The organism is Streptomyces sp. NPDC037271, assembly GCF_055603605.1.
The window spans coordinates 1756-58083 of record NZ_JBVJVN010000006.1; the positions used below are offsets into that span (position 1 = coordinate 1756).

The window sequence follows — 56328 nt, forward strand, 5'->3', positions numbered from 1 at the left end:
CCTCCTCTTCGTCCCTCCTCCTCCTCCAGCTCTTGCGGGTGGTTCTTTCCCCCCCCCCCCCCCCCCCCCCCCCCCCCCCCCCCCCCCCCCCCCCCCCCCCCCGGAGCCGGCCGGGGGGGGCGATCTCACTCGCTCACGCCGGAACACACCCATGCGTAGTCGAAGCGGGCCTGGCGGGAGGGTCAGTCCTTGGCGCCGGAGGCGAGTTCGCGGCTGCGGTCGCGGGCGGCTTCCAGGGCGGCGATGAGGGCGGCGCGGACGCCGTGGTTCTCCAGTTCGCGGATCGCGTTGATGGTGGTGCCTGCGGGGGACGTGACGTTCTCGCGGAGCCTGACCGGGTGTTCGCCGCTGTCGCGGAGCATCTTCGCGGCGCCGATCGCGGACTGGACGATCAGGTCGTGGGCCTTGTCGCGGGGCAGGCCCAGGAGGATGCCGGCGTCGGTCATGGCTTCGACCAGGTAGAAGAAGTACGCCGGGCCGGAGCCGGAGAGGGCGGTGCAGGCGTCCTGCTGGGACTCGGGGACGCGGAGGGTCTTGCCGACGGCGCCGAAGATCTCCTCGGTGTGGGTCAGGTGGTCGGCAGTGGCGTGGGTGCCGGCCGAGATGACGGACATGGCCTCGTCGACGAGGGCCGGGGTGTTCGTCATGACGCGGACGACCGGGGTGCCGGGGGCGAGGTGCTCCTCGAAGAAGGCGGTCGGGATGCCCGCGGCGCCGCTGATGACCAGGCGGTCGGCGGGGACGTGCGGGGCGAGTTCGTCGAGGAGCGTGCCCATGTCCTGCGGCTTGACCGTGAGGATCAGGGTGTCGGCGGTCTTGGCGGCCTCGGCGTTGGTGACCGGGGTGACTCCGTGGCGGGTGCGGAGTTCTTCGGCCCGTTCCCGGCGGCGGGCGGTGACCAGGAGGTCGGCGGGTGCCCAGCCGGCTCCGATCATGCCGCTGAGCAGGGCTTCGCCGATCTTGCCGGTGCCGAGGACTGCGACTTTCTGGGTCATGGCTTTCGGTGCCCTCCGAGTGCCCTCTGGGGTGCGTCGTCCGTCGTCGTCATCCTCGCATCCCGGGGGCGGGCGGGGCCGGGACGTCCGGTGGGCGGGATTCCGATGGGCGCGCTAGGGCGTCCGGCGTTTGAGGGTGGCCGCGCCCAGGGCCAGGACGAGGAGGGCGCAGCCCGCGACGATCAGGACGTCCCGTACGAAGGCGGCGGTCGTGTCGGTGTGGTGCAGGACCTCGTTCATGCCGTCCACCGCGTAGGACATGGGCAGTACGTCGGAGACCGCCTCCAGCGCCGGGTGCATCCGGTCGCGCGGGGTGAACAGGCCGCAGAGGAGGAGCTGGGGGAAGATCACGGCCGGCATGAACTGGACCGCCTGGAACTCCGAGGCCGCGAAGGCCGAGACGAAGAGACCGAGGGCGGTGCCGAGGAGGGCGTCGAGCAGCGCGACCAGGAGGAGGAGCCAGGGGCTGCCCGTCACGTCCAGGCCGAGGAGCCAGACCGCCAGGCCGGTCGCCAGGGCCGACTGGACGATGGCGAGGGCCCCGAAGGCGAGGGCGTAGCCGGCGATGAGGTCGCCCTTGCCCAGCGGCATGGCGAGGAGGCGCTCGAGGGTGCCGGAGGTGCGCTCGCGCAGGGTCGCGATGGAGGTGACCAGGAACATCGTGATCAGCGGGAAGATCCCGAGGAGCGAGGCACCGATGTTGTCGAAGGTGCGCGGGCTGCCGTCGAAGACGTAGCGCAGCAGGACCAGCATCACGCAGGGGATCAGCATCAGGAGCGCGATGGTGCGGGGGTCGTGGCTCAGCTGGCGCAGGACGCGGGTCGCGGTGGCTGTGGTGCGGGAGAGGGTCAGGGGGTGGTGGGTGGGGGCGGTCGGGTGCAGGGGGGTGGTGGGGGTGGTGGGGATGGTGGGGGTAGTCATGGGGTTGGCTCCTTCGTGCGGGCCGCCTTCGCTTCGTCGACCAGGTGCAGGAAGGCCTCCTCGACCGTGCCGGAGCCGGTGCGGGTGCGCAGGGCGTCGGGGGTGCCCTCGGCGAGGATCCCGCCCTCGCGCATGAGGAGGAGGCGGTGGCAGCGCTCGGCCTCGTCCATGACGTGGGAGGAGACGAGGAGGGTGGTGCCGCGGTCGGCGGCGAGGGAGTGGAAGAGGGTCCAGAGGTCTCGGCGGAGTACGGGGTCCAGGCCGACCGTCGGTTCGTCGAGGACCAGGAGTTCGGGGGCGCCGAGGAGGGCCACGGCGAGGGAGACGCGGCTGCGCTGGCCTCCGGAGAGGTCGCCGGCCAGGGCGTCGGCGTGGGTGGTGAGGTCTACCTCGGCGAGGACGCGGGTGACGTTCTCGTGGCGGGCTCCGGCGGCTGCGCGGCCGGGGGCGAGGACCGCGGCGAAGTAGGCGAGGTTCTGGCGGACGGTCAGGTCGTCGAAGACGGACGGGGCCTGTGTGACGTAGCCGATGCGGGTGCGGAGGGTGGGGTGGCCGGCGGGGTGGCCGAGGACGTCCAGGGTGCCGGTGACCTTGGCCTGGGTGCCGGCGATCGCGCGCATCAGGGTCGACTTGCCGCAGCCGGAGGGGCCGAGGAGGCCGGTGATCCGGCCGCGCGGGACGGCGAAACCCAGGGCGCGCAGGACGGTGCGGGGGCCGCGGGTGACGGTGAGGTTCTCGGCGTGGACGGCGGGTGGGGTGGGGGTACCGCCTCGTCCGTCGGGGGGCGGCGGTTCTTCGGGAGTTGGTTCTTCGGCAGGCGGTACTTCGGCAGGCGGTACTTCGGGGGGCGGGGAGGAGTAATTCATCACGTGATGAATACTCCTCCCGGGTGGGGGTCGCGTCAAGCGGTCGAGGTCGTCGTCGGGGCCGCCGGGGTCGTCGGGGTCGTCGCGAGCAGGAGGCGGACGTCGTACGTCTCCTCGACGATTCCGTCCGGGAAGGCGGTCAGGAGGTGCCGGCGCTCCTCGGCCAGGAAGGCCGCGCGGCGTTCCTCGGTGTCGGTCAGGAAGACCGAGTGGCTGCCGAGGTTGGCCAGGTGGGTGGCGAGGGGTACGCGGCGGCTCCAGCGGATGTCGCGGCGGGTGAAGCCGAGGCGGCCTGCGGGGTCGGCGACGCGTGCGTCGAGGTTCCGCTTCTCGGCGGCGAGGTCCAGCCCGAAGTGCCGGTCGGCGCGGTCGGCGGCCGCCGCGATCCACGGCACGTCGTGGGCGCCGGTGTTCCACCACAGCGCGAGCGCGCCGCCCGGACGCAGCACGCGCAGCGCCTCCGGGACGGCCAGGGCGGGGTCGGTCCAGTGCCAGGCCTGGGCGTAGGTGAGGAAGTCGGCGCAGTGGTCGGCGAGGGGGAGGGCGTTGCCGTCGCCCCGCACTATCGGCACGCCGGGGAGGGTGCGGCGGAACTCGGCGGCCATGCCGGCGCCGGGCTCGACGGCGATCACGTCGGCACCGCGCGCGTGCAGGCGGGCGGTGGCGATGCCCGTACCGGCGCCGGCGTCCACGACGCGGGCCCCGGCCAGCGGACGGCCGGCCAACTCCTCCAGCGCCTCGAAGAGGGCGGGCGGGTAGGAGGGGCGGTTGGCGGCGTACTGGGCGGCGGCGGCGTTGAAGGAGTGGGCACGGGCACTGTGCGTGGGCCCGGAGGGCGCGGGTGTCGTCATACGGCCATGGTGGCCGGGCGGCTTCGGGGCGCAGGAAGGTTTCGGGAAGGACGGGTGGCCGCCGCACTCGCCGGGTCGGCCAGGGGGTGCCGTTCGGATCAGGTCGGCTCCCGGCGACGGTGCCTCGCAGTCGGAGCCGAGCGGGGTCTGGTGCGTGCGGCTGCAAGGCGGAGGAGGGCGACGGGGCGGAGCCCTGGCAACCGACGACAACGCCGCAGATGTGCGTGCCGGACCCCGCGACCCCGGCAAGATCCAAGCGACACCCCTAGCGGCGGCGCTTCTTCGACGGGTTGCCCGAGCGGCGGGTGGTGCGCTTCTCGTACTCCTCGCGGGCCTTGTCGTACTCGGCGCGGTGCAGTTTCTCGCCCGGGGCTTCGGTGAAGGTGCGGAAGAAGTAGGCGAGGAGCGAGCCGACGAAGCCGATGGCCAGCAGGCCGCGGAGGGAGGCCTGGCGGTCGGGGTCGGGGCGGCTGGTGAAGGCGGACCAGGTGTGGCGGAAGGCCAGGGCACTGCAGATCGCGAACATCACCGTCATCAGCAGCGAGACGAAGCCGCCGACGTCGGCGATCTGGAGGCCCTGGTAGGCGATGCGGAGCACGAAGCAGGCGGCGGCCGCCGCGGCGAGGGAGCCGACGGCGAGGCCGGCCCGGCGGGCGGCGTAGCCGTTGTCGTGGTGCACCCAGGTGGTGCCGTAGAACCGGATGGGCTCGGGGCGGGGGCCTGCGGGCGGGGTGGAGCTCGCGGGGGTGTCCGGGATGCCGTTCGTGCCGTTCTCTGCGCTCACGGGTCGATTATGGCGCCGGGGTGTCGCGGACCCGGCGCCGGGCGGGCCCGCCGCGCGGAACGTGCGGGTCAGCCGCCCTGGCCGGCACTGCCGATCGGGCCGACCTTCACCGCGGAGCCGGAGCCGTCCGTGACGGGCAGCGAGGCGCCGCCCGGCCAGGCGAGCGTGACCGACTTCGTCTCGTCCGGCGGGGTCACCACCAGGCCCGTGATGCGGACGCCGGAGCCGCCCGAGTCGTTGATCGGGTAGCTGATGCCGAAGGACACCGTCTCGCCGTCCTTGAGGGTGACCGGGTCGGCCGGCTCGCCCGTGCGCGTCGCGGACAACGAGCCCGCGTTGGTCTTCAGGTCGACACCCGCGTGGCCCGAGAGCGTGCAGTCCCGGCCGCCGCCGTTCTTCAGGTCGACCGCCACGGTGCCGTCGGGGTCGCCGCCGATGGTGCTGTCCATCGCCGTGATCTCCAGCTCGTCGGTGCGGCACTTGCCGGTCTTGCCGGCCTCGCTGGAACCGGTCCCGGCGGCCGTGCCCTGCCCGGCGCTGCTCTTCCCCGAGTCCGTCCCGCTGCCCTGGTCCGAGCCGGCCGACCCCGAGCCCGCCGCTTCCGAGCCGCCGTTCGAGGAGGACGAGGAGGACGAGGTCGAGGCGGCCGACGGGGCGCTCTGGCCCGTGCCGTCGTCGTCGTTCTGGCAGGCGGTGAGCGAGAGACCCGCGACGACGGCCACGGCTGCGAGGGTGATCTTGCGAACGCGCATCGTTTTCCTCGGTATCGGTTGGGGTGCCGGCCCGTCGGCACGAGCGAGCGTTTCTGATCACCAGGACCCGCCCGGCCGGCACCCCGTTCCGCCCGGCACCTCCCTAATACGGCGCCAGGACCGCTTCGTTACACACCCACCTGTCGGGCACTCAGCAGCGAGGGGCCACGTAGCCGTCGCTGCCGGTGCGGATGTACGCGTCGGCGACGTACTGGCCGCTGCCGATGTTGTCCCAGATGTTCGAGGTGCCGTACGGGCCCGACACCCGGGTGCCCGGCGTCTGGCAGTTGATCTGGACCCTGGCGCCCTCGGGCAGGGCCCGGACGACGGAGTAGCCGGTGCCGGGGCCGCTGCGGACGTTCAGCCGGTAGCCCGGAGCGACCGGGTAGGAGCGGGCTGCCGTGGCCGCCGCCGCCGTGGTGACGGCCTCCGCGGTCGTCTTCTCGTCCCCGCCCTCGATGTCCGAGATCTGGTCGACAGACATGAAAAACCTCCCCCGTTGTACCCACGGCTGTCGTGGGTCGCGTGATTTCCATGGAACCAGTACAAAACAAGCCACGGAGCCACGGAACACGAGTTCGCAACTCGCACGCGGAGGCTAGCAAGCCGCCTCGGTCCCGTACGACCCATCGACTAGGCTCCGAGCGTCGCGCGCGCGAACGAACAGCACGGGGGAGGTTCCATGGCGCCGCAGAGGAACGCCGGAGCGGGCGCGGAAGCGGAACTTCCGGAATACGCCGGCCACTACCGCCTGGAGTCCTGTCTGGGCTCGGGTGGCATGGGCGTCGTACATCTGGCCCGGAGCACCTCCGGGATGCGGGTCGCGGTGAAGGTCGTGCACGCCCGGTACGCCATGGACCCCGAGTTCAGAGGGCGGTTCCGGCAGGAGGTGGCCGCCGCGCGGCGGGTGAGCGGGGCGTTCACCGCGCCCGTCGTCGACGCCGACCCGGATGGCGGACGGCCCTGGATGGCCACGCTGTACATCCCCGGACCGACCCTCGCCGAGCAGGTGAAGCGGAACGGGCCGATGGACCCGGACCAGGCGCGCCGGCTGATGGCCGGGCTCGCGGAGGCACTGCGCGACATCCACCGGGTCGGGGTCGTGCACCGGGACCTGAAACCGAGCAACGTGCTGCTGGCCGAGGACGGACCGAAGGTCATCGACTTCGGCATTTCCCGGCCGAAGGACAGCGAACTGCGCACCGAGACCGGGAAGCTGATCGGTACGCCGCCGTTCATGGCGCCGGAGCAGTTCCGGCGGCCCCGGGAAGTGGGTCCCGCGGCCGACGTCTTCGCCCTCGGCTCGCTCATGGTGCACGCGGCGACCGGGCGCGGGCCCTTCGACTCCGACAGCCCGTACGTCGTCGCCTACCAGGTCGTGCACGACGAACCCGACCTCACCGGCGTACCGGAGACGCTCGCGCCGCTGGTGCTGCGGTGTCTCGCGAAGGAGCCCGCCGACCGGCCCACGCCGGACGAGCTGATGCGGCAGCTGCGGTCGGTGGCGGCGGGGTACGACACGCAGGTGTTCGTACCGGCCCCGTGGACGCAGGCGCAGGAGACGCGGGAGGCACGGGAGACACAGGAGGCGCAGGAGAGCGGGGAGGCGAAAGAGGCCCAGGAAGTTCTGGAGGCCCACGAGGTCCATGAGGTCCAGGAGTGCCAGGAGTGCCAGGAGTGCCAGGAGGCGGACGCGCCCGCGGAGCGGCCCGCGCGGCGCCTCGGCGGGCGGACGGTTCTGATGGCCGGGGCGCTCTGCCTCGCCGTGCTCGGCGGGCTGACCTCGCTCCAGCTGATCGACGGCACGGAACCGGCGCGGAAGACCACCGCCGCGCAGAGCGCGCAGGGCGGCTTCGGCGTGTGGGAGACGACGCCCGCCTCGGAGGGCGCCGGCATGCCCCTGTGCTCGTACGGGGCCCGAAGGCTGCTGTGCGCGCGGCCGGGGCTGGTCTTCGCCCTCGATCCTGCCGACGGCGGCACACTGTGGCGGCACGACGTCGCGGGCACGGCCCGCAGCGAACCGCCGGTCGTGTCGGGCGGCCTCGTCCAGCCCTCCCTCCACCGGATCGGTGACCTGGAGGCGCTCGACCCGGCCACGGGCAAGCCCGTGTGGCAGGAGGAGATGCCCGAGTACGACGGAGTGCGGGCGGTCGGCGACATGCTCCTGCTCACCCGTTCCGACGGAACGGTCACGGGTGTGGACAGCGCCTCCGGCGAGACCAGGTGGTCCGGACGGATTCCGGGCCAGGCCGTGCCGTACTTCTCCTCGTTCACCGGAGAGCCGGACGAACCGTCGGCGTACGCGACGAGCCTGTCCGAGGACGGGAACACGACCCGGGTCACCGCGGTGGACCCCGCGACGGGGGACGTGCGGTGGGACGCGGAGCTGGAGGGGTCGCTGACGCCCGTGGGGGCGGCGGACGGGTCCGTGTACCTCGTCGTCGGGGGCGCCGTCTACGGGGACGTGAAGGCGGTGGTCCGCTACACGCCCGGCACGGGGGCCACCCGCCGGGTGACGCTGCCCGTGCCGGTCGCGCAGGCGGAGGCCGGCGTGCGCGGGGACACCGTGCACCTCATGGGCGCGGGCGGCTCGCTGGTGGCCGTGGACATGGCGGCGGGCAGGCAGCGATGGCGGCTGGAGACGGGCGTGAGCCGGGGCTCGGTACCCGTCTCCGACGGACGGCACGTGTACGTCACCGCTCCCGACGGCCGGCTGCTGGGCGTCGACGCCCGCACGGGGAGACTCCTCGGGCAGACCCGGCCGCGGCTCGGCGCCGACTCCGACCGGGTCCCCGCCACGCTGCCCGCGCCGGTGCTCGCGGGCGGCCACGTCTACGCCGGTGCGCCCGACGGGACCGTGTTCGGCGTGACGGGGCAGGACCCGGGCGCCTGGTGACCCTGCCGGGCCGCGTCAGGTTCGCGTCGGGGCCGCGGGGCTTCCGGCCGGGGCCGCGCCGGACAGTCGTCGGGCCCGGGCGTGTGGGAGCCGCGCCGGGCGTCGGACCGGGTGGTCAGCCCAGCTTGCTGACGTCGCGCACCGCGCCCTTGTCCGCGCTCGTCGCCATCGCGGCGTACGCCTTCAGGGCCGCGGAGACCTTGCGCTCGCGGTTCTTCGGGGCGTACACGCCGTTCATGGCCTGCTCGCGGCGGGCCAGCTCGGCGTCGTCCACGAGCAGCTCGATGGAGCGGTTGGGGATGTCAATGCGGATGCGGTCGCCGTCCTCGACCAGGGCGATGGTGCCGCCGGCCGCCGCCTCCGGTGAGGCATGGCCGATGGACAGGCCCGAGGTGCCGCCGGAGAAGCGGCCGTCGGTGACCAGGGCGCAGGCCTTTCCGAGGCCGCGGCCCTTCAGGTACGAGGTCGGGTAGAGCATCTCCTGCATGCCGGGGCCGCCCTTGGGGCCCTCGTAGCGGATGACGACGACGTCGCCCTCCTTGACCTGCTGGGTGAGGATCTTCTGGACGGCCTCCTCCTGCGACTCGCAGACGACGGCCGGGCCCTCGAAGGTCCAGATCGACTCGTCGACGCCGGCGGTCTTGACGACGCAGCCGTCGACGGCGAGGTTGCCGCGCAGGACCGCGAGGCCGCCGTCCTTGGAGTAGGCGTGCTCCACGGAGCGGATGCAGCCGTTCTCGGCGTCGTCGTCCAGGGAGTCCCAGCGCTCGGACTGGGAGAAGGCCTCGGCGGAGCGGACGCAGCCGGGGGCCGCGTGCCACAGCTCGACGGCCTCCTGGGAGGGCGAGCCGCCGCGGATGTCCCAGGTCTTCAGCCAGTCGGCCAGGGACGGGCTGTGGACGGAGTGCACGTCCTCGTTGAGCAGGCCCCCGCGGTGCAGTTCGCCGAGGAGGGCGGGGATGCCGCCCGCGCGGTGCACGTCCTCCATGTAGTACGTGCGGTCCTTGGCGACGTTCGGCGCGACCTTGGCGAGGCACGGGACGCGGCGCGAGAGTGCGTCCATCTCGGTGAGGCCGTAGGGGACCTCCGCCTCCTGTGCGGCGGCCAGCAGGTGCAGGATCGTGTTGGTGGAGCCGCCCATCGCGATGTCCAGCGCCATGGCGTTCCCGAAGGCCGCGGGGGTGGCGATGTTGCGGGGCAGGACCGAGTCGTCGTCCTGCTCGTAGTAGCGGCGGGTCAGGTCCAGGACCGTGCGGGCGGCGTTCTCGTAGAGCGCCTTGCGGGCGGTGTGGGTGGCCAGCACCGAGCCGTTGCCGGGCAGGGAGAGGCCGATCGCCTCGGTGAGGCAGTTCATCGAGTTGGCGGTGAACATGCCGGAACAGGAGCCGCAGGTGGGGCAGGCGTTCTCCTCGATGCGGAGGATGTCCGCGTCGGAGATCTTGTCGTTGACCGCCTCCGACATCGCGTCGACCAGGTCCAGCGTGCGGACCGTGCCGTCGACCAGGGTGGCGCGGCCGGACTCCATCGGGCCGCCGGAGACGAAGACCGTCGGGATGTTCAGCCGCAGGGCCGCGTTGAGCATGCCCGGGGTGATCTTGTCGCAGTTGGAGATGCAGATCAGGGCGTCGGCGCAGTGCGCTTCGACCATGTACTCCACGCTGTCCGCGATCAGGTCGCGGGAGGGGAGGGAGTAGAGCATGCCGCCGTGGCCCATCGCGATGCCGTCGTCGACGGCGATCGTGTTGAACTCGCGCGGGATGCCGCCGGCCGCGGTGACCGCCTCGCTGACGATGCGGCCGACCGGGGCGAGGTGCGTGTGGCCCGGCACGAACTCCGTGAAGCTGTTGGCGACGGCGATGATCGGCTTCCGCCCGATGTCCGCGCCGGGTACACCGGAGGCACGCATAAGGGCGCGGGCGCCCGCCATGTTGCGGCCGTGGGTGACTGTGCGGGACCTCAGTTCGGGCATCGTCGCTCGCTCCTTCGGAGAGTAATGACTGTCGTCGAGCGTACGCCGGTCATCCAGGGGCCGGGACAAGGTGTCCGTAATGCGGGATGCGCGTCTCGCCCACGACACCGCAGGGGCGCCCGGAGCGCGGCCTCAGGGCCCGGTGAGATGCCCCTGTACGACCGGTGCCACGCGGGCGATGATCCGCTCCGGGTCGGCCGAGGCCAACGGCTCCACCTTGATCACGTACCGCAGCATCGCGCACCCCACCAGCTGCGCCGCCGCCAGCTCGGCACGAAGTTCCGCGTCGGGCAGGTCCAGCTGGGCGGCGATCCGCCGCAGCAGCTGGGCGGCGATCAGGCGGCGGAAGACGGCGGCGGCGGTGTCGTTGTTGACGGCGGAGCGGACGATGGCCAGCAGCGGCGTACGGGTGGCGGGGTTCTCCCAGAGGCCGAAGACGAAGCGGGTGAGCCGCTCGCCCACCCCGTCGAGGGGGCCGTCGCCGATGGCCTCGGGGGCTTTCAGGGCGGGCGCGAAGGCGACCTCGACGGCCGCCTCGAAGACCTGTTCCTTGGTGCCGAAGTAGTGGTGCACCAGTGCCGGGTCCACGCCCGCCGCCTTGGCGATGCCGCGTACGGACGTCTTCTCGTAGCCGCGCTCGGAGAACTCCTCGCGGGCCGTGGTGAGGATGCGGTCGCGGGTGCCGGCGGACTCCGTACGCGGGGGCCTGCCGCGGCGGCGGGTTCCCCCGGCGGTGTCGCTCACCGCCGGTGCGCCTTCGCCGCCGAGCCCGTCGAGCCCGTCGAGCCCGCTGATCCGGACGGGCCCGCTGATCCGGACGGGCCCGACGAACCGGGCAGGCCGGACGGGCCGGACGCCGCCAGGTGCAGGCGGGTGAAGGCCAGGGCTTCGGCGAGATCGGCCTCACGTTCGGCGCTGGACATCGCGCGACGGGTGTTGACCTCGATGACGACGTGCCCGTCGAAGCCGGTGTGCGCGAGGCGTTCCAGCACCTCGGCGCAGGGCTGGTCGCCACGGCCGGGAACGAGGTGCTCGTCCTTGGCGGAGCCCTTGCCGTCGGCGAGGTGGACGTGGCCGAGGCGGTCGCCCATGCGGTCGAGCATGTCGAGGGCGTCGGTGCGGGACGTGGCGGCGTGGCTGAGGTCGATCGTGAAGTGCCGGTAGTCGTCCTTCGTCACGTCCCAGTCGGGGGCGTACGCCTGCATCTCGCGGTCGCGGTAGCGCCAGGGGTACATGTTCTCGACGGCGAACCGCACGTCCGTCTCGTCCGCCATCCGCCAGATGCCGCTGACGAAGTCCCTGGCGTACTGCCGCTGCCAGCGGAACGGCGGGTGGACGACGACGGCGGACGCGCCGAGCTTCTCGGCGGCGGCGCGGGCACGCTGCAGCTTGACCCAGGGGTCGGTGGACCACACGCGCTGGGTGATGAGCAGGCACGGGGCGTGCACGGCGAGTATCGGCATGCGGTGGTAGTCGCTGAGTCTGCGCAGCGCGTCGATGTCCTGGCTGACCGGATCGGTCCACACCATGACCTCGACCCCGTCGTATCCGAGGCGTGCGGCGATCTCGAAGGCCGTCGCCGTCGACTCCGGGTAGACGGAAGCCGTCGACAGGGCGACCTTCGCGTCCGGGATCCGGACGGCGTCCGTTGGTTCTGCCACGAGGGTCAGGTTACGGGGTGGGGCTGGGTGGGTGCGGGGTGCCCGCTCGCCGTTGTGGTGCGTGCCATAGGGCGGGTGCGGCATGCGCCGCGGCTGCTCGCGCCCGTACGGCACACGCCGCCGACACCGCCCCGCGCCCGTACGGCACGCCGCCGACACCGCCCCGTGCCCGTACGGCACGCCGCACACACGGTCCCGCGCCCCTTCCGCCGGCACCGCCCCGCGTCCCTCGCGGGTGCGTCATCCCTGGCCCATGTGGTCGAGGCGGCGGAGGATCACGCCCTCCCTGAGCGCCCACGGGCAGATCTCCAGGCTTTCCACGCGGAAGAGGTCCATCGCGGCCTCGGCCACCAGCGCGCCGGCCAGGAGCTGGCCCGCGCGGCCCTCGGACACGCCCGGGAGCTCGGCCCGCTCGGCGCTCGTCATGGCGGCCAGGCGCGGCACCCAGGCCTCCAGGGAGGCCCGCTTCAGCTCGCGCTGGACGTAGAGGCCCTCGGCGGAGCGGGCGGCGCCGGTGATGCGGGCCAGCTGCCGGAAGGTCTTGGAGGTGGCGACCACGTGGTCGGGGGCTCCGAAGCGGCTGAAGTCGCCGACCGTGCGGGCGATCTCCGTACGGACGTGGCGGCGCAGCGCCCTGACGTCGTCCGGGTGGGGCGGGTCGCCGGGCAGCCGGGCGGCGGTCAGCCGGCCCGCGCCGAGCGGCAGCGACACGGCGGTGTCGGGTTCCTCGTCGAGGCCGTAGGCGATCTCCAGGGAGCCGCCGCCGATGTCGAGGACCAGCAGCTTGCCGGCGGACCAGCCGAACCAGCGGCGGACGGCGAGGAAGGTGAGCCGGGCCTCCTCGGCGCCGCTGAGCACCGACAGCTCGACGCCGGTCTCGGCCCGTACGCGCGCGAGGACGTCGTCGGCGTTGCTCGCCTCGCGCACGGCGGAGGTGGCGAACGGCAGGAGGTCCTCGACGCCCTTGTCCTCGGCGGCCTGGAGCGCGTCCCGGACGACCGCGATCAGGCGGTCGACGCCGTCGGGGCCGATCGCGCCGTCCTCGTCGAGGAGCTGGGCGAGGCGCAGTTCCGCCTTGTGCGAGTGGGCGGGCAGCGGGCATGCGCCCGGGTGCGCGTCCACCACCAGCAGATGCACCGTGTTCGAACCCACGTCGAGGACACCGAGTCTCATGTACCGAACGCTACTGCCAGCGGGCCGGGCGGCGGTGCCGTCATCCGGCGCGGGCGTCTTACCCTGGAGCCGTGCCAAAGACGAAAAAGGCGAAGGACGAAAAGTCGGCCAAGAAGGACAAGAAGAACAAGAAGGACGTGCTGATCGGGTTGTCGTCCCCTGCGCCGTCGGGGACCTCCGCGGGTTCGCCGTCGGGGACCTCCGCGGGTTCGCCGTCGGGGACCTCCGGGGGTTCGCCGTCGGGTTCTTCGGCGGGCGACGAGAAGGGCCTCGACTTCGCGCGCGCGTGGGTGGAGTTTCCGGATCCGGCCGACGACGAACAGGTCTTCCGGTGCGATCTGACCTGGCTGACCTCCCGCTGGAACTGCATCTTCGGCAGCGGCTGCCAGGGCATCCAGGCGGGCCGCGCGGACGACGGGTGCTGCTCGCTGGGCGCCCACTTCTCCGACGAGGACGACGAGAAGCGGGTCGCCGAGCACGTGGCGAGGCTCACGCCGGACGTCTGGCAGCACCACGCCGAGGGCACCGAGCACGGCTGGGTCTCCGAGGACGACGAGGGCTCCCGCCAGACCCGCCCCTTCCAGGGCTCGTGCATCTTCCAGAACCGGCCCGGGTTCGCCGGGGGTGCGGGCTGCTCGCTGCACATCCTGGCCCTGAAGGAGGGCCGGGAGCCGCTGGAGACCAAGCCCGACGTGTGCTGGCAGCTCCCGGTCCGGCGGACGTACGAGTGGATCGACCGGCCCGACGACACGCGTGTGCTGCAGGTGTCGATCGGTGAGTACGACCGGCGCGGCTGGGGTCCGGGCGGGCACGACCTGCACTGGTGGTGCACCTCGGCGACCTCGGCGCACGGCGCGGGCGACCCGGTGTACGTCTCCTACCGGCCGGAGCTGGTCGAGCTGATGGGCAAGGCGGGCTACGACCGGCTGGTCGAGCTGTGTGAGGAGCGGCTGGCCTCGCAGCTGCCGCTGCTGGCCCCGCATCCGGCGGATCCCGCCCGCTGAGGCCGGTTTCCGAGGCGTTCTACGGGCTGGTCGGGCTCGGGGTGCCGCTGTCGCTCGGCAGCGGTGGTGAGCCGCCCGTGCCGCCGGTGCCGCCGGTCGGGGGTGGTCCGGTGGGCGTCGGGTCCGGGGCGGGCGACGTGGGTGACGGGTCGTCGGTGGGTGTCGGGTCTACGGGTGCCGAGGTGGACGGGCCCGGGTCGGGGTCAGGTCCCGGGCCGGACGGGGGCGGCGAGTCGTCGGGGGTGCCGGGGCGCGGGCCCGGGTGCGGCGGGCTGGGCGCGGTGCCGTAGCCCTCGATGGAGACGACGGCGCCGGTGGGCGAGACGGCCACCCGTGCGCTCCAGTGGCCGGACGGTTCGCGCAGATGGTCGACGTACACCCTGATGGTCAGCGTCTCGCCGGGCCGCAGGATGCCCGACGACCGGCTCAGGTACAGCCAGGAGGCGCTGGTGGACGCGGCCCAGCGCACCGGTGCGCCGCCGGTCGCGGTGAGGGTGATCAGCGTGGTGTCGCCGTCGTGGCCGGCCGTCACCGCCAGGTGGCCGGCGTTCTTCTCGCCGTCGCTGGCGCCGGCGACGCTGACGACCTCGACGGAGACGTCGGCCTTGCCGTTCTTGCCGAAGCGGGGGCCGGGGGTGGTCCGCGTGTTGCCGGTGTTCTCGTAGCCGTGGGTGCCGTCCGCGGACTCTCCGTCCAGGCCGTCGGGGCTCTGCCCCTCGCTGGCGGTGGCCGAGCGGCCGTCGTCGCCCTCGACGACCGGGGTGCCGCGGTAGGCCGCCCACAGGGCGAGCACGGGCGCGGCGACGACGGTGGCGACGACGGTCGTGGTGACGGCACGCGCGCGGAGGCGCTCCCGTCGGGCCGCCCGGTCCTTGGGGTCCATCGGGAAGCCGCGCCGGTCGAAGCGGGGGGTCGCCACCCGCGCGCGCGGGGGATGCGCCATGGCGACGTGCAACGCCGCGCGGGGCGCCTCCAGGACGGGCAGCTCGGCGGGCGTCACGCTCGTGCCGGGCCAGTGGCCGGGGACCGCGCGCTCGGCGGTACGGCGGCAGCGCGGGCAGTCGTCGACGTGCCGGACCAGCTCGCGACGCAGGGCGGCGCTCAGCACGTACCGGTTGTCACCGGCCAGGCGGGCGACGCCCGGGCAGGTGCCGGTCTCGACGACGGCGAGGGCCGCGCGGGTGCGCTCGACCTCGCAGGCGGCGGAGGCGAGCAGCTCCCGGGCGGCGGCCGGGCCCAGGCCGAGGACGGCGGCGACCTCGTGGGCGGTGAGGTGGTGGCGCACGGCGAGTTCGAGGGCCTCGCGCTGCTCCGGGGTGGTGCCGGCGGCCTCCGGCCAGGCGAGGAGGGCGAGTTCACGGCGGTGCCGCTGCTGCTCATCGCCGTGTGCGCCGTGTGCGCCGTGCGCGTCGTGCGCGTCGTGCGCGTCGTGCGCGGCATACGGTGCGGTGCGGTGCCGGCCGGTGTCGGAGCGGCCCGCCGCGTGACTGCCAGGACGTTTCTGCTTGGCCTCGGCCAGCCTGCGCAGGCAGGCCCAGCGGGCCAGCGCGTACAGCCAGGCCCTGCGGTCTCCGGCGGCCCCGGGACCGCGGTGGCCGCGGCGCTCGGCGAGCGCGAGCACGTCGCCCAGGGCGTCGGTCGCGGCGGCATGGTCGCAGAGCACGGACAGGCAGTACGTGAACAGGCCGTCCAGATGAGCGTCGTAACGCGCGGGTGGCCGCTGCGCCAGCGTGCGCGCCGCGGCGCGGTCACGCGCTTCCCGGTGCGTCCGGTGTGCACCGGTCGTGCGGGTCGTCGTCTCCGGACTGCTCCTCATCACTCGGCGACCGTAGGGGGCTATGGGTGGCGCGAAGTGGCGCGTTGGGCACTTTTAACCCGTACGGGTGAAACGATCCCTCATAAGGGGACAGGAGGCTGTTGTTCCGCGACTGCTGAGGGGTGGCTGGCGGCCCGTTCGGGGTCGATGTGGTCGATGTGGTGGGCGTACTGAATGTGGTGAGCGTGGTGGGCGTGGTGAGCGTGGTGGGCGTGGTGGAGGTGGCCGGTCGGGGATGAGAGCGGTGTGAAGGCCTCTCCCTCCCCCCATGCGGTGGGCGGTCCGGTCCGGGCGGAACGGGTGACGGCGGCGGGCAGGGCGGCGGGCGGGTTTCGTGGGGCTCTGCTCTCGTGGCAGGTGTTGTCAGTGGTGGCGGTTACGGTTCGTGCATGGCTGCCCGTGCGAAGACCACCAAGGACCGGCCGTCCTACCGCTGCACCGAGTGCGGCTGGCAGACGGCCAAGTGGCTCGGCCGCTGCCCCGAATGCCAGGCCTGGGGCACGGTCGAGGAGTACGGCGCGCCCGCGGTCCGTACGACGACGCCGGGGCGCGTCACCACCTCCGCGCTGCCCATCGGCCAGGTCGACGGCCGGCAGGCGACCGCCCGCTCCACCGGCGTGCCCGAGCTGGACCGGGTGCTCGGCGGCGGCCTGGTGCCCGGCGCCGTGGTGCTCGTCGCGGGCGAGCCCGGCGTCGGCAAGTCCACACTGCTGCTGGACGTGGCGGCCAAGGCGGCGAGCGACGAGCACAGGACGCTCTATGTCACGGGTGAGGAGTCGGCGAGCCAGGTGCGGCTGCGCGCCGACCGCATCAAGGCCATCGACGACCATCTCTACCTCGCCGCCGAGACCGACCTCGCGGCGGTCCTCGGCCACCTGGACGCGGTCAAGCCGTCCCTGCTGATCCTCGACTCCGTGCAGACGGTGGCCTCCCCCGAGATCGACGGCGCCCCCGGTGGTATGGCGCAGGTGCGGGAGGTGGCGGGCGCCCTGATCCGCGCCTCCAAGGACCGCGGCATGTCCACGCTCCTCGTGGGCCACGTCACCAAGGACGGCGCCATCGCCGGCCCCCGCCTGCTCGAACACCTCGTGGACGTCGTCCTGCACTTCGAGGGCGACCGTCACGCCCGCCTGCGGCTGGTGCGCGGCGTCAAGAACCGCTACGGCACCACCGACGAGGTCGGCTGCTTCGAGCTGCACGACGAGGGCATCACCGGCCTGACCGACCCCAGCGGCCTGTTCCTCACCCGCCGCGCGGAGCCCGTGCCCGGCACCTGCCTGACCGTCACCCTGGAGGGCCGCCGCCCGCTGGTGGCCGAGGTGCAGGCGCTCACGGTCGACTCCCAGATCCCGTCCCCCCGGCGCACGACCTCCGGACTGGAGACGTCCCGCGTGTCCATGATGCTGGCCGTCCTGGAGCAGCGCGGCCGCATCAGCGCGCTGGGCAAAAGGGACATCTACTCCGCGACGGTCGGCGGTGTGAAGCTCTCCGAGCCGGCCGCCGACCTGGCCGTCGCGCTCGCCCTCGCCTCGGCCGCCAGTGACACCCCGCTGCCCAAGAACCTCGTCGCGATCGGCGAGGTCGGCCTCGCCGGAGAGGTGAGACGGGTCACGGGCGTGCAGCGCAGGCTCTCCGAGGCGCACCGCCTGGGCTTCACGCACGCCCTGGTACCGACCGATCCCGGCAGGGTCCCTGACGGCATGAAGGTCCTGGAAGTCGCGGACATAGGGGACGCCCTGCGGGTGCTTCCGCGCTCCCGTCGGCGAGAGGCCCCACGGGAGGAGGAGGACCGCCGGTAGACTTTGCCCTGGTCTCGCCCGTCCGTACGACCACGTGTGCGACAGGGGAGCACCTGAAGAACCTGCGACCGGAGGAGTGCAGTGGCAGCCAACGACCGGGCAGCAGCCCCCGGAAGGTCCGGTGGGAGTGCCGGTACCGATGGCCTGATGCGCGCCTCGCTGAGCGCGGTGGCGCCCGGCACACTGCTGCGGGACGGCCTGGAGCGGGTCCTGCGCGGCAACACCGGCGGCCTGATGGTGCTGGGCTCCGACAAGACCGTCGAGTCGATGTGCACGGGCGGTTTCGTGCTGGACGTCGAGTTCACCGCGACCCGGCTGCGCGAGCTGTGCAAGCTCGACGGCGGCATCGTGCTGTCCTCGGACCTGTCCAAGATCCTGCGGGCGGGCGTGCAGCTGCTTCCGGACCCGACGATCCCCACGGAGGAGACGGGCACCCGCCACCGCACGGCGGACCGGGTCAGCAAGCAGGTCGGCTACCCCGTCGTCTCCGTCTCCCAGTCCATGCGGCTCATCGCCCTCTACGTCGACGGCCAGCGCCGCGTCCTGGAGGACTCCGCGGCGATCCTGTCCCGCGCCAACCAGGCCCTGGCGACCCTGGAGCGCTACAAGCTCCGCCTCGACGAGGTCGCGGGCACGCTGTCGGCGCTGGAGATCGAGGACCTGGTCACCGTCCGGGACGTGTCGGCGGTCGCCCAGCGTCTCGAGATGGTGCGCCTCATCGCGACCGAGATCGCCGAGTACGTGGTGGAGCTGGGCACGGACGGGCGGCTGCTGGCGCTCCAGCTGGACGAGTTGATCGCCGGCGTGGAACCCGAGCGCGAGCTGGTCGTGCGGGACTACGTGCCCGAGCCGACCGCCAAGCGGTCCCGCACGGTCGACGAGGCGCTCGCCGAGCTGGACAAGCTCAGCCACGCCGAACTGCTCGAACTGTCCACAGTCGCCCGTGCATTGGGCTACACCGGCTCTCCCGAGGCCTTGGACTCCGCCGTGTCGCCGCGCGGCTTCCGGCTGCTGGCGAAGGTCCCGCGGCTGCCGGGCGCGATCATCGACCGACTGGTGGAGCACTTCGGCGGCCTGCAGAAGCTGCTCGCCGCCAGCGTCGACGACCTCCAGACCGTGGACGGCGTCGGTGAGGCACGGGCGCGCAGCGTAAGGGAAGGGCTGTCGCGGCTGGCGGAGTCGTCGATCCTGGAGCGGTACGTCTGAGCCGTGTGCCTGGGCGGTACCTCTGAGCCGTGTGCCCGGACGGTACGTGTGGGCCATACGCCTGGGTCGCACGTCTGGGCCGTATGTCCGGGCCGTATGTCCGGGCCGTATGTCCGGGCGTCGGCGTGGCCGGAGCCGCGCCGACGTCGGGCTGTGGTCAGTCGTTCTTCAGCACGAACGACGTCCGCACCTTCTCGAACCCGGCCGCCTGGGCCTCCACCAGGTACGTCCCCGCCTTGGCCGACCCCGCCGGAGGCGTCCCGCACTCGGGGGCGCTCGGCTTGCGGTCCCACTTCGCGGTGTAGGTGATTCCGCTGCCGGCGGCCACCCGGTACTGCAGGCTGCCCGTGCCCTTGACGCAGTCGTCGGAGGACCAGTAGGCGTCGTCGCCGCTGGCCGGCGTGATCGTCAACACCGCGTGCTTCGGGCCGAGATCGACCTTGCAGTCGCTGCCGGAGGTGTTCCGTGCGGTCAGTTCGAAGGTGGGTGTCTGGCCGGGGGCGTAGTTATTGCGGACGCTGCGCAGGCTCAACTTGACCGCTCCCGGGGTGCAGTTGGGCAGGCCCGACCCACCCGGCAGGACGTCACCCGCGCCGACACCGGTCGCCGTACCGTCCCCGGAACCGCCACCGCCGGCACTGCCCGACCCGTCGGACCCTGCGCCGCCACCGGACTCACTGCCACCGGAACCGGAACCGGATCCAGACCCGGAACCGTCGCCGCTCCCGGACCCCGCACCCGACCCGCTGGAGTCCCCGCTCCCCGACTCGTCGCGCCCGCCCGGCGCCTGACTGATCGCCGGCCCGGAACCCGAGGGCCCCGGAGTGATCGAAGGCGCCGGGTTCTTGCCGTTGGCGCTGTCCTCCCGGTCCTTGCCGCCGCCCCCGCCGCCGGCGACCACGACCCACGTGATCAGCAGTGCCAACAGGGCGAACACGGACAGCAGTACGGCCCTCCGTCGCCAGTAGATGGTGGAGGGAAGCGGACCGACCGGATTGCGCAGAGATCCCACGGCGCAAACTGTACGAGAGATCGGTGCGTTCCCTTGTCCCACCCGCCGTTCAGACCCGCAACTTTTACGGATCATCATTCCGGAGACCGCCTCGGACCCCCTGCCGATCGACAGGTTCCCCACCTGTCGATCGCAGGGTGTGACCGAAATGCGGTTCCCCTTACGGTCCGTGAGTATGACCTTCGAGGACGACGAGCTCTACCGCGACATCACCGGCTTCGCCCAGGACACCCCAACGTGGGTTCAGCACACGGCGGAAGTGTGGACGGAGGGCGGAATCCTGTTGTTCGGCGCGCTGTTCGTCATCGCCTGGTGGCGGTCGCGCCGCGGCGACCCCCACGCATTCGCGATCGCGGCCCTTGCACCCGTGGCCACGGCTGTGGCGTATGTGTGCAGTGAGCTGCTCAAGTCCGGCTTCACGCAAGAGCGTCCGTGCCGGGCGGTCGCCGCGGCGGTGCCGTCCCTGGCGGAGTGCCCGCCGACCGGCGACTGGTCCTTCCCGAGCAACCACGCGACGATAGCGGGAGCTTCCGCCGTCGCCCTGACCCTGGTCCGGCGGGCGGTCATCTGGCTGACGGCGCCGCTCGCCCTGCTGATGGCCTTCTCCCGGGTCTTCGTCGGCGTCCACTACCCACACGACGTCGCCGCCGGACTGCTGCTCGGTGCCGTCGTCGCCGCCGCGGCCGTACGCCTCGGTATACGCCCGGCGACGCGGCTGGCCGAGGCGATGCGTGCGTCGTCGGCGACGGCGGTGCGGTGGCTGACCGGTCCGGGGCCGGCCGCTGTTCCACCCGCCGCCGCGTACGCCGCCACCTCGCACCGGCGCCGCTGAGACGCGTCAGACGTCCGTCTCGACCAGCCCCGCCTCGTACGCCACGATCGCCGCCTGCACCCGGTTGCGGACCTCCAGCCGCTCCAGGACCGCGCTCACGTACGCCTTCACCGTGCCCTCGACGAGGTGCAACCGGGCGGCGATCTCCGGGTTGGACAGGCCGGCGCCGACGAGGCCGAGGACCTCGCGTTCGCGGGGACTGAGCCGCGCCACACGCGCGCGAGCGTGTTCCTCGCGGGCGAGCCGGCCGCCGCCACCACCCCTGCCGAGGTCCTCGATGACGTACCGGGCGACCTTCGGGGACAGGAAGGCGGCGCCCTCGGCCACGGCCCGTACGCCCGCCATCAGTTCGTAGGGGTCCCCGGACTTGAGCAGGAATCCGGTGGCGCCACCGGCCAGGGCGCGGGCCACGTAGGACTGTTCGGAGAAGGTGGTCAGCATGGCGACTGCCGTACCGGGGACGGCTCGTACGATCTCCTGCGCGGCGGCGAGCCCGTCCAGACGGGGCATGCGGATGTCCAGCAGGGCCACGTCGGGGCGGTGGGCGAGGGCCAGTTCGACCGCCGCGCGGCCGTCGCCCGCCTCGGCGACGACCTCGCTGTCGCCACCGCTCGCCAGGATGGCGCGCACCCCGGCCCGCACCATCGCCTCGTCGTCGGCCAGCAGTACCCGGATCACCGTACGGACTCCTCCTGTTGCTGTGTTGCTTCTGTTGCTTGCGTTGCTTCTGTTGTTTCTGGCGCTTCGGAGCTTCTGGTGCTTCGGATGTTTCTGGTGCTTCTGTTGCTTCTGTTGCTTTCGGTTCTTCTGCTACTCGTGCTGCTTCTGTTGCTCTTGCCGGTCGTGTCGCCCCCGGCCCTCGCCGGACAGGCCCACTCGGGGAACGACGTCCTTGGCGACCAGCCGTCCCTCGTCGTCGAAGCAGAGGCGGAAGTGATCGACGGAGACGAGGAGTTCACCACTCGACCGGTAATAGAGGCAGTCGGTGTCGTCCGGAGACGCGGGGGCACGGTCGACGGGAGGGTCGTGGACCGCGCGGTCCGGCAGTACGGGGGCGACCTCGTCGTACGACGTGCCCGGGCGCAGCTCCGCGTAGGCGGCGGGGCTGAGCACCGAGTGCGTCTCGGTGTACGCGTACCAGCCGAAGGCCGCGCCGACCAGCAGGACGCCCGCACCGGCGGCGGCGCCCAGGCCCAGGGCGACGCGGCGGCGGGCGTGGGCGAAGGGTGCCGAGGGCACGGACCGGGCGGTGGGTGCGGGAGCGGGGGCCTGCTGCTCGGGGAGGTACGCGCGGACGCGGAACCCCGCCCCGTGCGGGCCGGCCCGGAAGTCGCCGCCGACCGAGGCGACGGCGGCGCGCAGTCCGAGCAGGCCCGAGCCGCCCGACGAAGGGGGGCCGGGCTCGGCGGCCCGTCCGTTGGTGACGGTGACGGTCGTACCGCGGTTCTGCCCGGTGACCGCTACGACGACGGGGGCGCCGGGCGCGTGTCGGGCCGCGTTGGTCAGCGCCTCGCGCACCACCCGGTGCAGCAGGCGTTCGACGATGCCGCCGGGCTCCAGGGCCGGGCCGGCGGTGTCCCGCGGTGCCCAGCGGACGGGGAGCCCCGACTCGGCGGCCCGGGCGACGAGTTCCTCGACGCTCTCGCCCGCCGGGGTCAGCGGGGCGGGCTCGTCGTTGACGGACACATCGCGCAGTACGCCGATGATGCGGTGCAGGTGGTCGGTGGCGTCGGCGGCGGCGGCGCGCAGGTCCGCCGCGGCGGCACGGTGGTCGGCGGCGAGTCCGGGGGCGACCTGGAGGGCCGCGGCGCGCAGGGCGAGCAGGCTCAGCTCGTGCCCGAGGGAGTCGTGCATGTCCTGGGCGATCCGGGCCCGTTCACGCAGCCTGGCCCGTTCCTCGGCGTGCCGCTGCTCGTCCTCCAGCCGGGCCGCCCTGAGCCAGCCGGCCTCGGCGAGCGCCCGGCTCTGCCGCCAGTAGCGTCCACCGAGCCAGGGGAAGACGCAGCCGAAGAGCAGGGTGCCCGTCAGTACCAGCCATTCGGGTGCCGGATCGACTCCGACCAGCGCGATCCGCACCGTACCGACGACGCCGGCACCGACGAAGCCGGCCACCGCCGGGCGCGCCCGCTCCGCGCGCAGGCCGAGCAGCAGGGCGAAGACGCCGAGGGCGGGGCCGTAGGAGACGCTGAACAGGGCAGGGGCGGCGGTCAGGCCGAGGCCCGCCGTCAACACGAACGCGACGAGCGGCCACCGCCGGGAGAGGGCGGCGGCCACGGCGAGCACGCCCAGGCCGGCCAGCTGCTGCCAGAGGGGACGCGGCTCGTTCATCCCGAGCCGGTCCGCGGTGACGGCGGGGAGCGCGAGGGCCGCCCAGAGGAGGGCACCTCTGCCGAGGAGGGCGAGGCGGGCGGGGCGGGCGGGGGCGCGGCCAGGACCCCTACCGCCCCCAGACTCCCTGACGCCACCAGACGCCTTGACGCCCCCAGACACCTCAGCTCCACCAGACGCCTTGGCTGCACCGGACGCCTTGGTTCCACCAGGTCGGACACCGCTGTCAGAACCCGTACCGCCACCAGGTCCGACACCACCGATCCCGGCGTCGTCGGCCGGACGGATACCTTCCATGGGGCGACGCTACAAGCGGCGGGCGGGGCGGCGCCCCTGCCGATCGTCAGGTGTCATGGCCGCCACCGGGTGGCGGTGCGCCCGTGCGGTGGTCCTCCCGTGGCAGGATCGGAGGGTCATGACTGCGCCCACGAAGCCCTCGAACAACGGCTCCTCCGACCCCGCCGCGACCCCGGCCCCGGCCACCGTCCCCGGCACCCCGGCCCCCGCCCCCGTCGCCGTCGCCGTCTCCGCGACCGGTGCCCGTGCCGGTACCGGTACCGCGACCGGTGCCCGTGCCCAGGTGTCCGCCGCGGGTGGCGAGCGGGCCGCGTCCGGTGTGTCGCTGCACTCACCCGTCATCGACTGGTTCGACGAGCACGCCCGCGATCTGCCGTGGCGGCGCCCCGAAGCCGGCGCATGGGGTGTGATGGTCAGTGAGTTCATGCTCCAGCAGACGCCGGTGAACCGCGTCCTGCCCGTCTACGAGCAGTGGCTGGCCCGCTGGCCGCGCCCCGCCGACCTCGCCGCGGAAGCGCCCGGCGAGGCGGTCCGCGCCTGGGGCCGGCTCGGTTACCCGCGCCGCGCCCTGCGCCTGCACGGCGCCGCCGCGGCCATAACGGAACGGCACGGCGGCGACGTACCGGCGGACCACGCCCAGCTGCTGGCGCTGCCCGGCATCGGCGAGTACACGGCCGCCGCGGTCGCGTCCTTCGCCTACGGCCAGCGGCACGCCGTACTGGACACCAACGTCCGCCGGGTGTTCGCCCGGGCGGTCACCGGTGCGCAGTACCCGCCGAACGCCACCACCGCCGCCGAGCGGAAACTGGCGCGTGCGCTGTTGCCGGACGACGAGGCGAGCGCCGCCCGCTGGGCGGCCGCCTCCATGGAGCTGGGCGCACTCGTCTGCACGGCGAAGAACGAGGCGTGTCACCGCTGTCCGATCGCGGACCGGTGCGCCTGGCGGCTGGCCGGCAAACCCGCGCACGACGGGCCGCCGCGGCGCGGCCAGACGTACGCGGGTACCGACCGGCAGGTGCGCGGCCGACTGCTCGCGGTGCTGCGGGAGGCGCCCGGGCCGGTGCGGCAGGCGGCCCTCGACCAGGTGTGGCACGAACCGGTCCAGCGCGCCCGCGCCCTGGACGGCCTCGTCGCCGACGGACTGGTGGAGCCGCTGGCGGACGGGATGTACCGGCTGCCGCTGAGCTGACGTACAACCGCGACGCAGAGGTGGCGCACAGCCGCGACACTGAGCTGACGTACAACCGCGACGCTGAGCTGACGTACAACCGCGACGCAGAGGTGGCGCACAGCCGCGGCACAGTGGTGGCGCACAGCCGCGGCACAGTGGTGGAGCAATGCCGCGGCGCCTTCCGTGACGGCGGCGCCGCAGGGCGAATCACCCTTTACCGCCATCAAGCAGCGCACTGCTCCACCCCGTCCCGATTTCCGTTACACAACCGACGGACAGCCGAGGGTTTGCCGAAGGCTGCTTCGCACAGCGCCGTGACAACGCTTCCCTACCTTCGTTGCTGTGCCCCCCGGGCACAGGACGACTACGGACCACAGGCAGTGGGCCGGCGGGTGACCAGACCGCCGGAAAACGGGGATCGGAAGGCGGTTGACCATGACGCAGGGCAAGGTGCTCGGGTTCGAGGAGTACGTCCGCACCCGGCAGGACGCGCTGCTGCGCAGCGCCCGTCGTCTGGTCCCGGACCCCGTAGACGCCCAGGACCTGCTGCAGACCGCGCTGGCGCGGACGTACCGCCGCTGGGAGACCATCGAGGACAAGCGGCTGGCGGACGCCTACCTGCGCCGGGTGATGATCAACACGCGGACCGAGTGGTGGCGGGCGCGGAAGCTGGAGGAGGTGCCGACCGAGCAGCTCCCGGAGGCCTGCGTGGACGACTCCACCGAGCAGCACGCGGACCGCGCCCTGCTGATGGACGTCATGAAGGTGCTCGCCCCGAAGCAGCGCAGCGTCGTGGTGCTGCGACACTGGGAGCAGATGTCAACGGAGGAGACGGCCGCCGCCCTCGGTATGTCGGCCGGGACCGTCAAGAGCACGCTGCACCGGGCGCTCGCCCGGCTCCGCGAGGAGCTGGTCGCCCGCGATCTGGACGCACGGGCGCTGGAGCGTGAGGAGCGGGAGCGTTGCGCGGCCTGACCATCGGCCGGCCCCCCGGGGAGGCCCGCAGGAGCGTACAGGCGGCGAGTACGGCGGTGGCCGTGTTCGTCGCCCTCGGCGTTTGCCTCTCCGGCTGCGGGGCCGGCGGCACCGGCGCCCGCGACGAGGGCCCGGCCCACGCGGACGCGGTGGGCGGGGCCGCCGCCGTCTCGTCCTCCTCGCCCACGGCCTCCCCTTCGAGGGGCCCCGACCGCGTGGACGCGGTGCGGCTCGTCAAGGACGACCCCGAGGTCTCCGCGGAGGTCAAGCGCGAGCTGAAGCCGTGCGTCGGCGATCAGTACGCCGTCGACGTGTCGTACGGGCAGCTGACCGGGGGCTCGGCGGAGGACGTCCTGGTCAACGTGCTGACGTGCGGTGACGCGGTGGGTGTGGGCACTTACGTGTACCGCGAGGAGGGCGACGCGTACCAGAATGTGTTCAAGGCCGAGGAGCCTCCGGTCTACGCGGAGATCGACCGCGGCGACCTGGTGGTGACCAAGCAGGTGTACGAGAAGGACGACCCGGTGTCCGGTCCGTCCAGCGACAACGTGATCACGTACCGCTGGGCGGCTGGCCGGTTCACCGAGGAGTACCGCACGCACAACGACTACAGCAACGCCGTGGGGACCGCCCCGACCGAGGTCCCGGAACCGGAGCCGGACAGCTGACGCACACGGCGCGTGAACCGATCGGCCCGCTCGAACCGATGGCCGAGTGAACGCGGTGCGCGATCCCGGCGTCTGCCCGAGTGACCTCACGTGACGCACGTGCCCGCACACGCTTCCGGCGACCGCATCCGGCGGGGCCGGCCCGACCCGACCCGACCATCACATCGAGGACTGAGAGCACCGGGATGGCAGACCAGACCCACGTCCTGTTCGTCGAGGACGACGACGTCATCCGCGAGGCCACCCAGCTCGCCCTGGAGCGGGACGGCTTCGCGGTCACCGCGATGCCCGACGGGCTGTCCGGCCTGGAGGCGTTCCGGACCGACCGCCCCGACATCGCGCTCCTCGACGTCATGGTCCCCGGCCTCGACGGGGTCAGCCTGTGCCGGCGGATCCGGGACGAGTCCACCGTGCCGGTGATCATGCTGTCGGCGCGCGCGGACTCCATCGACGTCGTACTGGGCCTGGAGGCCGGCGCGGACGACTACGTCACCAAGCCGTTCGACGGAGCCGTGCTGGTCGCCCGGATCCGCGCGGTACTGCGCCGCTTCGGCCACGCCGGCGGGGGCGACCGGGCGGAGGCGGGAGGCGCCGCGGACACCGGGGGCGTGCTCACCTTCGGCGAGCTGGAGGTCGACACGGACGGCATGGAGGTGCGCCGGGCCGGGCGGCCGGTGGCGCTCACCCCGACCGAGATGCGGCTCCTGCTGGAGTTCTCCTCCGCGCCGGGCACGGTGCTCTCGCGCGACAAGCTCCTGGAACGCGTGTGGGACTACGGCTGGGGCGGTGACACCCGCGTCGTCGACGTCCATGTGCAGCGGCTGCGCACCAAGATCGGCCAGGACCGTATCGAGACGGTCCGTGGCTTCGGCTACAAGTTGAAGGCCTGAGCGGGGACACAGGGATATGCGGGGGTTCTTCCGACGCCGGACCGCCTCGCCACCGGGGTGCCCGGGCATCCACAGGGGCGCCCCGGGGGCGAACACGCACACGGTGCCGAGCACGCGCACGGGGCAGAGCACGCCCGCGGGGGCGAGTACGGCTGCGGGGCCGAACAGGCGCACGGGGCAGAGCACGCCTGCAGGGCTGAGCACGCCCGCGAGGCCGAGCATCCGCACGGGGCTGCGCGTCCGCACGGGGCCGAGGACTCGTAGCGGGCTGGGGACTCGCAGCGGGCTGGGGGCCCGCAGCGGGGTGAGTATCCGCAGCGGGCTGCGCTGGAAGCTCAGCGCAGCCATCGCGCTGGTCGGCGCGCTGGTGGCGGTCGCGCTGAGCCTGGTCGTGCACAACGCGGCCCGGGTGTCGATGCTGGACAACGCCCGCGACCTCGCGGACGAACGCGTCCTGATCGCCCAGCGCAACTACGAGCTGTCCGGACGGCTGAACTTCCCCAACGCCCGGATCGACGACCCGGCGCTGCCGTCGGAACTGCGCCGCAAGGTCGAGAACGGGCGGCGCGCGACGTACGTCTCCGACCGGCCGAGCGGCGTCACGGACATCTGGGCGGCCGTACCGCTCAAGGACGGGCACGTGATGTCCCTGCACACCGGGTTCACCGACCGCAGCGCGGACATCCTCCAGGACCTCGACCAGGCCCTGGTCATCGGCTCCATCGCCGTCGTCCTCGGCGGCAGCGCGCTCGGCGTGCTCATCGGCGGTCAGCTGTCGCGCCGGCTGCGCAAGGCCGCCACCGCCGCGAACCAGGTCGCCAACGGCGAGCCGGACGTCCGCGTGCGGGACGCCATCGGCGGTGTCGTCCGGGACGAGACCGACGACCTCGCCAGTGCCGTGGACGCGATGGCGGACGCGTTGCAGCAGCGGCTGGAGGCCGAGCGCCGGGTCACCGCGGACATCGCGCACGAACTGCGCACCCCGGTCACCGGGCTGCTGACGGCCGCCGAGCTGCTGCCGCCGGGCCGGCCGACCGAGCTGGTGCTGGACCGGGCGAAGGCGATGCGCACGCTCGTCGAGGACGTCCTGGAGGTGGCCCGGCTCGACGGCGCCTCGGAGCGGGCCGAACTGCAGGACATCATGCTGGGCGACTTCGTGACCCGGCGGGTGGCGGCCAAGGACCCGGACGTCACCGTCCACGTGGTGCACGAGTCGGAGGTCACCACCGACCCCCGCCGCCTGGAGCGCGTGCTGTTCAACCTGCTCGCCAACGCCGCCCGGCACGGCCGGCCCCCCGTCGAGGTCAGCGTCGAGGGCCGGGTGATCCGGGTCCGCGACCACGGACCGGGCTTCCCCGAGAACCTCCTCGCCGAGGGCCCGAGCCGTTTCCGCACCGGCAGTACGGACCGGGCGGGCCGCGGACACGGGCTCGGCCTGACCATCGCGGCCGGCCAGGCCCGGGTGCTGGGCGCCCGGCTCACCTTCCGCAACGTGCGGCCGGCGGGGGCTCCGGAACACGTACCGGCCGAGGGCGCGGTCGCCGTGCTGTGGCTGCCGGAGCACGCGCCGACGAACACCGGGAGCTACCCGATGCTGCCGGACCGGTCTTCTCAGGGCGTATCGGACCGGTCGTCCCAGGGCGTATCGGACCGGTCGTCCCAGGGCGTATCGGACCGGTCGTCCCAGGGCGTATCGGACCGGTCGTCCCAGGGCGTATCGGACCGGTCTTCGCAGGGCGTGCCGGACCGGCCGTCCCGGAACGCCCCGCCCCGGGGCTCGTCCTAGCGGGCGGGGTCCCGGCCCGTGCCGAGGCCGCCCCCTCGTGCGGCCGGGTGAAGCAGAGCCGGTCGCCTGTCCCACCTGTCTCGCCCGTACGGCGGTACGACGAAGGTCTCCGGGCGGGCGCAATGCGCGACCACCCGGAGACCAGCGGAGACACCGGAGACACCGGAGACCAACGGAGACACCGGAGACCACCCGGAAACAAACCTCCGGCAAGCGGCGGGGCGTCCCGCCATCAGACGGAGCCGTCAGACGGACTCGGCAACCGGCGGCTTCGCCGTGCCCCCGGCGCCGCCGTCCCCGTCGGCCGGCCCCTCCGCCGCCTTCGGCCCCGCCCCCTTCAGCGGCACCTCCTTCACGAAGACCGCGGCGACCAGCGCGACCACCGCCACCGCGGCGCCGAGCAGGAACGCGCCGTGCGTACCGGAGGACACCGCGTCCTGGTACGCCACGCGCGCCGCCTCGGGCAGCTCGGCCAGGCTCGCCGCGTCCAGCTGCGCCGACTGCTCCGTCACCTTGGAGCCGAGCGCGCCCGCCTTCTCGGCCATGACGTCCTGGACGCGGTGGTTGAACAGGGCACCCATGATCGCGACGCCGAAGGAGGAGCCGAGGGTACGGAAGAGGGTGGTGGAGGACGACGCGACGCCCATGTCCTTCATCTCCACGCTGTTCTGCGCCACCAGCATGGTGATCTGCATCAGGCAGCCCATTCCGAGACCGACGACGGCCATGTAGACCCCGGAGGTGAGGCGGCTGGTGTCGGTGTCCATCAGGGAGAGCAGGTACAGCCCCACCGTCATCAGTGCGCCGCCGGCCACCGGGAAGATCTTGTAGCGGCCGGTGTTGGTGGTGACCCGGCCCGCGACCATCGACGTGACCAGCATCGCGCCCAGCATGGGCAGGAGCAGCAGCCCGGAGTTGGTGGCGGACGCGCCCTGCACCGCCTGCTGGTACAGCGGGAGGAAGAGGGTGGCGCCGAACATCACGAAGCCGACGATGAAACCGATGACGGACATCAGCGTGAAGTTGCGGCTGCGGAAGATGTGCAGCGGCATGATCGGCTCGGCGGCCCGGGTCTGCCAGAACGCGAACCCGACCAGCGCGGCGACGCCGATGCCGATCAGCTCCATGATCCGCGCGGAGGTCCAGGCGTACTCGGTGCCGCCCCAGGTGGTGACGAGCACGATGGCGGTGATGCCGATGGTCAGCAGCGCGGCGCCCAGGTAGTCGATCCGCGCCTGGCTGCGCTTCTTCGGCAGGTGCAGTACGGCGCTGACGGCGACCAGCGCGACCGCGCCGAGCGGCAGGTTGATGTAGAAGGACCAGCGCCAGCCCCAGTGGTCGGTGATGGTGCCGCCGACCAGCGGTCCGCCGATCATCGCCAGCGCCATGACGCCGGCCATCATGCCCTGGTACTTGCCGCGTTCCCGGGGCGGTATGAGGTCGCCGATGATGGCCATGACGCCGACCATCAGACCGCCGGCGCCGAGGCCCTGGACGGCGCGGAACCCGATGAGCTGGCCCATGTCCTGGGCCATGCCGCTGAGGGCGGAGCCGATCAGGAAGATCACGATCGAGGTCATGAACGAGCCCTTGCGCCCGTACATGTCGCCGAGCTTGCCCCACAGCGGGGTGGAGGCCGCGGTCGCGAGGGTGTAGGCGGTGACCACCCAGGAGAGGTGTTCCAGGCCGCCGAGCTCGCCCACGATCGTCGGCATCGCCGTGCCGATGATCATGTTGTCGAGCATCGCGAGCATCATCGCGATCATGAGCGCGAGCAGGACCACCCGCACGCTCCTCGGCTGTTTGCCGCCGTCGGTGACGCCGGCCCCTGCCTCCGCTGCGTCCGCCATCGCTCCCACTCCCCCAGCTGCCGCTGTACATCCGCTTACTTACTTGCCGACCGGCAAGTTGACTACAGTCGGGAAGGTAGACGCGCAACTAGCCGGGCGTCAAGTAAGTTTTTCCCGGGAGTGCGCAGTGCGGTCCGGGAAGTGCGCGGAACAGGAGGTGCGTAGGAGGATGGGCGGCACGATGGACAGCACCAGGCAGCAGCGACGCCGCGGGGACACCCGCCAGCGCATCCAGGACGTGGCACTCGAGCTCTTCGCCGAGCAGGGGTACGAGAAGACCTCGCTGCGCGAGATCGCCGAGCGCCTCGACGTCACCAAGGCGGCGCTGTACTACCACTTCAAGACCAAGGAAGAGATCCTCGTCGGCATCTTCGAGGATCTGACCCGGCCGATCGGGGACCTGATCGCGTGGGGGCGGGAGCAGCCGCACACCCTGGAGACGAAGCAGGAGATCGTCCGCCGCTACGGCGAGGTGCTGGCGGGCGCGGCGCCGCTGTTCCGCTTCATGCAGGAGAACCAGGCGACGGTGCGGGACCTGCGCATCGGCGAGATGTTCAAGACCCGCATGCTCGGCCTGCGCGACATCCTCATCGACCCGGAAGCGGACCTGGTCGACCAGGTCCGCTGCGTCAGTGCGATGTTCACCCTGCACGCCGGGATGTTCGTCCTCCAGGATCTGGAGGACGACCCCGAGAAGAGGCGTGCGGCCGTTCTCGAGGTCGCCACCGACCTGGTGGCCCAGGCACACCGGAGCGCGGGGGGCGCGTAGCCCCCCGCGCCCCGGCCCCTGGCCCTCTGGCCCGGCCTGTGACCTCTGGGGTTGCCCCTTAGACGGTCACGCCCTTGGCGCGCAGGAAGGCGACCGGGTCGACGGCCGAGCCGTAGTTCGGGGTCGTACGGATCTCGAAGTGCAGGTGCGGGCCGCTGGAGTTGCCCGTGTTGCCGGACTTGGCGATGGACTGGCCGGTCTTCACGACCTGGCCGGCGTTCACGTTGATCTTGGACAGGTGCGCGTACTGGGAGTACGTGCCGTTGCCGTGCTTGATCACGATCGCGTTGCCGTAGGCGGGGCCGTCACCGGCGCCGTTGCCGCCGGCCTTGACGACGGTGCCGCCGTGCGCGGCGACGACGTTGGTGCCGATCGGCACGGCGAAGTCCTGGCCGCTGTGCTTGCTCGCCCACATGCCGCCGTTCTGGGCGAAGCTCGCGGTGAGCTTGTAGTTCTTCACCGGGTCCACCCAGGAGGCGGCCTTCTTCTTGGTGGCCGTCTTCTTGGCGTTGACGGTCTTCGCGCTCGTGGCCTTGCCGGCCTTCGCCGCCTCGGCCTGCGCCGCGGCCTGGGCCTCGACGGCGCTCGCGGCGGTGGAGGTGCTGGCCGCCGTGGTGCCGGTGGCGGCCGCGACCCCGGCTCCCAGTGCGACCGAGGCTCCGAGGCCGGCGGCCATCACCGCGGCGCGGGTGCGGATGGTCGTACGGGAAGAACGGGACGTGACACGCGGAAACATTCGAACCTCATGGGGACGGGAACAGAGGGATGCCCCTCCGGCGTGACGCGAAGGCGCTCACCGGGCGGGCTCCACATTGGTAACCCGATGGGCCCGAACCGCACAAAGGTGTGACCTACGACGTTATTTAGTACTTGAGCCCGATACTTCTCGACCCTCGACAGAGCCCCCATAACGGACATAACCAGCTCAGAGGCCTGCAAATCGACCACCCGAGCACTCCGATATGCCCGTTTTCGTAGTTCTTGCGGCTTCCACTATTCCCCGTAGTACAGGGCGAACGGCCTGTGCGGCACATCACCGGCAGCCATGATCGAAGGGCCGGTGAATGTGACGGGGGCTACGCCGAAGCGGCCTTTCGGACGGCTCATGGGCGGCGTGGGGGGCGTGGGGGGCGTGGATCCGGCAGCGTTCGGGACCAGGCTCGCGGCGGGCCCGGTCGGTCCGCCGGCGAAGCAGCCGCTCGTGCGGCAGGGCCCGGCCGCCAGGCCGGTACGGCTGTCCGCGCCGGTCTCCTTCCGGGGCGAGAGGCGGACCCCGGTGAGCGGCGGTAGCCGCGAAGCTGGTCCGTGAGCCGGCGGAGCGGGGCGCACGCCAGCCGCCCCGCGGCAGAGACCGAGCTGGACGCCGTGACCGACGCGCTCCACCGGACGCCGCACGCCCTGGGCGACCTGGACCCCGACGACGTACAGGCCGTACGGCTGGGCCGCGAGGAACGCACCGCCCGACTGCACGAGGCGGCGGGCGGTGACGCGGACCTGCGGCACCTCGACGCGGACACGGAGGCCCTGCGCGCCCTCGCCCGGCCCTGCGCACCCTCGCCCAGCCCGGCGCCCGGCTGCCCGTCCCCGGCGACTTCCTGACCGCGGTCGGCTGCCCGCTCGCCGGCGACTTCCTGACCGCGGTCGGCTGCCCGCTCGCCGGCGACTTCCTGACCGCGGTCGGCTGCCCGCTCGCCGGCTCCCAGCCGCCCGGATGGGCGGAGCGCGTGCTCTCCGCCGGACGCGGGGTGCTGCTGATGGACGGCGTGGACGAGGTGCCGGCCCGGGGAACGCGCCCGCACCCGGCGCCGGCTGGGCGACCTGCCCGCCGACATCCCGGTGAACCCGCGCTCCCCGCACTGGCCTCGAAGCGGAAATCGGTCATCTTCTGCAAGGCCCTGGCGACTTACCGGCCAGTAACCCTACGGTTCCTCTCACGTCACCCTCGCCATCGAGCATGCACTCGAGAACAAGCAGCGCGTACGGACGAGAGAGGTACTCCATGAACAGACGCCCCTGGCTGCGTCGGGCATCGGTGAGCGCGGTCTCCGCCGCCGCCCTCGTCGCCCTCGCCTCCCCGGCGGATGCCGCGGCCCCCACGCACTCCTCCGCGCCCGCCGCCGTGGCGGCCGTGGCGGCCGACGTCGACTACGACACCTGGCAGCGCGACTGCCGGGCGGTGATGGACCAGGCGCTGCCCTACCTCAAGGAGCGCATCGCCGACGCCGCACCCGGCGAGAAGCAGGCGATCGTCCTCGACATCGACAACACCTCGCTGGAGACCGACTTCGGCTTCAGCTACCCGCAGCCCGCCAACCGGCCGGTCCTGGAGGCCGCCCAGTACGCCCAGGAGCGCGGCGTCGCCCTGTTCTTCGTGACCGCCCGCCCGGGCATCATCGAGGCGCCCACCGAGTGGAACCTCGCCCACGCCGGCTACGAGTCCTCCGGCGTCCACGTCCGCGGCTTCCTCGACCTGTTCCGGAACGTCGCCGAGTACAAGACCGAACAGCGCGCCGAGATCGAGTCGAAGGGCTACACGATCATCGCGAACATCGGCAACAGCGCCACCGACCTGTCGGGCGGCCACGCCGAGAAGACCTTCAAGCTCCCCGACTACGACGGCCAGTTGTCCTGACACCGACCGATAGGCTCCACCCCTGGTCGAACGATCACGGGGGTGGCACATGGAACCGGCGGTACTCGGCGGCAAGTTGGCGTCCAGCCTGGTCGCCCCGCTGGTGAAGAAGCTCTTCGTCACGGGCGGTCCCGGCGCCGGACTGGTCGACCGGCCGGTCCGGCTGACCCGACTCGTCGCGTTCCGGGGCGAACAGCGCCACCTCGGTGAGGCGGAGGTGCGCAGGCTCGCCGGGCGGCTCGTCGGGGCGTCCCTGGACTCCCCCGGCGAGCCGCCCTTCCCGCCGGACGAGACGGAGGCCGTCACCCACGCGCTGACGACCCGTCTGCTCGCCCTCGGCGAGCTGGATATGGACGACGTCCAAGCGGTGCGGCTGGGCCACCGGGAACTCGCCGAGCAACTGCGGCGCCGGACGCCCTCGGCCACCGGGGGCCTGTCCGCCGACGCCTGCTACTTCCTCGACTCGGTGACGGAGTGGGCCTGCCTGCACATCCTGGAGTTCTTCACCCGGCGCTCCACCTTCGTCGCACGGACCCTGGTGGCCCAGACCCGCGGCCAGGCCGAGCTGATCGCGAAGGTCGACGAACTGATCGCCCGCACCCCGCGCCCCGACGCCCGCGACACCGCCTTCGAGCGCCGCTACCTGCCCTACGTCACCGAGCGCCACAACCACCTCACCATCTACGGTCTCGACCTGCGCGACTCCCCCGACCGCTGGCCCCTGGAAGTCGCCTATCTGAGCCTGGAGGCGACCACCGACGGGGATCCCGGCCGGGACGCGGCGCCCGGCGAGAGCGCACCGGCCCGCACGGGGCGCATGCCCGCCGAAGCGGCGCTGGACAGGGAACCCCGCGTGCTGCTGCGCGGCGACGCGGGCTCCGGCAAGACGACCCTGGTCCAGTGGTTGGCAGTGACCGCGGCCCGGGAGGGCACGCGCGTCCCGTTCGTCCTCCCCCTGCGCACCCTGATCCGCACCGGCCCCCTGCCCGCCCCGGCCGCGTTCCTCAGTGCGGTCGGCTGCCCCCTGACGCCGCCGGACGACTGGGCGGAACGCGTCCTGGACGCCGGCCGCGCGCTGGTCCTGGTCGACGGCCTGGACGAGATCCCGCAGGCCGACCGGCACGCCACCCGTGACTGGCTGAGCGGCCTCCTCCACGCCTATCCCGGCAACCACTGGCTGCTGACCACCCGCCCCACCGCCGTACGCGCCGACTGGCTCGCCCGGGAACGCTTCGCGGAACTCTCCCTCGCGCCCATGGGCCGGGCGGAGGTTGCCACCTTCGTCCACCGCTGGCATCAGGCCGCCCGCGCCCCCGAGTACGAACAGCGGCTGCTGGACTCCCTGCGCACCAAGCGCGATCTGGCCCGCCTCGCCACCAACCCGCTGATGTGCGGCCTGATCTGCGCCCTGCACCGCGAACGCCGCGGGTATCTGCCCACCGGTCGCAAGGAGCTGTACGACGCGGCCCTCACCATGCTCCTGGCCCGCCGGGACCGAGAGCGGGGCACGGTCGCCGTGGACGGCCCGGAGCTGGGTGAGGAGGCCCAGCTCGAACTGCTCCAGCGCCTCGCCTACGCCCTCGTGCTCAGCGGCCGGCAGGAGATGACGCTGGAGACGGCCGAGGGCATCGTGGACCGGGCCCTTCCCTCCCTGGGCCCCGTCTCCGGGCAGGAGAGCGCCCCCGAGGTCCTGCGCACCCTGCTGCTGCGCAGCGGCGTCCTGCGCCGCCCGGCCGAGGACGTCCTGGACTTCGTCCATCGCACCTTCCAGGACTACCTGGCGGCCCGATACGCGGTCGAGGAGGGCCACCTCGGCGTCCTCGCCGGCCGTGCCGAGGACACCGAGTGGGAGGACGTCATCCGCATGGCCGTGGCCCACGCCCGGCCCCGCGAACGCGTCTCCCTGCTCAGGCAGCTGCTAGGTGGGAACACACCCCGGCTCACCCTGTTGGCCCTGGCCAGCCTGGAGCACGTCGCGGCCCTGGAGCCAGTGGTACGGGCGGACGTGGAGCAGCGGGCCGCCGAGCTGATCCCGCCGCGCACGGCCGCGGCAGCCCGGGAGCTGGCAGGGGCGGGGCCGCTGGTGCTGGAGCTGCTGCCGGGTCCGGAGGGCCTGTCGGCCGAGGAGGCGCTGGGCGTCACGGTCACCGCATCGGTCCTCGGCGGCGAGGAACCCGACGGCGCCCTCGCCGTCCTACGCCGCTTCCGGGACCACCCCGACCTCGACGTCCGCCGCCAGCTCGTGGGCACGTGGCACCGCTTCGAGGCGGAGGAGTACGCGCGGGAGGTGCTGGACCACCTGGACCGGACGGAACTCATCCTCGACTGCGGGACGCCCGAGCAGCTCGCGGCCCTCGCCGGGATGCGGCCGTGGCACAGGCTGTCCGTCTCGGGACGGTACTCCGCCGATTCCCTCGCCGCCAGAATCCCCGAGCCCTCGGCGGTCACCGAACTGTCCCTCGCCGACAACCCGCTGCTCACCGACCTGTCCGCGCTGCGCCGCTTCACCTCGCTGAAGCGGCTGGCGTACTACCGGTGCCCGAACGCTCACGGCCTGGACCAGCTCGTGGGGCTGGGCCTGACCGAGCTCGTCCTCCATTCCGGCACCGACCTGGCGGGGCTCCGGTCCCTCACGTCCCTGACCCTTCTCTCGCTGGTTCAGGCACTGCCCGGCGCCAATCTCACCGAGACACTGCCCATCGACGCCACACTGGACTTTCTCTATCTGGGGGACGAGTGCACCGCGTCGACCGGGCTGCGGGGACTCGGTCACTGGCGGACGTTGCGCACCCTCAGCCTCGGCGCGCTGACCACGGAGCTGACGGAGGATGACTGGCGGGAGGTCGCCGCCCTGCCCGTCCTCACCCACCTGTACCTGAACGCGGCGATCCTCCGTGAGGTGCCGGCTTCCATCGGCCGGATGCCCGAACTACCGGGCGTCGAGGAGCTTGCGGTCGTCGGCCTGGAGGGCACCGAGCACCTGGCGGCGCTCGCGGCCCGGCTGCCGGACGTGCACCACGTGACCCTCATCAACCGCGTCGGCCACTCCCTCGCTCCGGCCGACTTCCGTCCCCTCTTCCCGGGCGCCGAGGTGATCCTGGAGGAACAGTGACCCGGCATGCGAAAGGGGCTGCCCGGGACCGAAGGTCCCGGGCAGCCCCTTTCCAGGCTCACCCCCGGAGGGCTACGCCTCCTTGCTCAGGTTCGGCCCGGCGCCGCCGGCCGCCTGCTCGATCGGCGGGACGTCGGGCAGCGCCGACTTCTCCTCACCCCGGAAGGTGAAGGTCTTGGCGTCGCCCTCGCCCTCGGTGTCCACGACCACGATGTGGCCGGGGCGCAGCTCGCCGAAGAGGATCTTCTCCGACAGGGTGTCCTCGACCTCGCGCTGGATCGTGCGGCGCAGCGGACGCGCGCCCAGCACCGGGTCGTAGCCCTTCTTGGACAGCAGCTCCTTGGCGGACTGGGAGAGCTCGATGCCCATGTCCCGGTCCTTGAGGCGCTCGTCGACCTTGTCGATCATCAGGTCGACGATCCGCAGGATGTCGTCCTGGCTGAGCTGCGGGAAGACGACCACGTCGTCGACGCGGTTGAGGAACTCGGGCCGGAAGTGCTGCTTGAGCTCGTCCTGGACCTTGTTCTTCATGCGCTCGTAGTTGGTCTTCGTGTCGCCCGCGGCGGCGAAGCCGAGGTTGAAGCCCTTGGAGATGTCCCGGGTGCCGAGGTTGGTCGTCATGATGATGACCGTGTTCTTGAAGTCCACGACCCGGCCCTGGGAGTCGGTCAGACGACCGTCCTCCAGGATCTGCAGCAGCGAGTTGAAGATGTCCGGGTGGGCCTTCTCGACCTCGTCGAAGAGGACGACCGAGAACGGCTTGCGGCGGACCTTCTCCGTCAGCTGGCCGCCCTCCTCGTAGCCCACGTAGCCGGGGGGCGAACCGAAGAGACGCGACACCGTGTGCTTCTCGCTGAACTCCGACATGTCGAGGGAGATCAGCGCGTCCTCGTCACCGAAGAGGAACTCGGCGAGCGCCTTGGACAGCTCGGTCTTACCGACACCGGACGGACCGGCGAAGATGAACGAGCCACCGGGACGCTTCGGGTCCTTCAGGCCGGCACGGGTACGGCGGATCGCCTTGGACAGCGCCTTGACGGCGTCGACCTGGCCGATGACCCGCTTGTGGAGCTCGTCCTCCATGCGCAGCAGGCGGGACGACTCCTCCTCGGTCAGCTTGAAGACCGGGATGCCGGTCGCCGTGGCGAGGACCTCGGCGATCAGCTCGCCGTCGACCTCGGCGACGACGTCCATGTCGCCGGCCTTCCACTCCTTCTCCCGCTTGGCCTTGGCGGCCAGGAGCTGCTTCTCCTTGTCGCGGAGGGAGGCGGCCTTCTCGAAGTCCTGCGAGTCGATCGCGGACTCCTTGTCGCGGCGGACGCCGGCGATCTTCTCGTCGAACTCGCGCAGGTCCGGCGGCGCGGTCATCCGGCGGATGCGCATCCGGGAGCCGGCCTCGTCGATCAGGTCGATCGCCTTGTCCGGCAGGAAGCGGTCCGAGATGTAGCGGTCGGCGAGCGTGGCCGCCTGGACCAGGGCCTCGTCCGTGATGGAGACACGGTGGTGCGCCTCGTAGCGGTCGCGCAGGCCCTTGAGGATCTCGATCGTGTGCGGCAGCGACGGCTCCGCGACCTGGATCGGCTGGAAGCGGCGCTCGAGAGCCGCGTCCTTCTCCAGGTGCTTGCGGTACTCGTCCAGCGTGGTGGCGCCGATGGTCTGCAGCTCACCGCGGGCCAGCATCGGCTTCAGGATCGAAGCGGCGTCGATGGCGCCCTCGGCGGCACCCGCACCGACCAGCGTGTGCAGCTCGTCGATGAACAGGATGATGTCGCCGCGGGTGCGGATCTCCTTGAGCACCTTCTTCAGGCGCTCCTCGAAGTCACCGCGGTAGCGGGAGCCGGCGACCAGCGCGCCGAGGTCCAGGGTGTAGAGGTGCTTGTCCTTGAGGGTCTCGGGCACCTCGCCCTTGACGATGGCCTGCGCGAGGCCCTCGACGACGGCGGTCTTGCCGACGCCGGGCTCACCGATCAGGACCGGGTTGTTCTTGGTACGGCGGGACAGCACCTGCATGACCCGCTCGATCTCCTTCTCGCGCCCGATGACCGGGTCGAGCTTGGACTCACGAGCGGCCTGGGTGAGGTTCCGGCCGAACTGGTCGAGGACCAGGGACGTGGAGGGCGTGCCCTCGGCAGGACCGCCGGCGGTGGCGGTCTCCTTGCCCTGGTATCCGGAGAGCAGCTGGATGACCTGCTGCCGCACCCGGTTGAGGTCGGCACCCAGCTTGACCAGGACCTGGGCGGCGACGCCCTCGCCCTCACGGATCAGGCCGAGCAGGATGTGCTCCGTGCCGATGTAGTTGTGACCCAGCTGGAGGGCCTCGCGGAGCGACAGCTCCAGGACCTTCTTGGCACGGGGGGTGAAGGGGATGTGACCCGACGGGGCCTGCTGGCCCTGCCCGATGATCTCCTCCACCTGCTGGCGGACCGCCTCGAGCGAAATCCCGAGGCTCTCAAGGGCCTTGGCGGCGACACCCTCACCCTCGTGGATCAGGCCCAGGAGGATGTGCTCGGTGCCGATGTAGTTGTGGTTGAGCATCCGGGCTTCTTCCTGAGCCAGGACGACAACCCGCCGCGCGCGGTCGGTGAACCTCTCGAACATCGTTAATCGCTCCTCAGAGCGGTCAGGCAGTAAGGGGAACTTCCCCTCCCTGTCCTTCCGCAGCTTAGTCCCGCAAGCGGGGACCGCTCATTCCAACTGCCGACACCGTCGATGGCCTCCTGACCCCTGACGCCGACATCTGCCACAACCCGATGGTGCGAGACGATGTTCCCGCAGGCCAAGCACTTACCCCACTCGCCAGTACGCCGATGGCGAACGTGAGACGGCCCAATCTGCGTGTCGCCCCCTCCCACTAGGGATGTCTTACCCGCACGCACTGGCACTCCATGCCGCGCGCATCGATTCCCTCCGCTACGGGCGAACAACCTTGCGCCTCCCCGCACCCCCGCACGCCCCCACTTCCGGCACTCTGCGCATTCGCCCCGGTACCCAGCGTAACCCGCGTGCCTTTCCGGCTGTTGCACTTGGCATGGCCGGCGCCCCGCCCTCGGTTCCCACACCCTCGCTTCCCACGCACCCCGCAGCCCCCACGCTTCCGTTCCCTCGCCGACCGCTCGAAGCGGGCGGCCCGGGCTCGGCCCCGTCCCCCTGGGAGCGGGGGCGGTCGTGGTACGAGAACGTGCTCGGCTGGCCGACGGTGCCCGGGGTTCCGGTGCGGCTCCGCACGGGTGTCCGCTTCGACGTCCTGGACGTCCCCGCCGAGGCCGGTCACGCGGCACTGGAACGGCTCGGGCGATCCGGTCCGGTCCTGCGGCGCCCCGGCTTTCCGGTGGCCGTGCGGGGCGGGCGGATGTCGCTGCTCGTGGCGGCGGGAAGCGCGGAGGAACTGCCCGGGCTGCTGGAATGGCTGGAATGGGGTGCGCTGCCGCTCGACCTGACGGCGGTCGGTGCGGGCGGCTTCATGGAGGCGCCCATGACACCCGGGCCCGGGCCGTCCGGGCTGCCGCCGCGCCCCCCGGGCCGCGACGGCCCGCAGGGGGCCGCCGTCTGGCTGCGACCCCCGGAACCGGGGTGCGGGGTCGAGGCCTCGCTGCCGACACTGTCGGCCATGGGGGGCACTGGACCGGCCCCCGATCTCGCACGGCTGGTCCACACGCTGGCGACTCAGTGCCACCGGGTCCGGCTCTCCCCGCCCTCCCGGACCTGCCGGCCGACGCGCTGAGGCCGTCCGGGACGGGTCCTGTGGCGCGGGTCGGGTGCGGTGGTCAGCCGTTGGCCTGCTCGTACGCCTCGCGAACCTTCGCGGGAACACGGCCGCGGTCGTTGACGTCCCAGCCGTTCTCCTTCGCCCAGGCGCGGATCGCCGCGGTGTCCTGGCTGCCACCGGAAGACGCGCGCGCCTTGCCGCGGCCGCCCGAAGCACGGCCCCCGGTACGGCGGCCGCCCTTCAGGTAAGGGTCGAGAAGACTGCGGAGCTTGTCCGCATTGGCGGTGGTGAGATCGATCTCGTACGTCTTGCCGTCCAGCGCGAACGTCACGGTCTCGTCTGCCTCGCCACCGTCGAGGTCATCGACAAGAAGGACCTGAACCTTCTGTGCCACCGGATTTCCTTTCATCGATAACTTGAGGGCCGGAGGTCCGCCGGCATCCGCCGTATCGCCGCCCCTTGTTATATGCAGTACTGCACTACGTCGGAAAGCAAACCGCTTTTGCCGGAAAAACACAAACCCCCGGCGGAGACCGGGAGCCTGCCCCGGGGCCGAAAAGATACGCGTTTCGGACATAGGGAACCCGCGAACGGTCCGTCGGCGGAATAACTGCGGCGAAGGACTGCGCAGGAGTGCGGATGCCGGACGATGCCCGGTGATCACAGATGCAGAAGCATCCGGCTGTTGCCCAAGGTGTTCGGTTTCACTCGTTCGAGACCCAGGAACTCCGCTACGCCCTCGTCATAGGAACGCAGCAGCTCCGCGTAGACATCCGCGTCGACGGGCGTCTCCCCGATCTCCACGAAGCCGTGCTTGACGAAGAAGTCCACTTCGAAGGTCAGGCAGAAAACGCGGCGAACACCGAGCCGGCGCGCGGTCTCCAGCAACTTCTCCAGCAACTGATGGCCGACGCCGACGCCCTTCAGACCGGGCTTCACCGCGAGAGTCCGCACTTCAGCGAGGTCTTCCCACATCACGTGCAGGGCACCGCAGCCGACCACCTCGGCGTTGTCGTCCCGTTCCGCGATCCAGAACTCCTGGATGCTCTCGTAAAGCGTCACCATCGCTTTGTCGAGCAGGATGCGGTCACGGACGTACGCGTCGAGGAGCCGGCGCACGTCGGGGACATCGCTGGTGCGGGCCCGCCGGACGGTGATGGCTTTTGACATGTGGGGACGCTATCGCTCGCCGGCGTCCGGTGCCGAGCCGGGGCCCGGTGCGGGGGTTTCGGGGCCCGGCGCGCGGGTTTCGGGGCCCTGCGCGCGGGTTTCGGGGCCCTGCACGATGCGGATGGCATCTCTGAGTGCCTCGCGCTGTTCCTCGCTCATCATGCCGAAGAAGGCGATGAGGGCGGCGGTGGGGTTGTCACTCTGGGACCAGGCGTCGTTCATCAGCGCGGCGGCGTACGCGGCGCGGGTGGAGACCGCCTCATATCGATAGGCCCGGCCTTCCGCCTCACGGCGCACCCAGCCCTTCTGATGGAGATTGTCCAGAACGGTCATCACGGTGGTGTACGCGATGGACCGTTCCTGTTGGAGGTCTTCCAGGACTTCTCGAACGGTCACGGGGCGGTTCCACTTCCACACCCTCGTCATGACCGCGTCTTCGAGTTCTCCCAATGGGCGAGGCACGCTCTGAACGATAGTGGGAGATCCCGGCGATCGCGTGCCGGACGTGCACCTCTATGGGCACATGGGCACAAAAAGGGCGTACGGCTCCTCGCGGTGGGTGCGGGGAGTCGTACGCGGGTGAGGTGCCGGCCCCGCCGAGGGGGAGGTGGCGGGCCGGTCAGGCCTCGGGGTGCGCGGGTGCCTGGCGGGCGCCCTCCGCCCGTGCGAGGGCGGCGTCGACGGCCGCGTCCTCCTTGGCCTTGTTGGCGCCGCCCTGGGTCTTCACGATCACCCTGATCACGCCGATGAAGAACACGGCCATGACGGCCGGGGGCAGGAGCGCGGAGACGTAGTCCATGGATCCAGGGTAGCCAGCCCGGGTCAGCCGGCGACGAGGTGGTGCCGGGAGCCGGGGGCGAGCGGGGCCGGCCTGCGGCGGGGGAAGACCTCGCCGGGGGTGGGGACGGGACGTTTGGGGGTGGCGGGGGTGGGCTGGGGGGCCGGTTTCCGGGCGGGCTTCTGTGCGGGTTTCCCGTCCGGCTGCTGGCCGCCGGGAAGGGCGTGGAGGCGGGAGCGCGCGGCGGGGAGGGGGATGGTGACCCCCGGAGCCGCCATGACCCCCGTGGCGGCCGTGCCTGCGGAGGCTGCGGCCGCCCTGGCGGCCGTGGGCCCGCAGCGGGCCAGGAGGGCGGCCGCGGCAGGGTTGCCGCGCAGGGCTCCCAGGGCGGCGAGATCGTCCGTGTCCGGGCGGTGTCCGGCGCCCAGAGCCTCGTCCAGGAGCGCCAGGTAGCCGGTGGCGGTACCGGGGAGCGCGGCGCGGTACCGGGCGAGGTCGGCCACCAGGAAGGCGCGCAGCCGGGCGCCCTCCCGCATCGCCTCGTCGAGCGACTCCGCGAGGCGTAGGCAGTCCTGGGCCTCCTCCGTCGAGACGGGGCTGGGGTGCAGGGCGAGGGCGAGGGCGCGCCGGAGCACACGCAGCTCCTGAGCACCGAACGCCATACCGCCGCGGGATCCGTAGGGCGTGGGCATGCGGCGACGATACGCGCTAATCAGACAAACCCGGCATAGGGTGCGGGTGTGGCGTGGGGGGCCACTCGGATGCGGGCGCCCGCGTCACCCTGTGCGCGTTCGGTGGGGGGCGGGTGGCGCGTTCCGTGGGGGGGGCTGGTGGCGCGTTCCGTGCGGGGTAGGTGGCGCGTTCCGTCGTCGGAACAGCGTGGCGGAGCGGGGGCGCCTGCGGGGGTGGCGGGGTTCTGACGCGCCACCCTGTGCGAGCGGCCTGCCTTCCGGACCACGCCCCCGGGCCGCGTCTCCGCCGGTCCACGTCCCGGGTCCACGCCCCCGGGGTCCGGTCCCCACCCCGGGGCCGCACACTCGGGCCGGGAGTCCCCGGGCCCACACCCCCGATCCGCGCCCGCGCCGTCGGCTACATGCGGGACACGTTCCGCTCGTACACCAGCCGCAGCCCCATCAGCGTCAGCCACGGCTCGTGTTCGTCGATGACCGAGGACTCCCCCAGCACCATCGGCGCGAGCCCGCCCGTCGCGATGACCGTGACGTCGTCCGGGTCGTCGGCCAGCTCGCGGGCCATGCGGTGGACGACGCCGTCGACCTGGCCGGCGAAGCCGTAGATGATCCCGGACTGCATGGCCTCGACCGTGTTCTTGCCGATCACGCTGCGGGGACGCGCCACCTCGATCTTGCGGAGCTGTGCGCCCTTGACGCCGAGCGCCTCGACCGAGATCTCGATGCCGGGGGCGATGACCCCGCCGATGTACTCCCCGCGCGCGCTGACCGCGTCGAACGTCGTCGCCGTGCCGAAGTCCACGACGATCGCCGGGCCGCCGTAGAGCTCCACGGCGGCGACCGCGTTGATGATGCGGTCCGCGCCGACCTCCTTGGGGTGGTCGGTGAGGATCGGGACGCCCGTCTTCACGCCCGGTTCGACGAGGACCGCGGGGACGTCGCCGTAGTAGCGGCGGGTGACCTCGCGCAGTTCGTGCAGGACCGAGGGGACCGTCGCGCAGATGGCGATGCCGTCGATGCCGTCGCCCAGTTCGTCGCCGAGGAGCGGGTGCATGCCCATCAGGCCCTGGAGGAGGACCGCCAGCTCGTCGGCCGTGCGGCGCGAGTCCGTGGAGATGCGCCAGTGCTCGACGATGTCCTCGCCGTCGAAGAGGCCGAGGACGGTGTGTGTGTTGCCTACGTCGATCGTCAGCAGCATGGGCTCTACTCCGCCGCTCGAAGGTCCAGGCCGATGTCCAGGATGGGGGAGCTGTGGGTGAGGGCTCCCACGGCCAGGTAGTCGACGCCCGTCGCCGCGTACGCCTTGGCGTTGTGCAGGGTGAGGCGGCCGGACGCCTCCAGGGTGGCGCGGCCGGCGACCAGGGCCACCGCCTCCTCGCACTCTTCCGGGGTGAAGTTGTCCAGGAGGATCAGGTCGGCGCCCGCGTCCACGACCTCGCGGAGCTGGTGCAGGGTGTCGACCTCGACCTCGATGGGGACGTCGGGGAAGCGTTCGCGCACGGCCTGGAAGGCCGCCGCCACGCCGCCCGCGGCCACCACGTGGTTGTCCTTGACCAGGGCCGCGTCCGAGAGGGACATGCGGTGGTTGACGCCGCCGCCGCAGCGGACCGCGAACTTCTCGAGGGAGCGCAGGCCCGGGGTGGTCTTGCGGGTGTCGCGGACCTTGGCCTTCGTCCCCTCCAGGGCGTCCGCCCACGCGCGTGTGGCCGTCGCGATGCCCGACAGGCGGCACAGGAGGTTCAGCGCGCTGCGCTCGGCGGTGAGGATGTCGCGGGTGCGGGTGGTGACGGAGAGGAGCTTCTGGCCGGCCTCGACGCGGTCACCGTCCTCGACGTGGCGCTCCACCTCGAACTCGTCCGTGCAGACGACCGACATGACCGCCTCGGCGACCCTGAGGCCCGCCACCACGCCCGCCTCACGCGCGGTGAAGTCGGCGGTGGCCACGGCCTCCTCGGGAATCGTCGCGACCGTCGTCACGTCCACGCCGCCCGCCAGGTCCTCCTGGACGGCGAGGTTCGCGAGGTCCTCGACCTCCACGGGGTCGAGTCCGGAGTCCAGCATGAGGGCCGCGAGCGCGGGGTCGAGACCGCACTCCATGTAGGCCTCTTCGTCGGTGTCCGCGCCGCAGGCGCAGCCGTCGCCGCAGCCTCCGGTGGAGGCGAGGGGAAGATCGGGGGTGTTCACTGCTGTCACTGCTCCTGGGGACGCTGCGCCGGCTGGGGACTGTGGATGGTCGGGGGGAATTCTGGCGTGTCCGTGGTGTGCACGGCGAGGGACCGGTCCGGATTCAGGCGTACGACGATGTGGCGCCGCCACGTCGTGTCGTCGCGGTCCGCGTGGTCCTCGCGCCAGTGGCAGCCGCGGGTCTCCTCGCGCCGGGCCGCCGCGGCCACCAGGACGCGGGCCACGCACAGGAGGTTGGTGGCCTCCCAGGTGTCGACGCCCGGCTCGGACGTCTTTCCGTTCTCGTGCAGGGCTTCGCGGGCCTCGGTGTGGAGGTGGTGCAGCCGGTCGGCGGCCCGGGTGAGGGAGCCGGCCGAGCGCAGGACGCCGGCGCCCGCGGTCATGATCCGCTGGATCGTGAGGCGGGCCTCGGGCGGGAGGAGGGGGTGCGCCGGGAGGCCGGGGTGCGGGACGGGGGCGGGCACGCGCGCGTGGAGGGTGCCGTCCGCGTGGCTCGCCGCGATGTCGGCGGCGATGCGCTCGGCGTAGACCAGGCCCTCCAGGAGGGAGTTGGAGGCCAGGCGGTTGGCGCCGTGCACGCCCGTGCAGGCGACCTCGCCGCACGCGTACAGGCCGGGGACCGTCGTACGGCCGCGGGCGTCGGTGCGGACGCCGCCGGAGGCGTAGTGGGCGGCCGGGGCGACCGGGACCGGCTCGGTGACCGGGTCGATGCCGTGCGCCCGGCAGGCGGCGAGGATCGTCGGGAAGCGGTGCTCCCACATGTCGGCGCCGAAGTGCCGGGCGTCGAGGTACATGTGCTCGGCGTCCTGCTCCCGCATGCGGCGCATGATGCCCTTGGCGACGATGTCGCGGGGGGCGAGTTCGGCCAGCTCGTGCTGTCCCGCCATGAAGCGCACGCCGTCCGCGTCCACCAGGTGGGCGCCCTCGCCGCGTACCGCCTCGGAGACCAGGGGCTGCTGGCCCTCGGCGTCCGGACCGAGGAAGAGGACCGTGGGGTGGAACTGGACGAACTCGAGGTCGCTCACCTCGGCGCCCGCGCGCAGGGCGAGCGCGACGCCGTCGCCCGTCGAGACGGACGGGTTCGTCGTGGCCGAGAAGACCTGGCCCATGCCGCCGGTGGCGAGGACGACGGCGGGGGCGTGGACCGCCCCGACGCCGTCGTGCTGTCCTTCGCCCATGACGTGCAGGGTGACGCCGGCGGTCCGGCCGTCCGCGTCCGTGAGGAGGTCCAGGACGAGGGCGTTCTCGATCGTGCGCATCCCGCGCGCGCGTACCGCCTCCACCAGGGCCCGGGAGATCTCCGCGCCCGTGGCGTCGCCGCCGGCGTGCGCGATGCGGCGGCGGTGGTGGCCGCCCTCGCGGGTGAGGGCCAGGCCGCCCTCGGCGGACTCGTCGAAGTGCGCGCCGGTGGCGATGAGGCGGCGTACGGCGTCGGGGCCCTCGGTGACCAGGAGGCGGACCGCTTCCTCGTCACACAGGCCCGCGCCGGCGACCAGGGTGTCGTCCAGGTGTTCCTCGGGGGTGTCGCCCTCGCCCAGGGCCGCGGCGATGCCGCCCTGCGCCCAGCGGGTGGAGCCGTCGTCGAGGCGGGCCTTGGTGACGACGACCGTCCGCAGGCCGGCCGCCTCGCAGCGCAGGGCGGCGGTGAGGCCGGCGACGCCGGAGCCGACGACCACCACGTCCGCGGCGATGGCCCAGCCGGGCGCGGGCGCGTGCAGTCGTATGCCTGTGCTGGTCACGAGGCGGCTCCGAAGGTGAGGGTGACGTTGTCGATCAGCCGGGTCGCGCCGACCCGGGCGGCGACGGCGAGGACGGCCTCGCCGGTGTGGTCGTCACCGATCTCGGTGAAGTCGGACGGGTCTACCAGGGCGAGGTAGTCCAGCTCCAGCGGCGGATCGGCGCGGGCCGCGTCGTCCAGTACGAGGCGCGCGGCGGCCCGGACGGCCGCGGCGCTGCCCGGCGCGGATGTGGCCACGGCATGGGCGTCGGCCGCCGCGCGGGACTCGCCCAGGGCGCTGAGGGCCTCGGCGCGCGCCTGTGTGGCGGGCACTTCGCGGGCCCGTGCGCGCAGCGCCTCCTGGGCGGCGTGCCGGTCCAGGCCGGCGAAGAGCGCCTGGGAGAGCGCGAGGGCGGTGCGGCGCTCCCTCGTCGAGAGGTAGCGGTTGCGGCTGGACAGTGCCAGGCCGTCCTCTTCGCGCACGGTGGGGACGCCGACGATCTCCATGCCGAAGTTCAGGTCGCGGACCATGCGGCGGATCAGGGCGAGCTGCTGGGCGTCCTTCTGGCCGTAGAGGGCCAGGTCCGGGCGGGTGAGGTGGAGCAGCTTGGCGACGACGGTGAGCATGCCGTCGAAGTGGCCGGGGCGGGAGGCGCCCTCAAGGCGTTCACCCATGGGGCCCGCGGTGACGCGCACCTGGGGCTCGCCGCCCGGATAGACCTCGTCGACGGCGGGGGCGAAGACGGCGTCCGCGCCCGCCCGCCCGGCGATCGCCAGGTCGGCGTCCAGGGTGCGCGGGTAGCGGTCGAGGTCCTCACCGGCGCCGAACTGCAGCGGGTTGACGAAGACGGTGACGACGACCTCGCCGTCCGGGCCCACGAGGTCACGGGCCGTACGGATCAGGGTGGCGTGGCCCTCGTGCAGGGCGCCCATGGTCATCACGACGGCCCGGCGGCCGTGCCGTACGCGCGCGTGCAGCTCGTCGGCGGTGCGCAGCAGGACGGGCGGGGTGGGGGTCATCGGGCGTCTCCCTCGGTGCCGTCGGAGCTGTCGGTGCCGTCGGTGTTTTCGGTGTTGTCGGTGCCTGTGGTGCCGGTGCCGGTGCCTCTGTTCCCGGCAGCCCCGGCGGCCCCGGCGGCCCCGTCGGCGAGTACCCCGAGCAGGTCCTCGGCGAGTTCGGCTTTCAGCAAGCCGTGGTCCAGCGCCCGGTCGGCGGTCGCGCGCGCCATCGCCAGATAGCCGGCGACGGCCTGCGGGGCGTGTGCGCGCAGCTCCACGATGTGCGCGGCGACCGTGCCCGCGTCCCCGCGCGCGACGGGGCCGGTGAGGGCCGCGTCGCCGGAGCGCAGGGCGTTGTCGAGGGAGGCGCCCAGCAGCGGGCCGAGCATGCGGTCGGGCGCCTCGACGCCCGCGGTGCGCAGCAGCTCCATCGACTGCGCGACCAGGGTGACGAGGTGGTTGGCCCCGAGGGCGAGCGCGGCGTGGTACAGCGGGCGCTTGTCCTCGGCGATCCACTCCGGCTCGCCGCCCATCTCGATGACCAGGGCCTCGGCGACCAGCCGCAGCTCCTCGGGCGCGGTGACGCCGAAGGAGCAGCCCGCCAGGCGCTGGACGTCCACGGGGGTGCCGGTGAAGGTCATCGCCGGGTGCAGGGCCAGCGGCAGGGCCCCGGCGCGCAACGCCGGGTCCAGGACCCTCGCGCCGTACCGCCCGGAGGTGTGCACGAGCAGCTGGCCCGGCCGCACCGCCCCGGTCTCGGCGAGTCCGGTCACCAGGCCGGGCAGGGCGTCGTCGGGGACCGTCAGCAGGACCAGCTCGGCGCGCTGGAGGACCTCGGCGGGCGGCACGAGCGGCACGTCCGGGAGCAGCGCCGCGGCGCGTCGTCTGGAGGCGTCGGAGACCCCGGAGACGGCCACCGGGCGGTGCCCGGCGAGCGCGAGGGACGCGGCCAGCGCGGGGCCCACACGTCCGGCGCCGACGACGCCTACGGTGAGCCGCGCGGGGCGGTCCTTGGGGTCTGGCTGTGGGGTTGTGTTCACGCGACGGCGGCCTTCCCGTTCCAGTCCGCTCGGGGTACCGGACGATTTCTCGTCATGTTAACGCGATTGGTTCGGGGTACGTCCGGTCGTCCACAGGCTGTGGGTTTCCGTGCGGCGGCGGGGCACACCCCAGCACTCCCACGCGCGCACACGGGGACGCGCGGCGGGACGTACGGGAAACCCGGATGCCCGCACCGACGTCCGCGCGGCATGATCGCGGCATGAGCGATACGGCGGAACAGGACGAGCGAGCGGAACAGGACGAGCGGCGGCCCGGGGAGACGGCCGGGGAGGCGGCCGGGGCGGAGCCGGCGGAGGGACCGGCGGAGGGATCCGCGGAGGAACGGAGCCGGCGACTGCGGGAACGGCGCGTGGCCGCCCACCGCAACGCCCGGCGGGTGCTCGCCGGGCCGGGGTTCGGCACGACCCTGCGCGAGCGGCTCGCCCTGCTCGACGGCGCCGCCGAGCTGTACGACCTCGACGAGCCGTCCGACATGTACGGCAACGGTGTCGTGGAGGCCCTGGAGGAGAAGGTCGCCGCCCTGCTCGGCACCGAGGCCGCGGCCTTCTTCCCCACCGGCACCATGGCCCAGCAGGTGGCGCTGCGCTGCTGGGCGGGCCGCACCGGCAGTCCGGTCGTCGCCCTGCACGGGCTCAGCCATCCCGAGATGCACGAGCGCAACGCCTTCAGCCTGGTCAGCGGCTTGCGCCCGGTACGGGTGACCAGCGCGCCCCGGCTGCCGACCGCCGCCGAGGTACGCGACTTCGAGGAGCCGTTCGGGGCCCTGATGCTGGAACTGCCGCTCAGGGAGCCCGGTTTCGTCCTGCCCACCTGGGAGGAGCTCACCGACGTCGTCGAGGCCGCGCGGGAGCGCGACGCGGTGGTCCACTTCGACGGGGCCCGTCTGTGGGAGACCACCGTCCACTTCGGCCGCCCCCTGGCCGAGATCGCGGGCCTCGCGGACAGCGTGTACGTCTCGTTCTACAAGTCCCTCAAGGGCTACGGAGGCGCTGCCCTGGCAGGCCCCCGGACGCTGACCGAGGAGGCGAAGGCATGGCGGCACCGGTACGGCGGCGCGGTGTTCCAGCAGTTCCCGACGGTCCTGTCGGCACTGGCCGGCCTGGAGCGCGAACTGCCCCGGCTGCCGGAGTACGTGACCCACGCGCGCGTGGTGGCCGCCGCGCTGCGGGAGGGCTTCGCGGAAGCCGGGCTGCCGTGGGCGCGGGTACAGCCCGAGGAGCCGCACACCCACGAGTTCCAGGTCTGGCTGCCGTACGACGCCGAGGTCGTCGGCGAGGCCGCGGTCCGGCACGGCGAGGAGACGGGGACCATGCTCTTCTCCCGGGGGTGGCTCACACCCGGCCCGGGACTCGCCGTCACGGAGGTCAGCGTGGACGAGGCGGGCCTTCGGTGGACGGCGGACGACGTGAAGGCGGCGGTCGCCGACTTCGCGGCCAGGCTGGAGGGTTGACGCGACCGGGCTCGCGTAGTGACCGGTCAGGTCGGGACTACTGACCGGTCGGACCGGGAGGACCGAGCGGTCGGGCCGGGAGGACCGAGCGGTCGGGCCGGGAAGACCGAGCGGTCGGGCCGGGAAGACCGGGCGGATTTGACCGGGCGGACCGGGCGGCCCCGGCGGACTGGCCGGTCGGGCCGGAGTGCTGCCCGGCCCCGCGCCGGCCACCCGGGTCAGCCGAGGGCACGCGGCCACAGGGACCACCACCGGCGCAGGGCCCGCCGTACCCGGCCGTGCGCCGGACGGCCGGCGAGGACGGCGTGGAACTGTCGGCGGTCGTGCCACTCGCGCACGACCTGCCAGTCGTGCGCGCCGGGCGCGGGCGGTGCGGGCTCGCCGAGCTGCCGGGCCCGGTAGGTGTCGAGGAGGTACTGCTGGGTGATGCTCATGGGGTCGCCTTCTCGAAGGAACGTGTGGTGGGAATCGGGCTCCGCGGCTGCCCCGGTGCCTCCAGGTTGCTCCGGTACGGCCCTCCCGTCGCGCCGATTGACGGCGGGCGTCAATCGGCGGTGGCGTTGTCGGTGGTGGGGTGCACCATGAGGGCATGAGCGTGCGTATCGACATCGCGGGGCTGCGGCCGGAGAGGGTCGCCGTCGTGCCCTCGCCCCTGGCCGAGCTGGGCATGGCGCTGCACGCCCTGTCCGAGCCGGGGCACCACCCGGGTCTGCAGGGCTGGGCGACGGGTGTGACCGCACGGCTCGACTCGCATCTGGCCGACCGGATGTGCGAGGCCGACTTCCTATGGCGGACGACGTTCTCGGACCTGTTCATGCCGTTCGCCGGGGTACCGGGACGCAGCACACTGCCCGGCGCCACCCTCGCCGAGGACCTGGACCTGCTCGACAAGCTGTCCGACGAGCAGTTCGTGGACGCGGCGCTGGAGTTCACCTGCGCCCTGCCCTACAGCACCGGCGGGGCCTCCGCGCTCGCGGACGCCGAGACGCGCCGGCGCGCACTGGACCTGGCCGCCGCGCGCGGGCCGCAGCAGCTGCGCTTCAGCGAGCGCCTGCTGGCCGATCCGCCGCGGATCCGGGGATGGCTGCGGCAGTTCGCGCAGGACTGCGACGAGGCGTTCTTCGCGGATGCCTGGTCGCGGCTGCGCCACCAACTCGCTGCGGACGCCCGCCACAAGACGGACCTGCTGCGCCGCAAGGGGCTCGCCGAGGCGCTGGCCGCCGTGTCCCCGGCGGTGACGCTGGACGAGTCCGCCGCGCGGATCACGGTCGACAAGCTGGGCGACGGCCGTTCGGCGACGGCGGACGGCGGACTGCTGCTCGTCCCGACGAGCCTGGGCTGGCCGCACCTGATGGTCCTCCACCGGCACGACTGGCAGCCGGTGCTGCACTATCCCGTCGGCTCCCCCGAGCTGGCCTCGCCGCCGTCGGTCGAGCAGCTGACACTGCGGATGTCCGCGCTGTCCCACCCGGTCCGGATGCGGATCTGCCGCCATCTGGCCCGCAGCGCGTACACCACGAGCGAGCTGGCGCAGGCGCACGGCATGACGGCCCCGGAGATATCCCGGCACCTCGGGGTGCTGAAGAAGGCGGGCCTGATCACCACCCGCCGCCGCGGGCGGTACGTACTGCACCAGCTGGACGTGACGGTGGTGGCCCGGCTGGGCAGCGACTTCCTGGAGGGAATACTCCGGTAACCGCCGTCCCACGGCGGTTACCGGCAGGTCGGGGCGCCGACGGGCCCGGTCCACCGGCAGGTCAGTCGAACCGGATGTGGCGGATTCCGACCCCCGCCTGCCTCAGACGCGTACGCAGCGCGCCCTCGTTGTTGGGCTTCAGGGTGAGTCCCGCCAGCACGGCGATCCGGTCCGCGGTCTTCGGGACGGTCGCGTGGTCCGTCCACAGGTGCTCGGCGAACTCCGGCTCCCGCAGCCGTTCCAGGCAGCGGTCGAGCTGCTCCACGGCCCAGCTCTCGCGGCGCAGCCCGGCGTCCTTCCCGGCGACGTACCGCAGGACGGGCCCGAAGCCGCGCCCGTGCAGCCGCCGCAGGACGGTCTCGCGTTCGGCGAGGAGGGTGAAGTGGTGGACGTCGTGGCCGAGTTCGCGCAGCCGGCCGACGGTCTCGGCGAAGTACCCGGAGTCGGTGACCGTCATGGGCGCGATCACCACGCCGTCGTGCTCGGTGAGGGCCAGGTCGAGGACCTCCACGACACCCCGCCGCCAGGAGGCCAGGTCCTGGAAGTCGCCCCGCAGCCCGGGCGGCAGCATGCGGTGCAGGCCGAAGCCCACGTGCTCGGGGTCGCAGACGACGCTGCCGGGCAGCCTGCGGTGTATCTCGTGCGCGGTCTGTGTCTTGCCGCCCCCGAAGGGGCCGTTGATCCACAGGAGCATGCCGGAGACCCTACCGACGCGGGACCCGCCGCGGGCGCCGACGGCCCGCTCCGCTGTCAACCCGGACCGCCGACGGCCCGCTCCGCCGTCAACCCGGACCGCCGCCGACCCGGCCCGCCGTCAGCCCGGTCCGCCGTCAGCCCGGTCCGCCGCCGGCCCGCACCAGCCCGGTCTCGTAGGCCAGGACGACCACCTGCACCCGGTCGCGCAGGCCGAGCTTGGTCAGGATGCGGCCCACGTGCGTCTTCACGGTCGCCTCGGACAGCACGAGCCGGGCCGCGATCTCTCCGTTGGACAGGCCCTGCGCGACCAGCACCATCACCTCGCGCTCGCGCTCGGTGAGCCGCTGGAGCCCCGTGTGCCGGGGCTCCTGACCGGTGGTCGGCAGCATCGGCGCGAACCGGTCCAGGAGCCGGCGGGTGGTGGAGGGGGCGACCACCGCGTCGCCGCTGTGCACGGAGCGGATGGCGGCGAGCAGCTCGCCGGGCGGCACGTCCTTGAGCATGAAACCGGAGGCGCCCGCCTTCAGCGCCGAGAAGGCGTACTCGTCGAGGTCGAAGGTGGTCAGGATCAGCACCTTCGGCGCGTTCGGGTCCACGCAGATCCGGCTGGTGGCCTCGACTCCGTCGAGCTTGGGCATGCGGACGTCCATCAGGACGACGTCCACGGAGGTGGAGCGCAGCACCTGGAGGGCCTCGACGCCGTCGCCCGCCTCCGCGACGACCTCCATGTCCGGCTGGGCCGCCAGCACCATCCGGAACCCGGTGCGCAGCAGCACCTGGTCGTCGACGAGCATTACACGGATCGCCATCGGGGCCTCTTCCTTACAGGTGTCAACGCGGTACGTGCGTAGGGAGACGTGTCTCAGTGTGCGGGTTTCAGCGGCAGCAGCGCACTGATGCGGAACCCTCCTCCCGGCCGCGGACCCGCGTCCAGGGTGCCGCCGACCATGCCGACCCGCTCGCGCATGCCGATCAGGCCGTGGCCCTGGCCGTCGTAGCCGCCCTCCTCGTACAGCTCGTGCGGGGCTCCCTTGCCGTCGTCCTCGATGAGCAGCCCGAGCCCGTCGTCGAAGTAGACCAGGCGCACGCTCGCGCCCGCGTTGGGACCGCCGTGCTTGCGCGTGTTGGTCAGCGCCTCCTGCACGATGCGGTACGCGGTGAGCTCGACGCCGCTGGGCAGCTGACGCGGAGTGCCCTCGACCTTGAAGTCGACGGGCAGACCGGAGCCTCGGCATTCCTCGACGAGTTCCTCGATCTGCTGGACGTCGGGCTGCGGGACGTACTCGCCGGCCTCCTGGTGCTCGCCGGTGCGCAGTACGCCGAGCAGGCGGCGCATCTCCGCGAGCGCCTGGCGGCCGGTGGAGGAGATGGTCTCCAGCGCCTTCTTGGCCTGGTCGGGGGCCGCGTCCAGGACGTAGGCGGCACCGTCGGCCTGCACCACCATCACGGACACGTTGTGCGCGACGACGTCGTGCAGCTCGCGCGCGATCCGGGCGCGCTCGGCCGCGACCGCGACCTTGGCCTGCGCCTCGCGCTCCTTCTCCAGCCGGGCGGCCCGCTCCTCCAGCTGCGCGAAGTAGGCGCGGCGGGTGCGGACGGAGTCGCCGAGCACCCAGGCGAGGGCGAAGGGCACCCCCTGGAAGACCGTTATGGCGATGTTGGCGCCTATGCCCAGATCACCGTCGGACCAGCGCAGCTGGGCGACGGGAGACGCGCACAGGCCCGTGACCAGCGCGGTACGGGAGGCCCACCGGGCACCCTTCGCGGCCACCGTGTAGACGATCACGAGGAAGGCGAAGTCGGCCGGCAACGTCGCGACGTCCAGCGCCAGCTGCGCCACGCCGAGTCCGACGGCCAGCAGCAGCATCTTCTCCGGCAGCCGCTGCCGCAGCGCGATCACGGCGCAGAGCGGCACCGTGAGGGAGAGGATCAGCGCCGTGGAGTCCGTCCCGTACCCCCGCGGCTGCGGGGAGACCGCGGACACCACGGAAATCCCGAGCACGACGAGGGCCCAGAAAAAGTCGACCCCGGTCGGGTGTCTGCGGATGAAGTCGTAGAGGCGCTGCACGTAACCCAGCGTATGGAAGCGGAATAGGTGCAGGGGTCAACCGGAGGGCCGATCCGCGCTCCCCGCGCATACTCCGCAAGGTGGAGGCTTCGTTCTCCCGTGCGCCTAGCCTGGGCGTGTGACGCGAGAGACAGCAGGGACAGAGGGGGCAGCAGGGGCCCCGGGGACTGCGGGAGCAGCAGAGCCCACAGAGGTCTCAGGGGCGTGTACGGGCTGGCGCAGCTGGCGGGAAGCCACGCAGGACGCCCTCTACGGACCGGCCGGGTTCTACCGCGGTCCCGAGGGGCCGGCCGGGCATTTCCGCACGTCCGTGCACGCGTCGCCGCTGTTCGCCGGGGCCGTGGCGCGGTTGCTGTGCCGGGTCGACGAGGCGCTGGGGCGGCCCGCGGCTCTGGACTTCGTGGACATGGCGGCCGGGCGGGGCGAACTGGTCACCGGGGTACTGGCCGCTCTCCCCGCCGACGTTGCCGCCCGCACCCGCGCGTACGCCGTCGAGGTCGTCGGCCGCCCCGACGGGCTGGACCACCGGATCGAGTGGCTCGGCGAGCCGCCGCCCGGCACGACCGGGCTGCTGTTCGCCAACGAGTGGCTGGACAACGTACCCGTGGAGGTGGCGGAGGTGGACTCCGCGGGTGTGGCGCGGCGGGTCCTCGTCCGGGACGACGGGACCGAGCGGCTCGGGGAGCCGGTGGACGGGGCCGAGGCCGCGTGGCTGGCGCGGTGGTGGCCGCTGCCCGGCGAGGAGGGACTGCGGGCCGAGATCGGGCTTCCCCGGGACACCGCCTGGGCGTCCGCCGTGTCGGCACTGGACGCGGGGCTCGCCGTGGCCGCCGACTACGCGCACACCGTGGACGCCCGTCCGCCGTTCGGGACGCTCACCGGCTTCCGGGAGGGGCGGGAGACGCCGCCGGTGCCGGACGGGTCGTGCGACATCACCGCGCATGTCGCGCTGGACGCGTGCGCGGCGGCCCACACCGCGAGGTGCACTCCGGAGCGCACGCCCCCGGACGCGCTTCTGCGCCCCCAGCGCGAGGCTCTGCGCGCCCTCGGTGTCGCGGGCGCACGCCCCCCGCTTGCACTGGCCTCCACCGACCCCGC

At 72.7% G+C, this 56328-nt stretch carries 50 protein-coding genes and 1 pseudogene (1 of these 51 only partly in view); 19 read left to right on the plus strand and 32 right to left on the minus strand.

Annotated features, from left to right (window positions below; genetic code table 11):
• Positions 1-182 precede the first annotated feature (182 nt).
• The 7 genes from proC to ACZ7G3_RS13455 all read right to left on the minus strand — a co-directional run bounded on the left by proC (position 183) and on the right by ACZ7G3_RS13455 (position 5653).
• Positions 183-995, minus strand: coding sequence for a pyrroline-5-carboxylate reductase (proC, locus tag ACZ7G3_RS13425; RefSeq protein ID WP_470925444.1), 813 nt, complete (start codon positions 993-995; stop codon positions 183-185).
• 114 nt (positions 996-1109) lie between these two features.
• Positions 1110-1916: an ABC transporter permease gene (locus tag ACZ7G3_RS13430; protein ID WP_470925446.1), complete on the minus strand. Its 807-nt coding sequence runs from the start codon at positions 1914-1916 to the stop codon at positions 1110-1112.
• The gene (locus tag ACZ7G3_RS13435; RefSeq protein ID WP_470925447.1) at positions 1913-2785 is read right to left on the minus strand and encodes an ABC transporter ATP-binding protein; all 873 of its coding nucleotides are present in this window, start codon (positions 2783-2785) and stop codon (positions 1913-1915) included. Before ACZ7G3_RS13435 ends, ACZ7G3_RS13430 begins: the two co-directional genes overlap by 4 nt.
• A 32-nt stretch (positions 2786-2817) precedes the next feature.
• Complete coding sequence (locus ACZ7G3_RS13440) at positions 2818-3633, minus strand: class I SAM-dependent methyltransferase (RefSeq protein ID WP_470925449.1); 816 nt, start codon at positions 3631-3633, stop codon at positions 2818-2820.
• 265 nt (positions 3634-3898) lie between these two features.
• The gene (locus ACZ7G3_RS13445) at positions 3899-4417 is read right to left on the minus strand and encodes an EamA/RhaT family transporter (protein ID WP_470925451.1); all 519 of its coding nucleotides are present in this window, start codon (positions 4415-4417) and stop codon (positions 3899-3901) included.
• A 68-nt stretch (positions 4418-4485) separates the two neighbouring features.
• Positions 4486-5169, minus strand: a complete 684-nt coding sequence (locus ACZ7G3_RS13450; protein ID WP_470925453.1) for a DUF4232 domain-containing protein — start codon at positions 5167-5169, stop codon at positions 4486-4488.
• A 151-nt stretch (positions 5170-5320) separates the two neighbouring features.
• Positions 5321-5653 carry an SH3 domain-containing protein gene (locus ACZ7G3_RS13455; RefSeq protein WP_470925455.1) on the minus strand — a complete coding sequence of 111 codons (333 nt, stop codon included), beginning with the start codon at positions 5651-5653 and terminating at the stop codon, positions 5321-5323.
• Between the two features lie 198 nt (positions 5654-5851).
• On the opposite strand from ACZ7G3_RS13455, the gene ACZ7G3_RS13460 reads away from it, so the two are divergent.
• A complete protein-coding gene (locus ACZ7G3_RS13460) occupies positions 5852-8065 on the plus strand; it encodes a protein kinase domain-containing protein (RefSeq protein WP_470925457.1) in 2214 nt (737 codons plus the stop codon).
• Between the two features lie 115 nt (positions 8066-8180).
• Here the strand turns inward: ACZ7G3_RS13460 and ilvD are convergent, their stop codons facing one another.
• From ilvD to ACZ7G3_RS13480, 4 genes are all read right to left on the minus strand, one after another.
• The gene (gene ilvD / locus ACZ7G3_RS13465; RefSeq protein ID WP_470925459.1) at positions 8181-10034 is read right to left on the minus strand and encodes a dihydroxy-acid dehydratase; all 1854 of its coding nucleotides are present in this window, start codon (positions 10032-10034) and stop codon (positions 8181-8183) included.
• Between the two features lie 132 nt (positions 10035-10166).
• Positions 10167-10778, minus strand: a complete 612-nt coding sequence (locus ACZ7G3_RS13470; protein ID WP_426601752.1) for a TetR/AcrR family transcriptional regulator — start codon at positions 10776-10778, stop codon at positions 10167-10169.
• Positions 10775-11695: a sugar phosphate isomerase/epimerase family protein gene (locus ACZ7G3_RS13475; protein WP_470925461.1), complete on the minus strand. Its 921-nt coding sequence runs from the start codon at positions 11693-11695 to the stop codon at positions 10775-10777. The genes ACZ7G3_RS13470 and ACZ7G3_RS13475 overlap by 4 nt, the downstream gene beginning before the upstream one ends.
• 240 nt (positions 11696-11935) lie before the next feature.
• Positions 11936-12868, minus strand: a complete 933-nt coding sequence (locus ACZ7G3_RS13480) for a Ppx/GppA family phosphatase (RefSeq protein ID WP_426601754.1) — start codon at positions 12866-12868, stop codon at positions 11936-11938.
• A 290-nt stretch (positions 12869-13158) separates the two neighbouring features.
• On the opposite strand from ACZ7G3_RS13480, the gene ACZ7G3_RS13485 reads away from it, so the two are divergent.
• A complete protein-coding gene (locus ACZ7G3_RS13485; RefSeq protein WP_426601803.1) occupies positions 13159-13872 on the plus strand; it encodes a DUF3109 family protein in 714 nt (237 codons plus the stop codon).
• A gap of 19 nt (positions 13873-13891) precedes the next feature.
• Here the strand turns inward: ACZ7G3_RS13485 and ACZ7G3_RS13490 are convergent, their stop codons facing one another.
• Positions 13892-15691, minus strand: coding sequence for a BACON domain-containing protein (locus ACZ7G3_RS13490; protein ID WP_470925464.1), 1800 nt, complete (start codon positions 15689-15691; stop codon positions 13892-13894).
• 386 nt (positions 15692-16077) lie between these two features.
• Here ACZ7G3_RS13490 and radA point away from each other — a divergent pair, with 386 nt between their 5' ends.
• Together radA and disA are read left to right on the plus strand one after the other, a co-directional pair.
• Positions 16078-17487: a DNA repair protein RadA gene (radA, locus tag ACZ7G3_RS13495; protein WP_426524148.1), complete on the plus strand. Its 1410-nt coding sequence runs from the start codon at positions 16078-16080 to the stop codon at positions 17485-17487.
• A gap of 81 nt (positions 17488-17568) precedes the next feature.
• Complete coding sequence (disA, locus tag ACZ7G3_RS13500; protein ID WP_426601756.1) at positions 17569-18693, plus strand: DNA integrity scanning diadenylate cyclase DisA; 1125 nt, start codon at positions 17569-17571, stop codon at positions 18691-18693.
• Positions 18694-18850: 157 nt separating this feature from the next.
• Here disA and ACZ7G3_RS13505 read toward each other — a convergent pair whose 3' ends face one another.
• Positions 18851-19705, minus strand: coding sequence for a hypothetical protein (locus ACZ7G3_RS13505; RefSeq protein ID WP_470925466.1), 855 nt, complete (start codon positions 19703-19705; stop codon positions 18851-18853).
• A 175-nt stretch (positions 19706-19880) separates the two neighbouring features.
• Here ACZ7G3_RS13505 and ACZ7G3_RS13510 point away from each other — a divergent pair, with 175 nt between their 5' ends.
• A complete protein-coding gene (locus ACZ7G3_RS13510) occupies positions 19881-20537 on the plus strand; it encodes a phosphatase PAP2 family protein (protein WP_470925468.1) in 657 nt (218 codons plus the stop codon).
• A gap of 6 nt (positions 20538-20543) precedes the next feature.
• On the opposite strand, the gene ACZ7G3_RS13515 is transcribed toward ACZ7G3_RS13510, so the two are convergent.
• On the minus strand, positions 20544-21215 hold the full coding sequence (locus ACZ7G3_RS13515; RefSeq protein WP_426601759.1) for a response regulator transcription factor: 672 nt from the start codon (positions 21213-21215) through the stop codon (positions 20544-20546).
• A 132-nt stretch (positions 21216-21347) separates the two neighbouring features.
• On the minus strand, positions 21348-22865 hold the full coding sequence (locus ACZ7G3_RS13520; RefSeq protein WP_470925470.1) for a sensor histidine kinase: 1518 nt from the start codon (positions 22863-22865) through the stop codon (positions 21348-21350).
• Between the two features lie 415 nt (positions 22866-23280).
• On the opposite strand from ACZ7G3_RS13520, the gene ACZ7G3_RS13525 reads away from it, so the two are divergent.
• The 5 genes and pseudogenes from ACZ7G3_RS13525 to cseC form a co-directional block, all read left to right on the plus strand.
• Positions 23281-24351, plus strand: coding sequence for an HhH-GPD family protein (locus tag ACZ7G3_RS13525; RefSeq protein ID WP_470925472.1), 1071 nt, complete (start codon positions 23281-23283; stop codon positions 24349-24351).
• A gap of 417 nt (positions 24352-24768) precedes the next feature.
• Entirely contained in the window at positions 24769-25308 is a 540-nt protein-coding gene (locus ACZ7G3_RS13530) for a SigE family RNA polymerase sigma factor (protein ID WP_426601762.1), read from the plus strand.
• Positions 25296-25976, plus strand: a complete 681-nt coding sequence (locus tag ACZ7G3_RS13535; protein WP_470925474.1) for a hypothetical protein — start codon at positions 25296-25298, stop codon at positions 25974-25976. Before ACZ7G3_RS13530 ends, ACZ7G3_RS13535 begins: the two co-directional genes overlap by 13 nt.
• Positions 25977-26161: 185 nt before the next feature.
• Positions 26162-26866: a two-component system response regulator CseB gene (gene cseB, locus ACZ7G3_RS13540; RefSeq protein WP_470925476.1), complete on the plus strand. Its 705-nt coding sequence runs from the start codon at positions 26162-26164 to the stop codon at positions 26864-26866.
• A gap of 16 nt (positions 26867-26882) precedes the next feature.
• Positions 26883-28466 (plus strand): annotated as a pseudogene (gene cseC, locus ACZ7G3_RS13545) (two-component system sensor histidine kinase CseC); the annotation flags it as partial.
• 431 nt (positions 28467-28897) lie between these two features.
• On the opposite strand, the gene ACZ7G3_RS13550 reads toward cseC, so the two are convergent.
• The gene (locus tag ACZ7G3_RS13550; protein ID WP_470925478.1) at positions 28898-30502 is read right to left on the minus strand and encodes an MDR family MFS transporter; all 1605 of its coding nucleotides are present in this window, start codon (positions 30500-30502) and stop codon (positions 28898-28900) included.
• Positions 30503-30671: 169 nt separating this feature from the next.
• On the opposite strand from ACZ7G3_RS13550, the gene ACZ7G3_RS13555 reads away from it, so the two are divergent.
• Entirely contained in the window at positions 30672-31271 is a 600-nt protein-coding gene (locus tag ACZ7G3_RS13555; protein WP_426601767.1) for a TetR/AcrR family transcriptional regulator, read from the plus strand.
• A 58-nt stretch (positions 31272-31329) separates the two neighbouring features.
• Here ACZ7G3_RS13555 and ACZ7G3_RS13560 read toward each other — a convergent pair whose 3' ends face one another.
• Entirely contained in the window at positions 31330-32007 is a 678-nt protein-coding gene (locus ACZ7G3_RS13560) for a M23 family metallopeptidase (RefSeq protein WP_426601768.1), read from the minus strand.
• Between the two features lie 569 nt (positions 32008-32576).
• Here ACZ7G3_RS13560 and ACZ7G3_RS13565 point away from each other — a divergent pair.
• From ACZ7G3_RS13565 to ACZ7G3_RS13580, 4 genes are all read left to right on the plus strand, one after another.
• On the plus strand, positions 32577-32870 hold the full coding sequence (locus ACZ7G3_RS13565; RefSeq protein ID WP_470925481.1) for an NACHT N-terminal Helical domain 1-containing protein: 294 nt from the start codon (positions 32577-32579) through the stop codon (positions 32868-32870).
• A 68-nt stretch (positions 32871-32938) separates the two neighbouring features.
• On the plus strand, positions 32939-33274 hold the full coding sequence (locus tag ACZ7G3_RS13570; protein WP_470925792.1) for a P-loop NTPase family protein: 336 nt from the start codon (positions 32939-32941) through the stop codon (positions 33272-33274).
• On the plus strand, positions 33271-33903 hold the full coding sequence (locus tag ACZ7G3_RS13575) for an HAD family acid phosphatase (RefSeq protein ID WP_470925482.1): 633 nt from the start codon (positions 33271-33273) through the stop codon (positions 33901-33903). The genes ACZ7G3_RS13570 and ACZ7G3_RS13575 overlap by 4 nt, the downstream gene beginning before the upstream one ends.
• 49 nt (positions 33904-33952) lie before the next feature.
• Positions 33953-37015, plus strand: coding sequence for an NACHT domain-containing protein (locus tag ACZ7G3_RS13580; RefSeq protein WP_470925484.1), 3063 nt, complete (start codon positions 33953-33955; stop codon positions 37013-37015).
• A 72-nt stretch (positions 37016-37087) separates the two neighbouring features.
• Here the strand turns inward: ACZ7G3_RS13580 and ACZ7G3_RS13585 are convergent, their stop codons facing one another.
• Complete coding sequence (locus tag ACZ7G3_RS13585; protein ID WP_426557712.1) at positions 37088-39613, minus strand: ATP-dependent Clp protease ATP-binding subunit; 2526 nt, start codon at positions 39611-39613, stop codon at positions 37088-37090.
• Between the two features lie 430 nt (positions 39614-40043).
• Between ACZ7G3_RS13585 and ACZ7G3_RS13590 the strand changes: the two genes are divergently transcribed.
• Positions 40044-40736 (plus strand): SCO3374 family protein, encoded by a 693-nt coding sequence (locus tag ACZ7G3_RS13590; protein ID WP_470925485.1) that lies wholly within the window; start codon positions 40044-40046, stop codon positions 40734-40736.
• Positions 40737-40779: 43 nt separating this feature from the next.
• Here ACZ7G3_RS13590 and ACZ7G3_RS13595 read toward each other — a convergent pair whose 3' ends face one another.
• From ACZ7G3_RS13595 to ACZ7G3_RS13640, 10 genes are all read right to left on the minus strand, one after another.
• A complete protein-coding gene (locus ACZ7G3_RS13595) occupies positions 40780-41115 on the minus strand; it encodes a histone-like nucleoid-structuring protein Lsr2 (RefSeq protein ID WP_426601773.1) in 336 nt (111 codons plus the stop codon).
• Positions 41116-41381: 266 nt separating this feature from the next.
• Positions 41382-41891, minus strand: a complete 510-nt coding sequence (locus ACZ7G3_RS13600; RefSeq protein WP_426601774.1) for an amino-acid N-acetyltransferase — start codon at positions 41889-41891, stop codon at positions 41382-41384.
• 9 nt (positions 41892-41900) lie between these two features.
• On the minus strand, positions 41901-42317 hold the full coding sequence (locus ACZ7G3_RS13605; RefSeq protein ID WP_470925794.1) for a BlaI/MecI/CopY family transcriptional regulator: 417 nt from the start codon (positions 42315-42317) through the stop codon (positions 41901-41903).
• Positions 42318-42510: 193 nt separating this feature from the next.
• Positions 42511-42690: a hypothetical protein gene (locus ACZ7G3_RS13610; RefSeq protein WP_279564289.1), complete on the minus strand. Its 180-nt coding sequence runs from the start codon at positions 42688-42690 to the stop codon at positions 42511-42513.
• Between the two features lie 23 nt (positions 42691-42713).
• A complete protein-coding gene (locus ACZ7G3_RS13615; RefSeq protein ID WP_470925488.1) occupies positions 42714-43361 on the minus strand; it encodes a hypothetical protein in 648 nt (215 codons plus the stop codon).
• 397 nt (positions 43362-43758) lie between these two features.
• The gene (locus ACZ7G3_RS13620; protein ID WP_426601776.1) at positions 43759-44556 is read right to left on the minus strand and encodes a type III pantothenate kinase; all 798 of its coding nucleotides are present in this window, start codon (positions 44554-44556) and stop codon (positions 43759-43761) included.
• Positions 44557-44561: 5 nt separating this feature from the next.
• On the minus strand, positions 44562-45542 hold the full coding sequence (gene nadC, locus ACZ7G3_RS13625; RefSeq protein WP_470925795.1) for a carboxylating nicotinate-nucleotide diphosphorylase: 981 nt from the start codon (positions 45540-45542) through the stop codon (positions 44562-44564).
• Positions 45543-45547: 5 nt separating this feature from the next.
• Positions 45548-47281, minus strand: a complete 1734-nt coding sequence (locus ACZ7G3_RS13630; protein WP_470925490.1) for an L-aspartate oxidase — start codon at positions 47279-47281, stop codon at positions 45548-45550.
• The gene (gene panC / locus ACZ7G3_RS13635) at positions 47278-48279 is read right to left on the minus strand and encodes a pantoate--beta-alanine ligase (protein WP_470925492.1); all 1002 of its coding nucleotides are present in this window, start codon (positions 48277-48279) and stop codon (positions 47278-47280) included. Before panC ends, ACZ7G3_RS13630 begins: the two co-directional genes overlap by 4 nt.
• On the minus strand, positions 48276-49298 hold the full coding sequence (locus ACZ7G3_RS13640) for a Rossmann-like and DUF2520 domain-containing protein (RefSeq protein WP_470925493.1): 1023 nt from the start codon (positions 49296-49298) through the stop codon (positions 48276-48278). The genes panC and ACZ7G3_RS13640 overlap by 4 nt, the downstream gene beginning before the upstream one ends.
• Positions 49299-49519: 221 nt before the next feature.
• Here ACZ7G3_RS13640 and ACZ7G3_RS13645 point away from each other — a divergent pair, with 221 nt between their 5' ends.
• The gene (locus ACZ7G3_RS13645) at positions 49520-50770 is read left to right on the plus strand and encodes a threonine aldolase family protein (protein ID WP_470925494.1); all 1251 of its coding nucleotides are present in this window, start codon (positions 49520-49522) and stop codon (positions 50768-50770) included.
• Between the two features lie 218 nt (positions 50771-50988).
• Here the strand turns inward: ACZ7G3_RS13645 and ACZ7G3_RS13650 are convergent, their stop codons facing one another.
• The gene (locus ACZ7G3_RS13650; protein WP_470925496.1) at positions 50989-51204 is read right to left on the minus strand and encodes a hypothetical protein; all 216 of its coding nucleotides are present in this window, start codon (positions 51202-51204) and stop codon (positions 50989-50991) included.
• Between the two features lie 155 nt (positions 51205-51359).
• Between ACZ7G3_RS13650 and ACZ7G3_RS13655 the strand changes: the two genes are divergently transcribed.
• The gene (locus tag ACZ7G3_RS13655) at positions 51360-52466 is read left to right on the plus strand and encodes a DUF5937 family protein (protein WP_470925497.1); all 1107 of its coding nucleotides are present in this window, start codon (positions 51360-51362) and stop codon (positions 52464-52466) included.
• 61 nt (positions 52467-52527) lie between these two features.
• On the opposite strand, the gene ACZ7G3_RS13660 is transcribed toward ACZ7G3_RS13655, so the two are convergent.
• The 3 genes from ACZ7G3_RS13660 to ACZ7G3_RS13670 form a co-directional block, all read right to left on the minus strand.
• Complete coding sequence (locus tag ACZ7G3_RS13660) at positions 52528-53160, minus strand: AAA family ATPase (protein ID WP_470925499.1); 633 nt, start codon at positions 53158-53160, stop codon at positions 52528-52530.
• Between the two features lie 136 nt (positions 53161-53296).
• On the minus strand, positions 53297-53971 hold the full coding sequence (locus ACZ7G3_RS13665; protein WP_426601784.1) for a response regulator: 675 nt from the start codon (positions 53969-53971) through the stop codon (positions 53297-53299).
• Between the two features lie 53 nt (positions 53972-54024).
• Positions 54025-55230 carry a sensor histidine kinase gene (locus ACZ7G3_RS13670; protein ID WP_470925501.1) on the minus strand — a complete coding sequence of 402 codons (1206 nt, stop codon included), beginning with the start codon at positions 55228-55230 and terminating at the stop codon, positions 54025-54027.
• A 118-nt stretch (positions 55231-55348) separates the two neighbouring features.
• Between ACZ7G3_RS13670 and ACZ7G3_RS13675 the strand changes: the two genes are divergently transcribed.
• Positions 55349-56328, plus strand: partial view of an SAM-dependent methyltransferase gene (locus ACZ7G3_RS13675; protein ID WP_470925502.1) — the 5' portion only. The gene runs 160 nt beyond the window's last position; only the first 980 of its 1140 coding nucleotides appear in the window; its start codon is at positions 55349-55351; the stop codon falls past the right edge of the window.

Coding starts and splice junctions, on each gene's coding strand:
- cseB (WP_470925476.1), top strand. CDS start 26,162: ATGGCAGACCAGACCCACGTCCTGTTCGTCGAGGACGACGACGTCATC.
- ACZ7G3_RS13555 (WP_426601767.1), top strand. CDS start 30,672: ATGGGCGGCACGATGGACAGCACCAGGCAGCAGCGACGCCGCGGGGAC.
- ilvD (WP_470925459.1), bottom strand. CDS start 10,034: ATGCCCGAACTGAGGTCCCGCACAGTCACCCACGGCCGCAACATGGCG.
- ACZ7G3_RS13460 (WP_470925457.1), top strand. CDS start 5,852: ATGGCGCCGCAGAGGAACGCCGGAGCGGGCGCGGAAGCGGAACTTCCG.
- radA (WP_426524148.1), top strand. CDS start 16,078: ATGGCTGCCCGTGCGAAGACCACCAAGGACCGGCCGTCCTACCGCTGC.
- ACZ7G3_RS13450 (WP_470925453.1), bottom strand. CDS start 5,169: ATGCGCGTTCGCAAGATCACCCTCGCAGCCGTGGCCGTCGTCGCGGGT.
- ACZ7G3_RS13660 (WP_470925499.1), bottom strand. CDS start 53,160: ATGCTCCTGTGGATCAACGGCCCCTTCGGGGGCGGCAAGACACAGACC.
- ACZ7G3_RS13645 (WP_470925494.1), top strand. CDS start 49,520: ATGAGCGATACGGCGGAACAGGACGAGCGAGCGGAACAGGACGAGCGG.
- ACZ7G3_RS13600 (WP_426601774.1), bottom strand. CDS start 41,891: ATGTCAAAAGCCATCACCGTCCGGCGGGCCCGCACCAGCGATGTCCCC.
- ACZ7G3_RS13620 (WP_426601776.1), bottom strand. CDS start 44,556: ATGCTGCTGACGATCGACGTAGGCAACACACACACCGTCCTCGGCCTC.
- ACZ7G3_RS13455 (WP_470925455.1), bottom strand. CDS start 5,653: ATGTCTGTCGACCAGATCTCGGACATCGAGGGCGGGGACGAGAAGACG.
- ACZ7G3_RS13560 (WP_426601768.1), bottom strand. CDS start 32,007: ATGTTTCCGCGTGTCACGTCCCGTTCTTCCCGTACGACCATCCGCACC.
- panC (WP_470925492.1), bottom strand. CDS start 48,279: ATGACCCCCACCCCGCCCGTCCTGCTGCGCACCGCCGACGAGCTGCAC.
- ACZ7G3_RS13430 (WP_470925446.1), bottom strand. CDS start 1,916: ATGACTACCCCCACCATCCCCACCACCCCCACCACCCCCCTGCACCCG.
- ACZ7G3_RS13580 (WP_470925484.1), top strand. CDS start 33,953: ATGGAACCGGCGGTACTCGGCGGCAAGTTGGCGTCCAGCCTGGTCGCC.
- ACZ7G3_RS13605 (WP_470925794.1), bottom strand. CDS start 42,317: ATGACGAGGGTGTGGAAGTGGAACCGCCCCGTGACCGTTCGAGAAGTC.
- ACZ7G3_RS13520 (WP_470925470.1), bottom strand. CDS start 22,865: ATGAACGAGCCGCGTCCCCTCTGGCAGCAGCTGGCCGGCCTGGGCGTG.
- ACZ7G3_RS13590 (WP_470925485.1), top strand. CDS start 40,044: ATGGCCGGCGCCCCGCCCTCGGTTCCCACACCCTCGCTTCCCACGCAC.
- ACZ7G3_RS13610 (WP_279564289.1), bottom strand. CDS start 42,690: ATGGACTACGTCTCCGCGCTCCTGCCCCCGGCCGTCATGGCCGTGTTC.
- ACZ7G3_RS13530 (WP_426601762.1), top strand. CDS start 24,769: ATGACGCAGGGCAAGGTGCTCGGGTTCGAGGAGTACGTCCGCACCCGG.
- ACZ7G3_RS13575 (WP_470925482.1), top strand. CDS start 33,271: ATGAACAGACGCCCCTGGCTGCGTCGGGCATCGGTGAGCGCGGTCTCC.
- ACZ7G3_RS13665 (WP_426601784.1), bottom strand. CDS start 53,971: ATGGCGATCCGTGTAATGCTCGTCGACGACCAGGTGCTGCTGCGCACC.
- ACZ7G3_RS13525 (WP_470925472.1), top strand. CDS start 23,281: ATGACTGCGCCCACGAAGCCCTCGAACAACGGCTCCTCCGACCCCGCC.
- ACZ7G3_RS13550 (WP_470925478.1), bottom strand. CDS start 30,502: ATGGCGGACGCAGCGGAGGCAGGGGCCGGCGTCACCGACGGCGGCAAA.
- ACZ7G3_RS13510 (WP_470925468.1), top strand. CDS start 19,881: ATGACCTTCGAGGACGACGAGCTCTACCGCGACATCACCGGCTTCGCC.
- ACZ7G3_RS13655 (WP_470925497.1), top strand. CDS start 51,360: ATGAGCGTGCGTATCGACATCGCGGGGCTGCGGCCGGAGAGGGTCGCC.
- ACZ7G3_RS13650 (WP_470925496.1), bottom strand. CDS start 51,204: ATGAGCATCACCCAGCAGTACCTCCTCGACACCTACCGGGCCCGGCAG.
- ACZ7G3_RS13480 (WP_426601754.1), bottom strand. CDS start 12,868: ATGAGACTCGGTGTCCTCGACGTGGGTTCGAACACGGTGCATCTGCTG.
- proC (WP_470925444.1), bottom strand. CDS start 995: ATGACCCAGAAAGTCGCAGTCCTCGGCACCGGCAAGATCGGCGAAGCC.
- ACZ7G3_RS13615 (WP_470925488.1), bottom strand. CDS start 43,361: ATGCCCACGCCCTACGGATCCCGCGGCGGTATGGCGTTCGGTGCTCAG.
- ACZ7G3_RS13440 (WP_470925449.1), bottom strand. CDS start 3,633: ATGACGACACCCGCGCCCTCCGGGCCCACGCACAGTGCCCGTGCCCAC.
- ACZ7G3_RS13585 (WP_426557712.1), bottom strand. CDS start 39,613: ATGTTCGAGAGGTTCACCGACCGCGCGCGGCGGGTTGTCGTCCTGGCT.